Genomic DNA, 56,636 nt, shown 5'->3' with positions numbered 1-56,636 from the left:
ATAACGGCGTTCTCGGTGTCGATCAGATAATTTGTGGCGTAGGCGAAGAAGGCGTGGCCCTTGTGCGCACCGGTCCATTGCGCCGCCGGATCGGCCGGCGACACGAACTTGGGCTTCACCTCGCTGGCCGCACCGAAGGCCGCATCGTCCAGCGTTGCCAGATACTCGCGAATGGCCCGCCCCGCATCGGCATCGAAGCCACCGGTCCGCCACCGATCGTCGGGAACAGAGCGCTGCTTGTTGGCATCTGCCGCGATGAGGCTTGCGTCCACAGCGAACCCTTCGCCACCGACCAGGCCTTCCTGCATGCACCGCTCCACGATCGTCTCGAACAGATGCCGCAGGATATCGCTCTGCCGGAACAGGCCATGCCGATTGCGCGAGAACGTGGAATGATCCGGCACCTTGCCGTTGAGCCCCAGGCGGCAGAACCAGCGATAGGCCAGATTGAGGTGAACCTCCTCGCACAGCCGCCGCTCGGACCGGATGCCCATGCAGTAGCCGACGATCAGCATCCGCATCATCAACTCGGGGTCGATCGAGGGACGGCCGATGGTGCTGTAAAACGGCTTTAGCTCAGTACGCACCCTTGCCAGGTCGAGAAATTGATCGATGCGCCTAAGCAGGTGATCGTCGGGATGTGGTCGTCGAGACAGAAATCGTAGAACAACTGCGCCGGTGCCGTCTGCATCCCCATCATCGTCCTGCTCCTTGCAAAGCAATACCAAGATGGAATCACGGCCGCCGACGCCTATCAAGCGAAGACTTAATCAACACAATCGGCGCCAAGCGGTCGTAGGCGCGCACGACGGATTGCGAGGGGGGCAGCGGCGGCGGCAGTGTGAGTGCCGTCATGTCCGGCCGAGATGGCCTGCGGGGTTGCCGTAGGCTATTACTGCTTGGTTGCGACCCAGCGTCCCGCGCATCCATCGGATCGCTGAAAACTTCCCGATCCGGTACGGCCGGAGAGGCGGCCCTGGCTGGTGACGCGAATGCCGCTGTAGTTTCCGCTTCCACGCACGCTTCCATTGGCGCTCACCGCCGCGCTGCCGTTACCGTTTTTTCCCATCATCCTTCCGCTCGTCACGACGAATTGTTCCGTGAGGGTGTCGGAACAGCCGGAGGTGCCTGCGCTCGATATCGACCAGACGCCGTCGAAATTTCCGCCGCCGCCACCAGCGCCGTTGCCACGGTTGCGCGGCGCGGTCTCCTTGCGCGGCGCGCGGCGCTCCGAGCGTTCGCGGGGCGCAGGCGCTCCCGATCGAGGTTCCGGGGAGGAGCCCGACAACGTCTTGTTGTCATTGCCAAGGCTGCCGCCGGTGGCGCCCTGGGCAAAGGCCGCGCAGCCAGACAGAATAAGCGCTGCGCAGATCATCAATCCGGATCGAAGGCACATATCAATGGCTTTCCAAAATGGCTTGCTTACAATTTTGCGTCGGGACCATTGACGGTGTTGGCGCAGATTGCGCCGACTACCGGGCAGGATCTACCAGCCTTGCTGCACTGATCGATGGCGGCATCGCGCGCCTGCGCCAGCGTCGAGCGCTGCACCAGCGACCAGTTGCCGCCCAACGCCGCGAAGGCGCCGCAACTTGTACCGAAGAACGACAGCTCGAGCGGGCAGGCGGCCGTGCCGCATTTGGCGCGAGCCTCGGCGACTGCCGACTTGCGCGACGGCTGATCCCACGACATGCCCCACTTCTTGTCCTTGACGTCGAACACGATCGAGCCCCACGGCTTCAAGTCCTTGGTCCCGCGCAGCCGTTGCAGCAGGCCTTCGGTCGCCTCGCCGGTGGGCGGCAGGTTGCCTTTGAGCTGGAAATCACGGATCGCCACCGCGATACCATTCTTGCTGTTGAGTGGCCCAGGATCGAAATTCAGCTCGTAAAGCCGATCGCTGATTTCGGTCAGCTTGATGGGATCGGTGACCGGCAGGCGATCGAAATCAATATTGGGCGCGTCGGGCAGCCGAGCTTCCTGCACTGGTTTTTCCGGAACGATCAGCGGCACGGCGGGCGCCGGTGCGACGAAATAGAAGGTGCCGTCGATCGGTGACGACGACACCCATGGCTGCTGCAAGCCGCCGGTGGCGCGCTTCACCGCAAGGCCGACCTGATTGAAGGTCTGAAAAATATCGAGCCCGGACCGGCGCACCATCGTCGCCAGCGCCTTGGTATAGGGGCTGTTGCCGTTGGTACCGTCCTGGGCAACGCTGCCGGGCTGGGTGGCGTAGGAGATAAGTGTGCCCTCCGGCGCGCGCATCTGGGCAAGGCCCCCTTCGGCCGCGCGCAGGCCGCGGGCACCGAACGGATTGTTGCGGCATGCATCGAGGATAACCATGTTGAGCCGGGTGCCCGAGCCCTGCATCTGCCGCAGCACCAGATTGACGTCGACCATCTGAAAGTCGACGTCCGCTTCGCGGGTCGGGTTGGCATTGACCGGAACCAGATAGTTGGCGCCGGAGATCTGCACGCCGTGTCCGGCATAATAAAACAGCGCGACGTCGGCGCCCTGGATCTGGCGGCCGAAATTCTGCACGGCGGAGTCCAGCGCCGCCTTGTCGAGATCGAGTTGCGCGCCGTCACCGACCAGCGCAAAGCCGAGCGCGGTCAGCGTCTCGCCCATCAGCTTTGCATCGTTTCTGGGATTATCAAGGCGGGTGATGCTCTGATAGGCCGCGTTGCCGACGATCAGCGCAATGCGCTTTTCGGCACGTGCCGCACCGGCTGCCATCAGCAATGCCGCCATCACCAGCGCGGCAATATGAGCCAGCGATCTCATGCGATGGACGAAATGGTCCATGGTCCTCACCTTGCAATGGGGACCATCCTAGCCGGGATCGCGTGAAGCGCAATTGGTGTGAGACGCAACTTTCATTCGTTGCGCCGATCTGGCCGACCACCTCGACGCGCGCAGCTGCACTATCCAGGCGAACACTCTCAAGCGTGGATTTCGGAGCCACCTTCCGAGTGGCAGAAAGCGGTCAAGCGTCGACGCCCGGAAGGCCGGCGCTCAGCGCTGCAGCGGCCGGGTCGAGCTTCGCGCGATCAAAAGCGGTCGGGTCACGAGCTGCGGCGCTTGCAGATGAATGCCGTTGATCAGATCGATAAGCAGTTCCGCCGTGCGCTCGCCCATCTCGCGATGGCTGATCCGGATCGTCGAGAGCGGCGGATCGACCAGATCGACCAGGGGCATGTCATTATGCCCGATAACAGACATGTCTTCCGGACAATGGCGGCCTTGCTCGCGTAGCGCTTCGTAGACGCCAAGCGCGAGCAGATCGTTGGCGGCGACGACGGCGGTCGCCTCGGGTCGCCTTGCCAACAGGATGCGCGCCGCCGTAAGTCCGGCCTCGCGGGTGAAGGCGTCGGCCTCCTCGATGTCGGCGTCGCTCATCTCCAGGCCGGCCGCATGCATCGCCTCGACGAAGCCGCGCCGGCGCAGCAATCCTGTCGACAGCGACTGCGGCCCGGCAATGTGCACGATGCGGCGATGACCGAGGCCGACGAGATGCTCGGTCGCAAGCTGCATGCCCGCGATATCGTCGGACACGACGGAAGGAACGCGGGCTTCCTGCTCAGCGCGATTGACCAGCACGACGGGCACCTGGCGGCGAAGACAACGCTCGACCGCGTCGTCTTTCAAGGCGACGTTTGCCAGCACCAGCCCGTCGACCCGGCGGGCCGCCAGCATCTGGATGATGTCGATATTGCCGTCGCTGCGCTCGGCCGATTGGTCGGCGACGATCAGCGCATAGCCACGCGAAGACAGCGCGCGCTCCAGCCCGCTGATGATCGGCGAAAAGACGGGGTTGGCGATGTCCGGGACGATGATGCCGATCAGCTTGGAGCGCCCGCTGCGCAGGCTGGCGGCGACCGTATCGGGACGATAGCCAAGCCGTTCCGCCGCCTCGAGGACGCGTCGAACGACGGGCTCGCCAAGTCGCGCCCTCCGCGCAGGATCCAGCGCTCGCGACACCGTTGACGGATGCACCCCAACCTCGCGCGCGACATCCTTGATGGTCGGTGCTGTTGCCATGACCACTTGTACCGGACGGGCTTGACGCGTGCAATCGATTGCATTACCTTCTGTGCAATCGATTGCACATCCAGTTTTGCACGTAAATACCAGGGAGGCTTCATGATCATCGCGCGTCAGCAGGACGTGACGGATGTCGTGCTCGCGGCGATGGACCGCGCGCCCAGTGAGCGGTTGCGTACCGTCATGGCATCCTTTGTCACCCACCTGCATGCCTTCGCCCGCGACGTGAAATTGACCGAAGCAGAATTCGAGTTCGCGATCGATTTTCTCAATCGCATTGGCCAGGCGACGAATGATAGCCACAACGAAGGCGTGCTGTTCAGTGATGCGGTCGGGCTTTCGACACTGGTCTGCTTACTGAACAACGGCCAGGATGGCGCTACCGAAACCGCCGCGGCGCTGCTCGGCCCGTTCTGGCGCGCGAATGCACCGCCGACGGCGAATGGCGGCTCGATCGTCCGCTCGCCCACGCCGGGTCCGGCGCTGTTTTTCGAGGGCCGCATCCGTGACGCGCAGGGCACACCGGTGCCGGGCGTGCGTGTCGATGTCTGGCAGGCCTCGCCCGCCGGCATGTACGAAAACCAGGACGCGGACCAGGCCGACATGAACCTGCGCGGCGTGTTCGACACCGATGCCGAAGGCCGCTTCGCGTTCCGCTCGGTCAAGCCCGCCGGCTATCCCGTCCCGACGCACGGTCCGACCGGCGATCTGCTGCGCGCGCAGCTTCGCCATCCGTACCGCCCGGCGCATCTTCATGTGCTGGCCTACAAGCCCGGCTTCAAGACGCTGATCACCCAGATATTCGTCGACGATGACGAGCATCTCGAGAGCGATGTGGTGTTCGGCGTGACGCGTGCGCTGATCGGCGATTTCCGCAAAGGCGAGGGCGCGTCGCCCGCGGTGGACGTCACCGGCGAATGGTACAACCTCGCCTACACCTTCACGATGGAGCCCGGCGAAGCCGTGCTTCCCCGCCCCCCGATCAAGTGAATTCAATGACAAAGATACTTTCTGGCAAGACGGCGGTCGTGATCGGCGGCTCCGGCGGCATTGGCGCGGCAGCGGCACAGGCGCTGGCTGCCGAAGGCGCGACCGTGGTGGTGACGTGGCGCTCCGGCGAAGCTGCCGCCACTGCGCTATTGGCGACGCTGCCGGGCACCGGTCATCTTGCGCGGCGCGCGGTCGTGGAAGACAGTTCGAGCCTGAACGCGCTCGCGGCGGACGTCGAGCGCACGCTCGGGCGCTGCGATATCCTCGTCAATACCGCCGGCTATACGCGCCCGATCCCGATCGGCGATCTCGACGCGCTGACGGACGAGTTCATCGACGACATGTTCAAGGTGAACTGGCGCGGCCAGTTCGCCGCGATCCGGGCATTCGCGCCGCTGCTCAAGGCGTCCGGCGACGGCCTGATCGTGAACGTCTCCTCGATCGCCGGGCTGAGCGGCGTTGGCTCCAATCTCGCTTATGCAGCGATCAAGGCCGGCATCGATACGATGACCAAATCGCTGGCGCGGGCCCTGGCGCCTGCGGCGCGCGTGATGTCGGTTTCGCCCGGCGTGGTCGCCACCGACTTTGTGCCGGGCCGCGATGCGGCAGCTCTGGAGAAAGTCGCGCCCACCATCCCGCTGAAGCGCGTCGCGACGGCCGAGGATGTCGGCCGCGCCATTTCGGCCTGCGCCACCCATTTGACCTATTCAACCGGCTCGCTGATCGTCGTCGACGGCGGCCGGGCCCTGTGAGGAATTAATGATGCGACCGATGCTCGACAAAATCGTCATCACCTGCGCAGTGACCGGCAACCTGACCCGGCCGGACCAGACCCCGCATCTGCCGATCACGCCGGAAGAGATCGCCGAAGCCTGTCTCGGGGCGGCGGAGGCCGGTGCTGCCGTCGCGCATATCCATGTGCGGGAGCCCGGCTCCGGCGCGCCGTCGATGAAACTCGAATATTACCAGGACGTCGTGGCCCGCATCCGCGCGCGCAACCGCAGCCTGATCCTCAACATCACGACCGGACCCGGCGGCCGCTTCGTGCCGTCAAAAGACGATCCGAAGGTTGCGGATGCCGGCACGACGCTGATGAACCCCGAAGAGCGCGTCGCGCATATCGCTGCGCTGAAACCGGACATCTGCACGCTTGACCTCAACACCATGAACTCCGGCGCCCAGGTCGTCATCAACACGCCGGGCAACGTGCGCCGCATGGCAAAGGTCATTCGCGAGGCTGGCGTCAAGCCCGAGATCGAACTGTTCGATTCCGGAGATATCGCCTTGCTGCACGACCTGCTTGCCGACGGGACGCTGGGCGGTCCGGCGCTCACGTCCTTCGTGATGGGCGTGAAGTACGGCTTCCAGCCGTCGCCGGAAACCGTGCTCTATGCCCGCGGCCTGCTGCCGGCCGGCGCGCATTTCACCGCGATCGGCATCGGCCGCTCGACCTTCCCGATGGTCGCACAGTCGGTGCTGGCCGGTGGCCACGCCCGCACCGGCATCGAGGACGGCGTCTATCTCGAGCGCGGAGTGCTTGCGCCGTCGAACGCCGCCATGGTCGAGAAGGCGCGCCGTATCATCGAGGAGCTCGGCGCCCAGATCGCCACGCCCGCAGAGGCGCGCGCGCTGTTCGACCTGCCGGCCCAGGCCGCATGACATCGCACCGTCGGGATATCGCATGACTTCCAATGATAGCAACTCAATCACCGCCACCTGCGTCCGGCTTGCCGCCAAGGCCGAGCGTATCGAAAACGTCGCCCCCACGGTCGAGCAGGTCACGCTGACCCGAAGTCGCGCGACCGATGCGATCGTCGAGGTCCGGGCCGCCGCCATCAACCCGTCCGATGCCAAGGCGGCGATCGGCTTCATGCCCCACGCGGTATTTCCGCGCACCCCGGGGCGCGATTTCGCCGGCATCGTCGTGGCGGGGCCCGAGGGTCTGCTCGGCAAGCAGGTGTTTGGCTCCTCCGGCGAACTCGGCATCAAGCGTGACGGCACCCACGCCACGCACCTCGTGGTCGAGGCGCAGGCTTTGGTCGAGAAGCCCGAAAACATAAGTCTTGCGGAAGCGGCCGGCATCGGTGTGCCGTTCGTCACCGCCCAGGAAGGTTTTCGCCGCACCGGCATGCCGAAGCCGGGCGAGACGGTGTTGATCCTCGGCCTCAACGGCAAGGTCGGGCAGGCTGCCGCGCAGATCGCGTCATGGCAGGGCGCAAGGGTGATCGGCGTCGTGCGCAAGGACGAGCCCTATGCGGGCCATGCCCATGGCGAGGTCACCGTCGTGGATTCCTCCCGGGTCGACGTCGCCGCGACGGTGCGCGAACTGACCGGGGGGCACGGCGCCGACATCGTCTACAATACGGTCGGCGAACCCTATTACGAGGCCGGCACCAAATCGCTGGCGCATCTCGGCCGGCAGATATTCATCGCCTCCACCCGGGCCACCGTGCCGTTCGATATCTTCGCCTTCTATCGCGGCAAGCACACGTTCTACGGCGTCGACTCGCTGTCGCTGTCGTCGCCCGATGCGGCCGAGATCCTGCGCGACCTGGTGCCAGGTTTCGCCAGCGGCGCGCTGAAGCCGTTCCCGATCAAGCCGGACGCGATCTTCCCGCTGCAGCGCGCGGCGGAGGCCTATGTGGCGGCGCTCGGCTCGTCGCGCGATCGCCTCATCTTCAAGCCGAACGGATAACGCCCATGCATGTCGTCCGCCTGAACGATGCGCCGCGCTACGAGGCGCCCGGCCACAACGACGTCCGGATGTTTCGGCTGCAGGGCCGCGAGGCCGGCCCCGCCGATGTGATGTGGCTCGGCATGAGCCAGATCCTGCCGGGCGGCGAGATCGTGCCGTCCGCCTCGCCGGAGGAAAAGTTCTACGTCGTGCTCGAAGGCGAAGTAACGTTCGAGACGCCGGACGGCCGCGCCGTACTTGGCACCTGGGATTCCTGCCGCATCGCCCCGAACGAGACCAGGGCGCTGCGCAACGAGACGAAACGCCCGGCAGTGGTGTTGCTTGCAATGCCGTTGCCGTCGACCGCCAGAGGCTAAAGGCCCGGCTCATCAAATGGAGGAAACAATGGATCGTCGACAGTTCATCATCGGATCAAGCCTCGCCGCGACGGCTGCGCTGGCCGGCAGCCCCGCCAGCGCGCAGACCTACCCGACGCAGCTCGTTCGGATCATCGTGCCGTTTTCCGGCGGTAGCATGACCGATATCCTGGCGCGCACCGTGGCCGAGAAGCTCTCGACCAAATGGAAGCAGCAGGTGATCGTCGAGAACCGTCCGGGCATTGCCGGCGTCAGCAGCGTCGCCAAGGGATCGACCGACGGTTCGCAGATCATGCTGACCTCCAACGGGCATAGCGTGGTCGGCGTGGTCAACAAGAACCTCGGCTTCGATCCGGTGAAAGATTTTGCTGCCATCAGCCGGGTGGCGACGACGCCCGCCATTCTCATCGTGCCGCCCGACGCGCCGTTCAAGACGCTTGCCGAGCTGTCCGCGGCCGCCAAGGCCAAGCCGGATGCGCTGAGCTACAGTTCTGCCGGCGTCGGAAGTTCGACCGGCATTGCGGCCGAACTGTTCCGGCAGCTCACCGGCGCAAAGATGGTGCTGGTGCCGCACCGTGGCCTGCCGGAGTCGCAGATCAGCGTGATGCGCGGCGACACCAACCTGGCATTCACCTTCTTCAACGTCGGCGGCGACCTGATCCAGTCGGGCAAGTTGCGCGCTCTGGCTGTGACCGGCAACGCGCGCCTGCCGCAATTGCCCGACGTGCCGACCTTCGCGGAAGCCGGCTTGCCGGGTTTCGTTTACGACAGCTGGTTCGGCATGTTGGCTGCGGCGGCAACGCCCAAGGCGATCGTGAACCAGATCGCCCGCGACCTTGCCGAGGTGATGGCCGATCCGGCTATCGGCAAACAGTACGCGGCCCAGGGCGTCACGCTGACGACCTCCACGCCCGAGGCCTTCGAGACCGAACTGCGCAGCGACGCCGAGCGTTACGGCAAGGTCGTCGTGGCGGCCGAGTCGACGCCGCGCTGACATCGGGTGAATGGAACGACGGCCGTCCGCTCTGGCAAGCGTAGACGGCCGCCGTCGGCGACGCGACGGACTCGGCATCACCTGGGAGCTGTTCGATGTCGAGACGATGTATGTCGGCCTGTTCGTCATCGCGATCATCGGCTTCGGAATGAACGCCGGCTTCGACGCGATCGAACGCGCCGTCGTGCCGTGGCGCAAACGGTAAAGCCGCGTTCGGCGCTTCAGAAACATTCCAGTGTCAGATGCTGCGCAACTGCATCTGCTCAAGCACCGCGCGTCCCAGCAGCCCATAGGGATTGCCGAACGTTTCCATCATCTCGAAATGGTTGAAGTTCGGGTTGACGACGTATTGCACGGGCTTGCCCGCGGCCTTCAGCGCAGCTGCAAAGTCCCGGGTCTGGCGCTGGAATTCGGGCGACTCGTAGCTGCCGTGCGCGAGGAACAGCGGCGTCCGGATTCTCGCCAGATGCCGCTGCGTGCTGAACGCCAGTTCGACCTCGTCGGTAAACTTGACGTATTTCGACCGCGCCGAGAGGCGCACCGCCTTGAGGTCGTACAGGCCGCTGGAAAGCACCGCGCCCTTGATGACGTCGTCCGGCAAGTCGTAATCCTTACGCCAGTCCGTCAGCAGGGCGACGCCGGCGAGATGCGCGCCGGACGAGAACCCCGACAGATAGACGCGGGTGGGATCGCCGCCGAAACTCGCGGCATTGCTTACCGTCCAGGCGATCGCGCGACGCACCTGCTCGACCATAGGTGCCAGTTCGCCGTTCGACTCATCGACCGAGATAAAATCGGGCACGACGTAGTGCGCGCCCGCATGCATCAGCATTTCGCCGGGAAAGGCGTAGTCGGAGGCCGGCCGCTGCCGCCAGGCGCCGCCATGAATATGGATGTGAATCGGCGCCTTGGCCTGCTTCGGCGAGAAGATGTCGAGCTTCTGGATTTCCGTCGGTCCGTAGGCTGCGCGCTTGGGATTGCCGACCCTGGTGCGCATGGCGTCGCTGACCGAGGCGTAGCGCTTGATGACCTGCTGGATGTTCGGCGCATATTTCGGCTGGTCGTAGGCGTCGTCGAGCGCCTTCTGGTCCATGTCGAGCCAGACTTTTGTGGCTGCGTCGGTCGCTGTCTGCGCCGCTGCCGATGTCACACTGGCAACCACGCTGGTTGCGGCAATCCCGGCCAGCAACGTACGGCGGTCGATCGGCATTGGCACATTCGGATGGATCACGGGACGTCTCCTTGCAAAGCTGCGACACGGAAAGCAAGAACGCGGCCACTTCGCACAGGGATCTAGCTCGTCGCCTCCCAGACGCCGTCGCGGATCTGCTTGCGGCCGAATTCGCAGACCATATCGTAAAACCGTTCGGCGGCGACGCCAAGCGATCGCATCTTCGGCCGTGCTGCCATCCATGTGATCGACAGATCGCTGATCGGACTGGCGGAGATGCCGCCTTGCTTCAACAAAGCGCGCACGCCGCAGGCGGGAAGCACGGTGTAGCCGAGGCCGGCAACCACGAGGTCAGTCATCAACGGCAGCGTGTTGGCCTCGAAACGGATATTGGGCTGCAGCCCATGCAGTCCGAGGCCGGTCTCGATGGTCAGCCGTAGGCTGTTCGGCCGCATTGTCAATATCAACGGCAGCCCTGCCAAAGATTTAATCGGCGTCTCCTTGCGCATCGACAGTCGGGCGCTGGCCGGTCCGACCAGCAGCATGCGTTCGCGGCCCAGATGCTGCGACGAAATGCCCTGCGTCGGTTCATTGGTATTAGTGATCGCCACGTCGAGCATGCCGTTGGCGACGAGGTCGCGGAGCTGGCCGCTGGTCTCTTCGACGATGCGGACCAGGATGCGCGGGTAGGCCGCATTGAATTTCTCGACCAGCGGCACGGCGATCAGCCCGCGCGGCGAGGGCGGAATGCCGAACGCCACTTCGCCGGAAGGCTCCAGTGTCACGGCCGCCACGTCGCTTTTCAGCAGGCGCAGCTGGCGATCGATGCTCTGCAGGCCTTCATGTAGCTGCTTTCCGGCCTCGGTCAGCATCATGCCGCGGCCGCCGCGTACGAACAGCGGCGTCTGGAATTCTTCCTCGATCGCCTGGATCTGTCGGCTGAGGGTCGGCTGCGACACGCGCAGCGCCTGCGCCGCACCGCTCAGATTGCCGTGCTCGATCACCGAAAAGAAGAAGTCGATCTTTCGCCTGTCCATCGCGCCTCCATGCCGCAGTATACGTTTTCTGAATAGAACGTATGGAAAAAATTCGATTGCTGCATGTAAATGTCGCCGCTAGGCTTTGCGTCGCTGGGACCCGATCGATTGCACCGGAGCTGAACCAATGCGACGTCTTCTTCGTTTGAGCACGATGTTTGCAAGCCTCTTGCTTGCTACCACGATGTCGGCGGGCGCCCAGGAGCCGATCAAGATCGGCGTGCTGCTGCCCTTCACCGGGCCGCTGGCGAAGAACGGCATTGAGAACTGGGAAGCGATGCAGATCGCCCGCGAGATGATCAACGAGCGCGGCGGCGTCAACGGTCGCAAGATCGAGTATCTGCAGGGCGACGCCACCACGCCGAACGCCGCGATCAGCGAGACCGAGCGGCTGATCACCAAGGAGGGCATCAAGATCACGACCGGCTCGTTCGCGTCGCCGATCGCGATTGCCGTCAGTCAGGCGGCGGAGCGCAACGGGGCATTTCACTGGGAGACGACGGGCGCAGCCGAGATCATCACCCGCCGTGGCTTCAAATACACTTTCCAGGTAGGCGCCCCCGCGCGCAAATACGGCCAGGCTGCGGTCGACTTCGTGTTCGACGATCTCGCCAAGCGCTTGAAAAAGCCGGTAACCGACTTGAAAATTGCGCTGCTGTGGGAGAACCGGGCGTTCGGCAAATCGGTCGGCGACGGCATCCGCGCCTATTCGCAGACCAAGGGCATCAAGCTCGCTTACGACGAAGGCTATGACCAGACTGCGACCGACATGACCCCGATCGTGCAGAAACTGAAGGACGTCACGCCCGACATCCTGATCGCGATCTCGTTCCCCAACGACGCCATCCTGTTCCAGCGCAAGGCCAAGGAGCTCGACTTCAACGTCAACGCCTTTGTCGGCGTTAGTGCCGGCTATTCGTCGCCGGACCTGCGCGACTCGATCGGCGATTCCGTGGTCGGCATTTTCGTCGCCGACTTTCCGCCGAAGGTGAATGCCAACGTGCTGAAGCCCGAGGTTAAGAAAGTCGCCGAGGAGTTCTACAAGCGCTACGAGGCCAAGCTGAAGCGCGCGCCCGCCGGCCATGCCGCGGCTGGGTTCTCGGCGATCTGGGCCTTGTTTACCGAGGTGCTGCCGAAGGCCAAGACCTTCCAGCCCGACGAGCTGCGCGAGATCGCGCTCAAGCTCGACCTGCCGGAAGGATCATTGGTCAACGGCAGCGGCATCAAGTTCACCAATTTCGATTGGGCCGACGATCCGAAGGACGCGGGACAGAACCTGCGCGCATCGATTGGCGTCTGGCAGTGGACCAAGGCCGGCAACGAAGAGGTCTATCCGCCGAGCCTCGCCACCAGCGAAGCCGCCATGGTGCCATTGCCGAAGTGGAGCAACCGCTGAACCGGTTCGCGCGGGGACCCGACCCTCGCGCGGCCGCTCGGTCAATGCCATGAGCACCTTCATCCAGCTTGTCTTGTCCGGTGTGCTGATCGGCAGCGTCTATGCGCTGATGAGCATCGGCCTGACCCTGATCTTCGGCGTGCTGCGCATCGTCAACTTCGCGCATGGCGAATTCCTGATGATCGCGATGTACGGCGCCTGGGCGATCTCGCAGCTGTTCGGGCTCAACCCGTATGTCGCGGCGATCGCCATCGTGCCGGCAATGTTCCTGTTCGGGGCCATCGTTTACCGGCTGGTGGTCAGCCCCGCACTCGACAAGCCGCATCTGGTGGTGGTGTTTGCCACCATGGCGCTGTCGATCTTCCTGCAGAACGCCGCGCTGATGGCGATGACCGCTGATCTGCGCGACATTCCCCCGATCTTTGGCCGCTCGCTGACCATCGGCCCGATCTACCTCAAGGTCGAGCTGCTGCTCGGCTTCCTGATCACCATCCTGTGCACCGTCGCCCTGCAGTGGATGATCAAGAAGACCTATCTCGGCAAGGCGATCCGCGCCACGGTGCAGGACGGCGAGGCCGCGATGCTGATGGGCATCCCGGTGCCGCGCATCTTCCTGATCACCTTTGCCGGCGGCTCGGCGCTGGTCGGCCTCGCGGCCTGCGTCATGCTGCCGCTGTTCTCGGTGTTCCCCTCGGTCGGGCTGAACTTCGTGCTGATCGCCTTCGTCATCGTGGTGCTCGGCGGCATGGGCAGCATCGAGGGCGCGCTGTTCGGCGGCATCTGCGTCGGCGTCATGCAATCGCTGAGCAGCTATTACATCGCGCCGGCGTTCGGACAGCTGTTCTTCTTCGTGCTGTTCCTGCTGGTGATGATTTTCCGGCCGAACGGCCTCCTTGGTCAGCAGGGTGCTGCGACCGTCGGCATGAACGAGTAGGGCCATGTCGAGCATCGTCACCACCACCGTTTCAGAACGCCGCATCCCGGTTTTGCCGGAGCGCGGTCGCATCTCCTGGTTCGAGCTGGCGCTGCTGGCGATCTCGCTGGCGCTTGTCGTGTCGGGCATCGCTCCAAGCCTGCGCGACGTGATCCTGCTCAGCTTCCTGTTCGCAGGGCTGGCGCTGGCGTGGAATATCGCCGGCGGCTATGCCGGCCTGATCTCATTCGGCCATTCGGCGTTCTTCGGCGTCGGCGCCTATACGTCGACCATCCTGCTGACGCGCTATGGCATCTCGCCATGGATCGGGATCTGGGCCGGGGCCGTGATCGCCGCGCTGTTCGGTGCGGTGCTGGCGCTGATCTGCGCCCGGCTGCGTGGCCCGTTCTTCATCCTGTCGACGCTGGCCTTCGCTGAGGTCGTTCGCATCATTGCCCTGAACTGGGCCTCGCTCACCGGCGGACCCGAGGGCCTGTCGATCCCGCCGATGTCCAGCCTGAGCGGAATGGTGTTCGCCTCGAAGGAGACCTACGCCGCGCTGATGCTCGGCTATCTGGTCTTCGTCTATGCGATCACCAAGGGCCTCGAGGCATCGCGCTACGGATACTATCTGTTTGCGATCCGCGACAACGAGGATGCGGCGAGCGCCGCCGGCGTCAACCCGCTGCTCGGCCGAGCGCTGGCGATGGCGTTGAGCGCGGCGCTGACCGGCATCGGCGGATCGCTGTTCGCGCAATATTTCCTCTATCTCGATCCGACCTATGTGATCTCGCCCGAGCTCTCCTTTCAGTTCGCGCTGCTACCGGCCGTCGGCGGCCTCGGCACCGCGATCGGCCCGGTGCTCGGCTCCTTTCTGATCACGCCGCTCTCCGAATTGCTGCGCTCCTATCTCGGCAATGCCGCCGCCGGCCTGCATCTCGTCATCTACAGTTTTGGCCTGATCATCGTGATGCTGTATTTCCCAGCAGGTCTGGCCGGCGCGCTCAACAAATTCAAGCGCCGGAGGCCGACGCCATGAGCGCGCTGCTGGAAGTGCGTCATGTCAGCCGCTCGTTCCGCACGACGCTGGCGGTCAACGACGTTTCGTTCGCGGTCGAGCCCGGCGAACTGCTCGGCCTGATCGGGCCGAACGGCGCCGGCAAGAGTACGCTGTTCAATCTGATCGCCGGCGTACTGCCGCCTTCCTCCGGACAGATACTGTTCGAGGGCAGGCCGGTGACCGGCTGGAAAGCGCACGACATGGCGCGGCTCGGCGTTGCCCGCACTTTCCAGATACCGAAGCCGTACCGGCAATTGTCGGTGATCGAGAATGTCATGCTCAGCGCCTTCCTGCGCGAAAAATCGATCGCGGGCTCCCGCAAGCTCGCGGAGGCGACCTTGGCGGATGTCGGCTTGGCCGATTATGCCGGATCGCCGGCAAGCGCGCTGACGGTCGGCCTGCTCAAGCGTCTCGAGGTCGCCCGCGCGCTGGCGATGCGGCCGAAGCTGGTGCTGTTCGACGAGATCATGGCCGGTCTGACGCCCACGGAAGTCGGCGCGATGACCAAATTCGTGGCCGAGTTGCCGGCGCGGGGCATCACCGTGATCTGGGTCGAGCACGTCCTTTACGCCATCATGAAGACGGCGACGCGCATGGTGGTGATCAACCGCGGCAAGCAGATTGCGGAGGGCACGCCGGCGGTGATGGCGCGCGATCCCGCGGTCGTGAAGGCCTATCTCGGCGAGGAGATGATCCTTGCTTGAAGTTCGCAATCTCAACGCCTCCTACGGCGCCGTTCAGGTGCTGCACGATGTCAATCTCACGGTTGGCGCGGGCGAGATCGTCGGTTTGGTCGGCGCCAACGCGGCCGGCAAGAGCACGCTGATGTTCACGCTGGCGGGGCTGCGCACCACCTATCAGGGCGAAGTCCTGCTCGAAGGCATCGCCATGGAGGGCCTGCCGGCGTTCGAACGACCAGCCAGGGGACTGGTGCTGGTGCCGGAGCGGCGTCGGCTGTTCCCGTTCATGACGGTGCTGGAAAATCTCGAGATCGGCGCCTATGCGGCGGAAGCGCGCGCGGTGGCGCGGCAGACGCTCGACGAGGTGTTTACCTTGCTGCCGGTGCTCGCGGAGCGACGCAAGCAGGTTGCGGGCTCGATGAGCGGCGGCGAGCAGCAGATGCTGGCGATCGGCCGCGCTTTGATGGCGAAGCCGCGCGTGCTGCTGCTCGACGAGCCGACGGAAGGGCTCGCACCGATTTACGTGAAATTGCTGTTCGACCTCATCATCGACCTGCGCGCCAAGGGCCTGACGGTGATGATCGTCGAGCAGAACGTGCACCACGTGCTGCACACCGCCGACCGCGCCTACGTCTTGGAGAATGGCCGCATCGTCATGGAAGGCAAGGGCAGCGCGCTGCTCAATGACGAACGGTTGAAGACGGCTTACCTGGGACTCTGACGATGATCACCGACATTCACTGCCATTTCGTCCCGGACGAATTCTTTCGCTTCGCGCAGGCTCGCGACGAATTCGCGATCCGGATCAAGCGGCGGGAGGGCGATCTCGTTGATCTCGATATCCGCGGCATGCATTTCGGGCTTAACACGACGTTTTTCGAGATGGACAAGCAGCGCGAGCGGATGCAGCGCGACGGCGTGGAGCGGACCATCCTGTCGCTGGCGACGCCGTTCATCGACTATTACCTCGACGCCAAAGTCGCGACCGAGGCGGCGCGGGTGTTCAACGATTCGCTGGCATCGGCCATCGCCCCGGACCGGACCCGGTTCGGTGGCTGGGCGTTGCTGCCGATGCAGGACCCGCAGGCTGCAGCAACGGAATTGCGCCGTTGCGTGCGCGATCACGGCTTTGTCGGCGGCCACATCGCGTCCAACGTGCGCGGCGTCTATCTGCACGATGAACGCTTCGAGCCGATCTTCCAGGCTGCAGTAGATCTCAACGTGCCGCTGTTCGTGCATCCCGCCGATCCGCTAGGCAAGGACCGCACCCGCGAATACGAACTGACCATTGTCGCCGGCTATCTGTTCGACAACACCATCAACATCCTGAAGATGATCTGCTCCGGCTTTCTCGACCGCTGGCCGACGCTGAAGCTGGTCTGCGCCCATGCCGGCGCATTCAGTCCGGTGCTGCGGGCGCGGATGCAGCGCGAGGTCGACACCAATCCGGCGTTGTCGAGCACGCTGACCATGCCGGTGGGCGACTATCTGCGCCGGTTGTATTTCGACACCATCTGCTTTGAGCCAGCAATCCTGCGCTATGTCGCCGACGTGGTGCCGGTCGAGCATCTGATGCTCGGCAGCGACGCGCCGTTTCCGCTGGGCGAACCGGATCCCGTCAACTTCGTCAAAAATGCCTTGCCGGCCGATCAGGTCGAGCTGATCCTGCGCCGCAACTTCGACCGCATGCTGGAGGCTTGAATGGAAATCCGAAGGCTCACCACGATCAAGGACGTGATCTATTTCGAAGGCGGACAGGCTGCGTACGCGCCGGTGACGCGCGTCGCCGCCTGCGCCGTGATTGCCAATCCGCTCGCTGGCCGCGCCCAGGACGACCTCGAACAACTGATCGGCTTCGGCGCCGATCTCGGCGAGCTCCTGGTGCGCGAGGCGCTGACAGTTCTGCCGCGGCCGGCGATCTCCTACGGAAAGGCCGCGATCGTCGGCACCTCCGGCGATCTTGAGCATGCCGCCGCGATACTGCATCCGCGGATGGGCAAGCCGATGCGGGCGGCGATCGGTGGCGGGCAGGCGATCATACCATCCAACGTCAAGATCGGCGCGGTCGGCGCGACCATCGATGTGCCGCTCGGCGACAAGGACGACGTCTGGGTTTTCGACCAGTTCGATACGTTGAGCGTCATGGTGGCCAATGCGCCGCGGCCGGACGAGATCCTCGTCATCGTGGCGCTGGCTGACGGCGGGCGGCCCCGCGCGCGGGTGAAGAAGCCGTCATGACCTCGCAGCCGGCGCAGAACGATGGCGATGATTGCCCCGCTCTGGAGCGTGTTCGGCTCACCGTCAACGGCCGGCTGTTCGAAGCTGACGTCGAGCCGCGACGCCATCTCGGCGATCTGCTCCGCCATGACCTGAAGCTGACCGGCACCCATATCGGCTGCGAACACGGCATATGCGGTGCCTGCACGGTGATCGTCAACGGCGCGCCGGTTCGCTCCTGCCTGATGTTCGCGGGGCAGGCCCATGGCGCCACTATCGTGACCATCGAAGGATTGGCTGCGCCCGACGGCACGCTGCATCCGATCCAGCAGGCGTTCTGGGACCGCCACGGCCTGCAGTGCGGCTTCTGCACGCCCGGCATGATGATGACGATCAAGGCCGTGCTCGCGGACATCCCGGATGCCGACGAGGCCGCGATCCGCGACGCGATCTCCGGCAATCTGTGCCGCTGTACGGGCTACGAGACTATCGTCGATGCCGCGCTGGATGCCGCTCGCGCGCTGCGGGGAAACGTCTGATGGGCGTGCGCTACTTCGGATCCGGCGTGCGTCGGGTCGAGGATCCCAGGCTGATCACCGGGCAGGGTCGCTATCTCGACGATCTCGCCATCACCGGCGTGCTGCATGCCGCCTTCGTGCGCTCTGCCCATGCGCATGCGCGCATCGTCAGCGTCGATCCCGCGGCGGCGCGACAACTGCCCGGTGTCATCGCCGTCTACACCGCGGCGGATCTCGGAGAGCTTGCCAGCAAACGGCTGCCGCATACGGTTCCTGTCGGCAATGTCCGGCAGCCCCTGAACTACCAGCCACTCGCCGATCGCGAAGTCTGCCACGTCGGCGTGCCGATCGCCGTGGTGATCGCCGAGAGCCGCGCGATCGCCGAGGATGCCGCGGCGCTGGTCGAGGTCGATTACGAGGTGCTCGACGCCGTCGTCGACTGGCGCCGGGCGCTCGATGCCGGCGCGCCGCGCGTTCATGCGGAATCGCCGGACAATGCGGTGGCCTCGCTGCATGGCCGTTTCGGCGACGTCGAAAAGGTTTTTGCGAGTGCGCCGCATGTGTTCTCGGAAACTTTCGAGGTGCACCGCGGCGGCTGCCACTCGATGGAATGCCGCGGCGTCGTGGCGATGCCGGACCCGATGGGCGACGGTCTGACGGTATGGACGTCGACCCAGATGCCGCACATGGTGCGGCGTCTGATCGCGGATCATCTCGGCCGCGAGGAGCGCACGGTGCGCGTGATCGCGCCGGACGTCGGCGGCGGCTTCGGCCCCAAGGGTGTGTTCTACCCTGAGGAAATCGTGCTGCCGCTGGCGGCGTTGAAGCTGCAGCGCCCGGTCAAATGGGTCGAGGATCGCAGCGAGCATTTCGTGGCCACCGCGCAGCAGCGCGACCAGGCTTGGGCACTCGAGGTCGCGGCCGATGCCGACGGGCGCCTGCTGGCCGTTCGCGGCCGCTGCCTGCACGACAATGGCGGCTACGTTCCCTACGGCCTCGGCGCGGCGGTGACGTCGCTGGCAGCGTTTCCAGGCCCCTATGCGCTGCAGGCGGTGGATATCAGGATCGATATCGTGTTCACCAATCTGGTGCCCAACACGCCGGTGCGTGGCGCAGGCCGTCCCACCACCTGCTTCGTGCTGGAACGGCTGACCGATCGCGTGGCGCGCGAATTGTCGCTCGATCCCGCCGAGGTGCGGCGGCGCAGCTTCGTGCGCAAGGACCAGTTCCCCTACCTCACCGGCATGAACGCGCGCGACGGTTCGCCGATCACCTATGACAGCGGCGATTATCATGCATGCCTGGAGGCCGTGCTGGACCGTGCCGGCGGCGATTTCGCCGAACGGCAGGCGGCGGCGCTGGCCAAGGGTCGCTATCTCGGCCGCGGCATTGCGAGCTACACCGAGGATACCGGGCTGGCGCCGTTCGAAGGCGCGACCATTCGCGTCGAGCCGAGCGGCAAGGTCGTCATCTTCACCGGCGCGGCGAGCCAGGGACAGGGGCACGCCACGATCTTTGCGCAGATCTGCGCCGACATTCTCGGCGTGCGCCTCGAGGATATCGTCGTCGAAGCCGCGGACACCGCGAAGTTTCCGCTGGGCATCGGCGCCATTGCCAGCCGCACCGCGGTGACCGCGGGATCTTCGGTGCATCAGGCCGCCGTTGCCGTGCGCGCCAAGGCGCTGAAGGTGGCGAGCGAGATGCTCGAAGCTTCCGAAGCCGATCTGGTGCTGGAGGACGGCGCGGTACGGGTGGTCGGCGCCGCCGGACTGCATGTGCCGCTCAGCCAGATTGCCTCGCGCCTGAACGGCATGAGCGGCATCCCGATCGTGCCCGGGGTCGAGCCGGGCCTTTCGGCCACGGCCTATTATGAAGCGCGCAAGAACACCTTTGCCAACGGGACGCATCTCTCCGAAGTGGAAGTCGCTATCGACACCGGCCGGGTCGAGATCACCCGCTATGTGGTGGGGCATGATTGCGGTCTGCTGATTAATCCGATGCTGGTCGACGGCCAGGTGCGCGGCGGCGTCGTCCACGGCATCGGCAACGCGCTGTTCGAGCGCATGATCTATGACGAGGCCGGTCAGCCGGTCACGACGACCTATGCCGACTATCTGCTGCCGACGGCGCCGGAAGTGCCGCGGATCGAAATCATCCACATCCAGTCGCCGTCGCCGCTGAACCCGATCGGGGTCAAGGGCGCGGGCGAGGGCGGCACCATCCCTGCGGCGGCCTGCATCATCGCCGCGATCGAGAATGCGCTTGCGCCATTCGGCATTCGCGTCAACGAGCACCCGGTCTCGCCGGCGCGGCTGCGCCAGTTGATCAGGGCGGCAATGCCCGCCGGCCACATGGCGGGCGCCACCATTTGACATCATCGCGCGCGAGCGCAAACTTCCTTCAGCTTCCAAACCGTGCCGGAGTTCTCGATGACCAGCAAGCCAGCGTTTCAGTCCTCGCCGACCAATCCGAACATCAAGGAAATCCAGACCATCCCGGAACGGCGACCGGACATGCCCTATGCGCCAGCGATCCGGGTCGAAAGCCCCTGCGGGCTGTTGTTCATATCCGGCGCGACGCCGTCCCCGCTGTACCACAAGCATCCGCACGACATCAGCGAACACGACCACCCCAACCGGATCGAGGACCAGACAAGGCGGGCGATGGAGACCATCAAGACGATCCTCGACCACGAAGGCCTGACCTGGACCGACATCGTCAAGGTGACGAAGTACCTGACCGACGTCCGCGACCAGGACGGCATGGTCGCGGTGTTGAAAGAATATTTCGGCACCTGGACGCCCGCCAGCACCACGATCTGCATCAATCAGTTGTCGACGCCCGGCGCCCGGATCGAACTCGACATGATTGCCGCGTTTCCCGCTGCAAAGTGAAAAAGATCGGTGACGCGCAGTGACGCTCGAAATACGCGCATTGGACGACCTGTCGTCAGTTCCAACACATAATTGATTTGGACTTGGTCTGGTTACAGATAAAACTTAGGCGAACGGCGATAGGCGCCACTGTCCAAGGGAACTGCGATGGCAAACCTCCTGATCAACGGGAAGACCTACGAAGTCGATGCCGAGCCGGATATGCCGCTGTTGTGGGCGATCCGGGAGAACGTCGGGCTCACCGGAACCAAATATGGATGCGGCATTGCACTATGCGGCGCCTGCACGGTTCATGTCGACGGACAGCAGGTGCGCTCCTGCAGTCTGCCGCTCAGCGAAGCAGTCGGCAAAAAGATCACGACGATCGAAGGTCTGGCGGCCAACGGCGTGATGCATAAGGTGCAGCAGGCCTGGATCGACCACGATGTCCCGCAGTGCGGCTATTGCCAGAGCGGCATGATCATGGCCGTGGCGGCGCTGCTCGAGACGATCCCGCAGCCGACCGACGAGGATATCGACCTCGCGGTGACCAATATCTGCCGCTGCGGCACGTTCCAGCAGGTGCGGGAAGCCATTCATTCCGCGGCCGGCGCGTGAGGGAGGCGATCATGAAGCAGTCTCCCGCCTTGAACCGCCGTTCGTTCGTGCTCGGCGCCGCTGCCGCAGGCGGCGGCCTGGCCATCGGTTTCGATCTGCCCTTCGGACCGAAACTCGTTCACGCCGCTGACGGCTCGCCCGAGGTCAATGCCTGGGTGGTGATCCGTCCCGACGATACCGTGGTCGTGCGCATCGCCCGTTCCGAGATGGGGCAGGGCACGCTGACGGGCCTGGCGCAGCTGGTCGCCGAGGAACTCGAATGCGACTGGTCGAAGGTGACGACGGAATATCCCACCCCCGGCCAGAGCGTCGCCCGCAAGCGCGTCTGGGGCGATTTCTCCACCGGCGGCAGCCGAGGCGTTCGTTCGTCGCATGACTATGTCCGCAAGGGCGGCGCCGCAGCAAGGCTGATGCTGGTACAGGCCGCCGCCAACACGTGGGCCGCGCCCGCCGGGGAATGCACGACCGCCAAAGGCGTCATCACCCACACGCCGTCCGGGCGCAGCTTGACCTACGGTCAGGTCGCGGAAGCCGCCGGCAAGTTGCAGCCGCCGGCCGACGTGAAATTGAAGGATCCGAAGGACTGGACCATCGCCGGCAAGCCGCTGAAGCGGCTCGATACGGTCGAGAAAACCAACGGCAAGATGATCTACGGCGCCGACATTACCATGCCGGGGATGCTCAATGCCGCGATCGTGGATTGCCCGGTGTTCGGCGGCAAGCTGAAGAGTTATGACGAATCCAAGATCGTCGGCATGAAGGGCGTCAAGAAGGTCGTGCGCGTCGGCGGCAGTGCCGTCGCCGTCGTGGCCGACACCTGGTGGCACGCCAAGACCGCGCTGGCCGCCCTGCCGGTCGTGTGGGACGAAGGCGACAATGCCAAGGTGTCCAGCGCCTCGATCGCGAAATGGCTGGCCGAGGGTCTCGATCTCGCGCAGCCGGCCTTTGCCGGCCACAAGGTCGGCGACGCCCGGGCGGCCATCGCGGGGGCGGCGAAAGTGGTGGAGGCGACCTACGCGTATCCCTACCAGAATCACGCCACGATGGAGCCGATGAACGCGACCGCGCTCTATACCGCGGACAGATGCGAAGTATGGACCGGCACCCAGAACGGCGAGGCGGTGTTTGCCGCCGTCGTCGAGGCGTCCGGCCTGCCGAGCGACAAGTGTGAGGTCTACAAGATCATGCCGGGCGGCGGCTTCGGTCGCCGCGGCATGACCGACTATGTCCGGCAGGCCGTTGACATTGCCAAGCAGATGCCCGGCACGCCGGTCAAGCTGATGTGGTCGCGCGAAGAGGACATGCTGCACGGCCGCTACCATCCAACCACGCAAAGCAAGCTGGTCGGTGCGTTCGACGCCGACAACAATCTGGTCGGCCTGCATATGCGGATTTCCGGCCAGTCGATCCTCGCCAGCGTCCGCCCGGACGGCATGCAGAACGGCATGGACCCCGTCGCCTTCCAGGGGCTCAACGCTAGCGGCGAGGCGGCGATCGGCTACACGATTCCGAACCTGCTGGTCGATCACTCGATGCGCAACCCGCACGTCCCGCCGGGCTTCTGGCGCGGCGTCAACGTCAACCAGAATGCGATCTATCTCGAATGCTTCATGGATGAACTCGCGCTGTCGGTGAAGCAGGATCCGCTCGAGTTCCGACGCAAGCTGATGTCGAAACATCCCAAGCATCTCGCGGTGTTGAATGCGGTGGCCGAGAAGATCGGCTGGACCACCCCGGCGCCGCAGGGCGTGTTCCGCGGCCTCTGCCAGCACATGGGCTTCGGCAGCTACGTGGCCGCGGCGGCCGAGATCTCTGTCATCGACGGCAACAAGATCAAGATCCACCGCATCGTCGCCGCCACCGATCCCGGCCACGCGGTCAATCCATGGCAGATCGACCGCCAGATCGCGGGGTCGTTCGTCTACGGGCTGTCGGCGCTGTTCTACGGCGAGTGCACCGTCAAGGGCGGCCGCATCGAGCAGGAGAATTTCGACACCTACCAATCCATGACCATGAAGGAAATGCCGAAGGTGGAGTCCATTCTGCTGCCGTCGGGCGGGTTCTGGGGCGGCGTCGGCGAACCGACGATCTGCGTCGCGGCGCCGGCGGTGCTCAACGCCTTCTTTGCCGCCACCGGCAAACGCATCCGAACGGTGCCGCTGAAGAACCACGACATCATCTTCGCATGAAGCTGATGTCGGTCGGGTGGCTGGCGACGTGTCTGGCGGTGGCTGGTCCCGCGCAAGCGGCCTCGCCACCGCCCGGCGCGGCGTCGTGTTCGGGATGCCATGCGCGGCATGAGGACGCCTCATCTGCGATCCCCGGCATTTTCGGCCGCGACCCCGCCGAGATGCTTGCGGCCTTGAAATCGTTCAAGGAAGGCTCAAAGCCGGCGACGGTGATGAACCGCATTGCCAAGGGGTTTTCGGACGACGAGCTGCAGGCCATCGCGGCGTGGCTGGCAACCCAGAAGTAGCGCGACTTTATGAATCGCACACACACATCCCGGCGGCAGTTTCTTGGCAGTGCGGCTGCCGCGTCGCTGGCGCTGTCGATGCCGGCCATCGCGCAGGCGTCGCCGCGGGTCGTGGTGATCGGCGGTGGCTTCGGCGGCGCCAGTTGCGCGCGGGCGCTGCGCCAGATCAATCCTGCACTGCAGGTCACGCTGGTGGAGGCGAACCGCACCTTCACCGCCTGTCCGTTCAGCAATGAAGTCATCGCCGGCGACCGTCCGATGCAGGCCCAGCAGTTCGGCTACGACAGGGTGGCGGCTGATGACATCAAGGTTATCATCCAGGCGGCGACAAAAATCGACGCGCAGGCGCGCAGCGTCGGTCTCGCTGACGGCACCACGCTCGCCTATGACCGCCTGGTGGTGTCGCCGGGCATTGAACTGCGCTTCGACGCGCTGCCGAGCTTTGACGAAGCCGCCAGCGCGCGCATGCCGCATGCGTGGAAAGCCGGCGAGCAGACGCTGCTGCTGAAGCGCCAACTGGAGTCGATGGACGATGGCGGCGTCGTCGCGATCTCGGTCCCCGCCAATCCGTATCGCTGCCCGCCGGGGCCTTACGAGCGCGCCAGCCTGATCGCAAACTATCTCAAGACAACGAAGCCGCGCTCTAAGCTGATCATCCTCGACGCCAAGGACGCGTTTTCCAAGCAGCGCCTGTTCCAGAATGCGTGGCAGGAGCTGTATCCCGGCATCATCGAATGGGTCGGGCTGTCGCAGGGTGGCAAGGTGACGTCCGTCGAGCCGGCGGCCAACACGCTGGTCACCGAGTTCGCCCGGCACACCGTGCAGGTCGCCAACGTCATTCCGCCGCAGCGTGCCGGACGTATCGCCGAGATCGCGGGCGTCGCTGACCGGTCCGGCTGGTGCCCGATCGATCCCGTCAGCTTCGAGTCCAAGCTGGTGCCGAACATCCATGTCATCGGCGATGCCTGCATCGGCGGCGGCATGCCGAAATCGGCCTTCACTGCCAACGCTCAGGCTAAGGCATGCGCGGCCGCCGTCGTGGCGCTGCTCGCCGGCGAGGCGCCGACGGTGCCGAAGCTGATCAATACCTGTTACAGTCTGGTTGCGCCGGACTATGGCATCTCGATTGCCGGCGTATACCAGCCGAAGAACGGCCTGCTCACCGACGTCGAAGGCGCCGGCGGCGTCAGTCCGCTGGAGGTGCCGCGCGACTTCCGCGCCCGCGAGGCGACCTATGCCCGGCGCTGGTATCAGACGATCACGGCGGAAGCCTTTGGATAAGCGCCGGATCGAGATGGTGTTGCTGGCTGCGGCGATGGTTGCCATGCCGGCTGCTGCGCGTGCCGACGAATTGCGGCCTTATGCCGTGGTCGATGATGCGATCGTGGCGTCGTTGACCGGCACGACCGGCGATCCGGCGCGCGGGCGCGCCATTGTCGTCAACCGGCAGTTCACCTGCCTCTTGTGTCACAGCGGCCCGTTCGCCGAGCAGCGGTTCCAGGGCGACCTGGCGCCGAGCCTGGCCGGGACGGGGGCTCGCTGGACCGAAGGACAGTTGCGGCTGCGCGTGGTCGACGCGGCCCGCCTCAATGCGGCGACGATCATGCCGTCTTACTATAGGATCGACGGGCTGCACCGGGTCGGCGAGGCCTGGCGCGGCAAGCCGATCCTGTCCGCGGAGCAGGTCGAGGACGTGGTCGCCTATCTCGCGACGTTGCGCGAACCATGAGAAGAGAGTGTGCAATGCCCGAGCTTCACGCCACCCGTCGCCAGCTTCTTGTGATCGCGGGTAATGCCGCGGTCGTCAGCGCGCTGTCGAGCGTCTCCTGGCCTGCGAGGGCCACGCCGGACGCGATGAAGGCTGCCATTCGTGACGTCGTGAAAGGCGCGCCGGTGCGTCCCGGCAAGGTCAAGTTCGACGTGCCGCCTCTGGTGGAAAACGGCAACACGGTGCCGATCACGGTTTCGGTGACCAGCCCGATGACGGACGCCGACCATGTCGTCAGCATCCACGTCTTCAATGAGAAAAATCCGCAACCCAATGTCGGCAATTTCTATCTCGGCCCGCGCGCCGGCCGCGGCCAGATCGCGACCCGCATCCGGCTCGCCGATACGCAGACGCTGACGGCCATCGCCCGGCTGTCCGACGGCTCGCTCTGGTCGGCCACGGCCGACGTCGTCGTCACGCTCGCCGCCTGCACCGAGGAGGCAAGCTGATGGCTTCCGCACTGATCAACGTCCCCGCCAGTGCGAAGCGCGGAGACGTCATCGAGATCAAGACCTTGATGTCGCACATCATGGAAACCGGTTTTCGCCACACCGAGACCGGCGCGGTCATCCCGCGCAACATCATCACCGACTTCAGTTGTCGCTATAACGGCGTCGAAGTGTTCCGCGCCGAGCTGTTTCCCGCATTCTCCGCGAATCCGTTCATCGCGTTCTTCACCGTTGCGACCGAGAGCGGTTCCTTCGAGTTTCGCTGGACCGGCGACAACGGTTTTTCGGAAACGGCATCGGCCAGCATCACCGTATCATGAAGAAACGGCGCGCGATCGGCATCGTGGCTTTCGTCGTATCAGCGATGTCCCTCGCACGGGTCGATGCCGCCGAGATTCCGAGAGACGAGCGTCGTTCCGGTGCAACATTCATGGCGCCGGAAACCCGGGCGATGCAGAACGATGACACCGCCAACCCCGGCATGCTCGCCGTGCTCGACGGCGAAACGCTTTGGAAGCAAAAGGCCGGCGCCGCAAGTCGCGCCTGTGCCGATTGCCATGGTGACGTCGCGGCCAGCATGCGCGGCGTGGCGGCACGCTATCCCGCCTATGATGATAAATCTGACAGGCCTGTCGACATTGAACAACGCATCAATCTGTGTCGTACCCGCCACCAGCAGGCAACGCCGTTCGCCGACGAAAGCCGCGAACTCAATGCGCTCGCCATCCTCGTCGGCCGGCAATCGCGCGGCATGCCGATCGAGGCCGGCGTTGATCCGCGGCTCGCGCCATTCGTGGCGAATGGCAAGGCGTTGTTCGGGCGCCGCCAGGGCCAGTTGAACCTCGCCTGTGCGAACTGTCACGACGACAACTGGGACCGCCGCCTTGCGGGCTCCGCGATTACCCAGGCGCATCCGACGGGGTATCCGATCTACCGGCTGGAATGGCAGGGCACAGGATCGCTCAAACGCCGCCTGCGCAGTTGCATGATCGGTACACGCGCGCGGCCCTATCAGGCCGATGATCCCGAGATGGTCGAGCTGGAGCTCTATCTGATGTCGCGCGCGAAAGGCATGCCGATCGAGACGCCGGCTGTAAGGCCGTAACGTTGGCAGGCCGATCCGCGAAGCAGGAACCTTGGGACGTGCAAGGCCTTGTCATGCCTGATTTTATTCGATTGAGCAGGTGGGTGACGAGGAGAGTATGGAACAGCGTGAAGATTGGCATCTGACCGAAATATTGGATCATGCCCCAGGCCGGTCGGACCCATTCGCAGCGGCGGTGCGCGCTACCGGTATGCCCATGTCATCACGGACCCGTCCCTCCCGGATAATCCGGCTGATTCGTAAGGGGCTGCTTGGGCTTGAAATTCCGGTATCCGGGAATCAAGAGCGCCATTCCGTGCCCGCCTGAATTGGATAGCCCTCATGCTCAGAAAGAAGTGCACTCCGGGTGATTTTCCTGTAAGCGCTCGCTTCACACGTCCACCGCGGCCGACGTGACGAATAGACCTAACAGGAGGAATGCATGTCGGCTCTGCCGCTCACGGGCATCAAGGTTATCGATATGACGCGGGTGCTTGCCGGCCCGATATCCGGTCAGATGCTCGGTGATCTCGGCGCTGAGGTCATCAAAATCGAACGCCCCGGAACTGGCGACGATTCCCGCGCGTTCGGCCCTCCTTATCTGACCGATCCGGAAGGTAGCAGACTCGATAATTCATTCTATCTCTGCGCCAACCGCAATAAGAAGTCGGTCACGGTCAATGTGGCTACGGCGGAAGGCCAGGAGATCATTCGTGAACTCGTCAAGACCGCCGACGTGTTGTTGGAAAACTATAAAGTAGGCGACCTCAAGCGCTATGGTCTCGACTACGACGCGATCAAAGCTATCAACCCACGCATTGTCTACTGCTCCGTGACGGGCTTCGGACAAACAGGTCCGTATGCCACACGTGCCGGCTACGACGCGATCCTGCAAGCGATGGGCGGTCTCATGAGCGTCACCGGCCATCTCGATGGTGAGCCTGGCGAAGGTCCAATGAAGGTCGGTCCCTCGATCGTTGACTATATGACCGGCCTGAACGCCACCATCGGAGTTATGTCGGCGCTCTATCATCGCGACGCTGGCGGCGGCGAGGGACAGCATATCGATGCTTGTCTCTTCGATACCGTGATCGCCTCGCTATCGCATTGGCTGCAGATCTATCTCATCAACGGCAAGGTCCCGCCGCGTCGCGGCACCTGGGGCAATGGCGGCATGCCGGCCGGTGTCTTCCGTTGCACCGACGGCGAGTTGATGCTCGTCAATGGCAACGACGGTCAGTTCCAGCGCACATGCGACGTGCTCGGCGAGCCGGGCCTGGCGAAAGATCCGCGCTTCCTGAAAAACAATGATCGCGTCGTCCACGGCAAAGAGATCATGGCCATCTTCGCCGGTCTTTTCCTGAAGCAGCCGGTCGCCTACTGGCTGGAGCGTCTGGAGGCCGTCGGCGTGCCGTCCGGCCCGATCAACGACTTCGATCAGGTTTTTTCGGATCCTCACGTTCAGGCCCGCGGCATGCGCGTGAGCGTGGACCATCCCTTCGAGCCGGCGCTTTCGCTCGTCCGAAATCCGCTGACTTTCTCGGGCACGCCGATCACCGAGTATCGCGCGCCGCCGCTGCTCGGCTGCAACACGGACGAGATCCTGTCCACCATCGGTTACGACGGCGAACGGGTCGCCGCGCTTAGGAAGAAGGGTATCGTCTAGACCGGTGAGGATCGGATTGCAGCCCGAACTTGGTGCGCATGATTCTCAATCATGATAGCCTTCGGCGGCCACGATTGATTTTACCAAAAACCGAAGCGCAGACCGCCGCCATGCGTTATTTGCCCAGTCACAAAATGCCTTTGATCTTTTGGCAGGATGTCGATGATTGTGATGAGATCCGGACGATTGCCGATAGGGCTGCTGTCTGCCGGATCTCCCTGCGGGTCAGAAATCGCAGCGTGGAGCGGGGATAGTTGTCGCAAAATCGCGACAACGTTGCCGCGGTCGCCGAGATGCTGTCCTGCTTGGGCGTGACGGCGATGCCGCCGTCCTTCAGCATGTAGGCATCCTTGACGTTGGCCATGCCGGACGTCGTCATGCATGTCTTGAACAGGCTTTCATAGGCTTGCCGCGGCATGGGCAGATCTCCCGCGAGCCCGCCCAGCAGATAGTCGCGGCTCTTGCCGCAATTCTCTGCTTGTGCGGCGCCGCTTGCGAGCGCGAGTAACAGCACGGCCGACGCTATGCCCTTCATAGGGCGATGCTCGGTACGGCGACCATTTGTTCGCCCGTCGCGACATCCGGCGCCGTCTTGCGCGCAAGCCCGTACGTTTCGGCCGCACAGCGCTCCCACGACAAAGCGCGCGCATGGGCGACGGCGCCCGCGGTGAGGAGCGCGCGCAGGCTGTGGTCGCCCGCCATTCGTGCGATGGCTTCGGCGATGGCGATCACGTTTGGCACGACCAGCAAGCCGCTCACGTCGGCGATGACGGCGTCGGGCACACCGCCGATCGCCGTCGCGACGCTCGGAAGGCCGGCGCCGCCGGCTTCCAGATAGACCAGGCCAAACCCCTCGACGCGGCCGGATGGATCCGGCGCGGAGGTCAGGCAGAAGAAATCGGCGGCGTTGTAGATGTCGCGGATCGCCGCATCGGGAAGGGCGCCGAGCAGGCGCACGTCGCAATCTGTCACCCCGACGACACTTCGCAGGGCGTCGACATAGTCGGCTTCGCCATCGGGGCCGATGACCAGCCAGGTGATGCGTCTGCGCAAATCGTCCGTAAGTGTATTGAGCGCTGCGAGCGTCAGATGGTGTCCCTTGCGGCGCGTGATCCGGGCCACGGTCACAATCACGACCCGATCCTCCATGATGCCGAGGACCCTGCGGGTGTCGTCGCGCGATCGTCCTTGGCCAAACCAGAACGGGGATACGCCCAGTTGCACCGCCTTGGCGCGCGGCGACTTTGCCGGAAACTTTTCGCTGAACAGATCCAGGGTGTATCTGCTGTTGGCGATAATCTCGGTGCGCCTGCCGAACGCGCCGGAGGCCTCAATGGCGAGACGCTTGAGCGGCGTCTGGACTTCGTTGATCTCGGTGCCGTGAACCGTCATCAGCAGCCGGGCTTTGGTCAGCCCCCGTGACAGGGCGACGGGGATGAAGAACGGCCAGTCAGCGCCGTGCACGACATCGTACTGTTTGTGGCGAACCATCTGGCGAGCGAGCGCGATCTTGGCGGGCAGGTCGCGCGACGAATGCAGGCCTCCCGGGAAACGCTGGACCGGGAACGTCAGGGGATCGTCATCGTTGGCCGCGCCCCGGGCATACGCCGGAGCCGCAACCGTGACATCTGCTCCGAGAGCGGTCGCGGCCAGCGCCATTTCTCGGGCATAGGTTCCAATTCCGCCCTGTGCGGGGGAGAACTCGCTGGTGAGCAACAAAATGTTCAAATCGGACCTCAACAGGAGTGTGACGCCGCAGCCATGAATCGCGAGTTCTGGATATCCTTGTGATAGCCATAGACGCGCGCCAGCTGGGTGTTCGGCGTGAAGTCGGAGATCGATTCCGCAATGATGTCGGGGGACAGGCCGCCGGCCGCGATGGCGGCGCGAATGTCGAGAAACCGCTGCGCCAGCTTGTCGGCCATATCGTCGGGCGTGCCGTGACGTGGCACGAGGTAGCCGCTGCTGCCGTCGTGGATCACCGGTTCGAGTTGCGGTAAATGCACCGCGACGACCGGACGTCCGACGGCCAGCATTTCCAGCACGCAGCGTGGCATCCCCTCGAATTCGGATGTCAAAATTCCGGCATGGGCCGATGCAAGCGTCGCAGCCATGCCCGCGGCATCCTTGAAGCCGTGTCGCACGGTGATGGGCTCGATGGCCGCGAATTCGGCGAAGCGATGCGGATCGCTGGTGCCGATATAGTGAAATTCGATCTTTCCGTTCAGGTGCTCGCGCAACCGATCGATGGTCTTGAACATCAGCGGCGGATCCTTGAACTCGTCGAGACGTCCGGCGAACACGATCCGAAACGGTGCGGTCTCGGCCGTGAACGGTTGCGGCTTGAAGATGTCGGTGTTTACCCAGGTCCAGAGCGTATCGATCTTCTTCCGACTGTGCGGATAGGTCTTCTGCAGCCGTTCGGTAATGAATGGATTGACGCAGAGAAAACGTTCGCTCATGGCGACTGCAAAACGCTCTCCCACATTGTGAACGAACGCATATTTCCGCAACAGCGAATCCATCTGCATTTTCGGCGCACCTTCGCCATGCAGCATCTGCACGAACGGCAGCCGCAGCAACGTCGGTAGCCATGAGAATTCAACGCGGCGCAGGTCAATCGAGCATTTTCTACGGCGAATGATCTTTGCGATTGGAGCGAAGTAGCGCAGCAGCGCCACGAAAAACTGGCCGGTGAGGGACGCGCGAATTGTTTGCGCGGCCTCGCGGGCCTGGATGTCCGAGTAATGCAGAATAGGAAGGAAGTCGAAGGTGCGGCCGCGGAAGGTGAGCCTGTGAATCTCCCCGAGCTTGAGATCGCCGGTGGAATCGACACCGATGAAAAGCAGGTCGGTGTCGGTGGGATGGAAGGTGATGAAGTCGCGAATGTAGGTTTCCAGCCCGCCCACCTTCGAGCCCCGCGGGTCGAACGGATGCAGCAAGCAGATCTGATATCGTTCCGGCATATGGCTAACGTTTCGCGCCCGCTGCGCCAGGGTCACTGTCGAAATCATGCTGCTTTCCTCATGCGGGCGCCGAAAATCTGCGGCAATGTGCGGGCTACCAACTGCGGCACGGTGCCGAGACAGCGCGCATAGCGCGGGGCGAGCCGTCTGGGATTCTGCAGCATGCGCCATGCCCATTCGAGCCCGTATTTCTGGGAGAGCGCGGGCGCACGGGTCTGCGTGCCCGCGATGAAATCCAGCGCTGCACCGATGCACAGCATGCCGGTGCCGGTGAGTTCATCCAGGCAGCGCGCCGCGAACAGCTCCTGGCGCGGCGCACCGAGCGCGACAAAACATATTTTTGCGCCGGAGCGGCGAATCCGGTCGATGGCGATGTCCGCCTCTCCGGAATAGGCTTCGAAATTCCGTCCGGGCGCGATGCAGCCCACGACATCCAGACCTTCATACCGATCGCGCAAGCGCTGCGACGCTGCCTCAAGCGTCGAATCGTTCGAGCCAAGAAGAAACACGGGAAGGCGCTTCTTGCCTGCTTCGCGGCAAACCGGCTCCACTAGATCGGCGCCCGTGGTGCGGTCGATAGGCGTGCCCAGCAGACGACTCAAGGCCACGATGGGAAAGCCGTCGGCCGTAACAAACCGCGCGCGGCGATACGCCGACAGAAAAGCGGGATGATGCCGCAGCTTCTCCACATGGTCGAGATTGAGCGTGCAGACGCTGAAATTGTCGCCGTGTTCAGCTGCATCGACGATGGATGAGACGCCTTCCGGAAGCGAGTGAACGTTGACGGCGATGCCGTCGACCGTGAGGTCGGGGGACGCGAGATGTGTGTCCAATTTGTCGATCTCCGATATCATGTGATCGCGTGCGCCGACCTTCAATCGATGACTGTCCCGTTGCAGCAGCGGCGAACAGATCGTCGAGACACATCCACGATCACGTCATCAAATCGATCTATTGCGACGCAACGATGGTGGGAGCATCACGGCGATGCCGCATTGTGTGATTGATCGGAATGTATCGATGAATAAGTTGTCACGGCGACAGGCGATTGCTGCTCTCGCAGGTACGCTTTCTATCCTGGGAAAACATGCGAGTGCTGCACCCCAGCAGGGTTTGGGACACATAGCGGCTTCAAATGGTTTGCTATTTGGCGCTGCAGCCGGGCCAGTGATCGACAAGGACGCGGCTTACCGCGAGCTTTATACGAACCACGCACGAATTGTTACAACGGACGTGGCGATGAAAATCGGGACGATTGCCGGACAATCCGGGCCAAAGCGTTTCGATAGTGCCGATCGACTGCTGCAATTTTGCGCGGCAAACAAGATTCCGATGCGCGGCCACTGTCTGATCTGGAACGAGTGGGTCCCGCAATGGATCAGGAGCATGACCACGGCGGAGCGTCAGGTCTTTTTTGATCGCTATATCGATGAAGTCGTCGGGCGTTACGCGGGACAGTTGCATTCCTGGGACATTGTCAACGAGCCGTTTTGGCCAGGCCATAAGGCGCCCGGCGGATATCGTCTCGGTCCCTGGTACGATGCCTTCGGTCCCGGCTATGTGCAGCGCGCCTTCGCACGCGCGGCTATGGCCGACAACAAAACCAAATTTGTCCTCAACGAGGCGCAGACCGAGCGCGACGACGATGTCGGCCTCGCCGTGCGCGCGGGTTTGCTGCGCCTGGTCGATGAGCTGCAGCATGCCGGTGTGCCACTCCATGCGGTGGGCCTGCAGGGCCATCTGCAGCCGCGTTATCCGCACGATCCGGCGCGCTTTGCCGAGTTCGTTCATGCGCTGGCCGATCGCAAGGTGGAGATCTACATCACCGAATTCGACGTCCGCGACGACACGTTTCCGGATGATATCGCCACTCGCGACGCGATGATTGCCGACACGGCGGAGAAATTTCTCGATAACGTGCTGCGGATTCCGGCGGTCACGACGGTTATCGCATGGGAGTTGGCAGACAACTATTCGTTCTATACGGACGCAGCCAGAAAGAAGGATCCGCTAGCCCAGCGCCTGCCGCGGCCGCTACCGTTTGATTCGGAGATGCAGAAGAAGCCGCTATGGTACGCCATGGCGCGGGCCTTCCGGAATGCGAGAAGGGCATGATCTGCGCCCGAGGCTATGTCGCCGACTTCACCGATCGCGATCGCGCCAGCCTGATTAGCGTCGGCGCGTAGAGCAGACTAAGAATGCCGATGTAAATGGCGGCTCCGGCTGCGATATGCATCGCAACGGCCAGGGAAGAGCGAGCTTCCTGAAATTCGGCAAGCACGGCCGCCATCGTGCCAGCAGCGGCTGCAATTCGCCACAGATGCGCCATCGGCAGAGTCAGGCCAAACTTGACGAAGCCGATGGAGAAGCTGACGGCTGCCGCCATGGTAGCCGCGGCGACGGTCGCGGCGGCTGCGCCCGCTAGTCCCCAGTATTTGATGAAGACGACGCTGGAGACGACGGTCACCAGCGCGTCGATGGCCGCCACGATGATCATCAGTCGCGTTCGACTGTGAAGCAGAAAAACCTGGTCGCCGAAATGCGCGCGCAGATTGCGAATCGAGCCGGCCAGCACCGCAAGCGGAAGTACTGCCAGCGTCACATGCTGGAACGGCGCTGCGATCAGCAGGTGCACGATTTCGGTTCGCAGCATGAAGATGCCCAGAACGCTTGGCGCCAGGATCGCGATCAGCAGGGCGCTGTTGTCGGCCAGCTGACGCATCGCGGCCTTGCTGCCGCCTTGCTCCATGCTCTTGACGGCAAGTGGAAACGCCGCCGCGGTGACCAGCATGGCCGCGACCGCTGCCGCGCGCTGGCCAAGCCCGTAGCCCACCGCGAACAGACCGGCGGCGGCGACGCCTTGCAGGTCGTTGACGATAAAGCGCGATGCATTGAGGCCGACCCAGCCAAGCGCGCCGCCGATAATGAGCGGGATACCGTAGCGCAGCGCGTGATCGACGATCTCGCGATCTACCGGCCACAACTGCCGCCCATGGCCGATCACTGGCAGTACGACAAGCGCGGCAACCAGTTGCGCGATTGCGTATCCCGCCAGCGGCCATTCGGCCGATGCGCCAAAGATCCTGATCAGAATGATGCCGAGCAAGAAGCCAACCGCAGGGCCGAAGATCTGCTGAGTGGTATAGACACCGATCTGTTGCCTGACGCGGGCACGCTCGCCGATATACAGGTTCAGCGAACGGGTGATGACATAAGCAACGGTGGCGACGAGCAACCAGGCGTTGGCGTCCGGCGCAATCACCAGCAGCAGCACGCCAACCATGGCTGCGCTCTGCAGGATGACCGAGGCCAGCAAGATGGTATTCTCAGTGCGATAGAACCGCTCGGCGCTGTGCTTGTCCTGGTAGCGACCGAAGAAACGCAGCGCGTATTGCGACCACCAGGCGAGAAAGCCGATCTGCAACAATTCGTGCGTAGCGGTGACCAGGGTGATGACCCCGAGCGTGTGGTCATCGATCACATGGGTCCAGACGACCATCGCCACCAGTTGGAACAGCGGCCCGATGATCTGTGCCGGCATATAGAGCAGGGTCTGTCGCAGCAGCATGGTCAGGCCCCCATCCATCGGCAAAGGCGGGGCGCTGCCAGGCGCCGGATCGCCAGCAAGGCCGCGACACTGATCGCCACGGTTACAGCCACGGTGATCGCGGAGTCCGCGAGCGGCCCGAGCTGGCGCAGTGTGGTGTGATCGCGCAAACCCATGATCACGAAGATATGCCAGAGATACAGGAAGTAGCTGCCTGATCCCAGTGCGGCGAGCCAGGGACAGCGCAATTTGATGGCAAACAACACGGTGCAGAGCAGCGCAGAATAAAAGAAGAATGCGACGGAATCGTAGTCAGCGGCATCGCCGATCTGAAACTGCCGGACCGCGGCGTATACAACGTAAAGCGCCAGCGTCATGGTGATCAGCTGCACGCGGATCCTGGCGATTGCCTCCCTCACGCCGGGCATCGCGACCAGCCCGCCGAGCGCAGCAAAGCCAAACCAGAAGGGAATGTCACGCATGCGGACTTCCTCCACCAGAGCGGCAGACAGGTCGAAGCGGAACAGCAGCGGATCGAGATAGCTCCCGGCGATCAGGCCAATCGCGATCGCCAACAGCAGGCGAATCGCAACTTGCGGCTGGGACCGTTGCGTGCCGTTTCGTGAAGGACGAAGTACCAGCCAGAGCAGGACCGTGCAGCCGGCGTACACAAAGACATAATAATACACGAAGACGTAGGCGAGCGCGAACCGCGCGGCAGTGGCCGTCGGGCGGTGATCCATCGTAGGGTTATGCAATGCCATATAGAGATAGGCAGCCACGAAGGCGATGGCATAGGGAATCAGGATTGCCTTGAACCGCCGCGCCAGCGGCACGCGGCCGGAAAGAATCGTCAGGTAACCGGAGACGAACAGGAAGATCGGGACGCAAGGCCGCAACGCGGCGTCGAGCCAGGTTTCCCAGGCCGGCGTCAGCGGCTGATGCAGGGAATGGATGCCGATCACCATCAGGATGGCAATGCCGCGCATCGTGTCGATGGCGCTATCCCGGCTGGCGGCGTTGACGTCGGGAAGCCGGGCGGGCATCGGTGAAACGTGCGTGGTCATGTTCATCTCGGGCTGTCCGGACGGGCGGCGATGGCGGCGCGCCCCTGCTTCCTGAAGTTGCGGTCGAAGACATCGTTTAGATATTTCCGCATCGGTGTTTCAAAACGGCGCAGCGAAAGCTGGCTGGCGGCGGCCAGCGTCACGATCGCCAGCGGAATCAACGTCAATCGGCCGCCCGGCAGATGCGGCGCGAGATAGCGCCCGCCAAAAGTCAGGATGATGGTCGCGACGGGGATGTGCAACATGTAGCAGGAGTAGGTCAGCGCCGACCAGCGATCGGCATGTAATCGCGTCAGCAGCGTGCCGCGAGCGGTGCAGTCGCACTGGATCGCGAGGACGGCGATGGCGTAGATCACCAGCAGGTCCGCCATCTCCGGCAGCCAGGAACCGACCAGGATGAACAGTGTGAGCAGCAGCGTCATGCCGCCGGGAAGCGCCGGCCAGCGCGCGATGCTGCCGCGAAAAAGGTAGCAGGCGATACCGAGATTGAACGCCGGTAGTGCGCGGAATGCGCCGCCTTTGTTGATCCAGTCGGCCCAGGATCCGGCTCCGGTGAGGAAGGCATACAGGCTGTTGCCGAGCGCGGGCAGAACAATGAGGGCGAGGATCACCGTCTTGTTGCGCGTGACGGATAGCGCCACGAGGGGAAACAGGAGATAGCAGAACATCTCCGCTGATAGCGACCAGCTTGGAAAATTGAACGTCAGGCGTGCGCCGTCAAAGGCATGCAACAGCAACAATTGCGCCGGCAGGTCGGAAAGCGGGTACCGCGCCACATTGTAGGTCCAGGCGAGGCCAAAATGCAGCATGAGCGCGATCATGACGTAGAACGTGAGAGTCGCCAGATGCAGCGGGTAGATCCGCGCCAGCCGGCGCCAGATGAAACGGCCGATCGAAAGCGGATCGCCGACCCGGCCGAGATACTGGCTGGCGATGACGAAGCCTGACACCACGAAGAACAGGTCGACGAACAGGTTGAAATGCCAGGTGTGATCGACCATGAACTTTCCGGCCGGTTCGTCCTTCGCATAGTCCGAATAGTGCAGGACCACGACAGCGCATGCGGCGATGATACGCAGCGCGTCGAGGTTGCGTGAGGAGTGGGGGGTGGTCTGCAAACAATTATCCTGGTCTGGCGCTGGAAGGGCGGGAAACCGGCGGTGCTGCTGAAGGCTGGCGCCGTGCCAGTTCCGAGATCAGTTCGATGACATTGTCGCGGTCCGATGCCGCCAGCATGTTCCAGCGCTGCAGGTTTTGTGCGGCTAGCGTCACATACTCCGCGCGCCATGCAGCCGACGTCAGGGTCGCAACGATCTGTGCAGCCGCGGCGGCTGGATCGGACGGCGCTATGAAAATGCCGGACTCGTCCAGCACCTCGCGGAACACCGGCGCGTCCGGGGCGATGATCGGCAGGCCGCCATATTGCGCTTCGAGCAGCGGCAGGCCGAGGCCTTCGTCGTGCGATGTGCAGATGAAGGCGTCGGCGGCGTCGAGGATGTCCCTGACGCGTTCCGTCGGCTGGTAGCCGTGCAGGGTCACGCCGTTGCTGCTTTTCAGTCTGTGCCAATCGTCGCCCCAGCCTTGCCGTCCGACAATGTCGAGAGTGGCGCCGGGAAATCCCAGAGCACGCAACGCTTCAACGAGTTTGGCAGCCGCGACAAAATTCTTGCGCGGTTCCACAGTTCCGAGTGTGACCAGCCGCAGGGGTCGCGGCCGTGCGTCACGTCCGGCGCGATGCCTGGACTGCAGATCGAAGACGTTGCGGATCGGCGGTCGGTACAGGCTGATCGTGGCATCGCTCCGGCAGTGTGCCGACAGTTTGCGTCGGGTGTCGTCGGAATTGGTGAGGAAACGTGGATAATGCTGCAGCGCCAGCTTGAACGGTGCCGCCATGTAGAGCCGGGCGCGGGCGTTGAGGTCGGCGCGGCGCGTCAGCAGAAAGTCGTCATGCATGTAAGGCAGCACGCGCGATGCGAACGGACGCAGCAGCGGGCTCGGCGGAAATCCCGGGCATAGCAGGATCGAGGACGACATGGCGAGGCGCCATGGCAGTCGGAAAGTTTGCGTCGCCACCATCTGTGCCGTGCCATGCGACGTCACCGGCACCACATTAAGCGGCGCCAGCGCTTCGCGCGAGAACAGCTCTTGCGTGATGCGTTCGAGCCCGGTGACGTGACGTCCCAGATGGGTGTGGTCGACATAGATTGCCATGCAGTGTCCTGGTCTCGGCGTTACGCCGGAATAAGCCCGTGTCTTGCGTCAGGAAGGCGGCGCGTCTGGTTCGGACGCCGTTGCGGCTCGCGTGGCAGCAACAGCGTGATCAGAACGACAAACTGGGTGAGCTGGATGTTCTTCGATGAGAAGCTCACCGAACTTGCTGCGACCATCAGGATCAGCAGGACGATCGCCCAGGCGGCGAGGCTCGACCGTCTGAGAATTTCGATGAAGAAGCAGACGAGCCCGATTGTCAGCAACGCGGTGTGAACGAGGCCGAACTGGACGATGCTCGAAACCCAGAAATTTTCGATGCCGTAGTTCAGGCCAAGCTGCGACTGCAGCGCATTTACCCGGACCGGATCTGGACCGAGCGTCAACTCCTGCCAGTCAAAATGCGACAGCAGATTGAACGTCGCATATCGCGCCAGCGTACTGCCCTTGTCCGAGGAAAACCGCAGCAGCATCTTGTCGAAGATGCCGAGGTCCAGCGCGGCGAAGATGCCGCCGATGGCGACGAACAGCAGGCACATCGCCGTGATAGCCACGAGCAGCGATACCCGCTTGCCGCGAAACAGTTTGAAGGCTTCGACCAGCGCCAGACAGCCAAGGATCGCCAGAACCGTGATCAGGGCCGTGCGGCCGCCGAAAGCCATCAGCGAGCCCAGGCAGATGGTGATCAGGGGCAAGCGGATCGCGATCACGGGACATAGTGCCGGACGCAGCACCAGCGCCAGCACGTAAGCGGCGACGACGCCGGATGCCGTCAGCGGGTGGCCCAGAAATGCCGACGCGCGCCATTCACCGAGCACCAGCACGCTGCCGAGCGTGAGGGGAATCAGGCGATGACCGGAAAAATATTCATAATAGCCGAGCATGACGTTCAGCAGGATCGCGGCGTGGACCGCCCACACCAGCCATGCCCTGTGCCGGCCCGAAAGCCGCCAGATCACCAGACACAGGACAACGGGCAGCAGAAATGTGTCGATGATCACCGTGAACGGGCGTTGCAGCACGAACATCTGCACCAGCAGGCAAAGCCAGCAGAACAGATAGACCAGCACCAGTTTCGACTGCGACAGTGTCCGGTTAATCTCCGCAAATGGATCTGCGTTGCGGACCAGCAGCAGGAACGACGCCCCGAACACCGCATAAGTGGCGGGATGCAGTTTCTCGTAGAATCCGCCGCCATTGGTCATGTAATGGATTTTCCAGTTCGTCAGCATCGCTGAGGACACCGTGAACATCGAGATCACCGCCACCAGCATCAGCGCGGCGATCGCTGCATCGACCAGCTGGGTCGCTGTGATCGGCGCGCGGTTTGCCGTACCCGCTGCGCGACGATATGGCGTGCCCGATCCGTGGAGATGCCGCGATGCCATCATCGTGCGACGCTTGCCGCAGCGGCCGCGGTTCCGTAGGGCTTCAGATAGGCCGAACTACGATAGTAGTCGTAGAACTGAAGCTTGTTGAGATCGACCTGCGTCAACACCGTGCCGAGCATGCGGTCATAGACTGGCGCCAGCAGGTTCATGGTGTGGGTCACCACCTCCTGCGGTGTCTGGTTCCAGGCCAGTGCAAGCACGATACGATCGGCCAGTTCGGCCAACGCGCGGCCGTCCACCAAGGGGACCAGCGGCGGCGAGTCGATGATGATCAGTTCGTAGCGTTGCCGCAGATGGTCCATCAGATCGGCGATGCGGTCGGAAAACATCAGCTCCGTAATGAAATTCTCGTCCTTTTCCGCCGGCGCCGGAAGAATGGAAAGGCCGGTGCTGGGATCGACCAGCAGGGCCTGGTCGAGCGACGTCTCTCCCATCGCGACTTGTAACAGGCCGACGTCGGCATGAGGGCACAACGCGCGCGTCAGGCCGGGATTGCGCAGATCGCCGTCGATGAGCAGGGTACGGATCCCGAGCGTGGCCAGTGACAGCGCCAGATTGGCGGCGAGGGTGGTCTTGCCTTCGCCATCGAGTGCGGATGTCACCACGATGATCTTGATCGGTTCGATCCGCAGCGTTCGCTGGATCGAGAGGCGTACTGCGCGGATCGCTTCGGCGAAGAAAGTGCCTGGCTCTTCAATAGCATAACGCATCAGTGGCGGCTGCAAGGACGGCGGCAGCAGCCGCATTGTGCGGGGATCGTAACTGCCGAGATCGCTACGTCCGCGTTTGGCGCGGCCTGCGAGTTCGCGCACCCCGATCAAGGGCAGGGCGGCCAGCGCCGGCAAACCGGAAATCTGTTCGGCCTGTTCCAGCGTCTTCACGCGCCCATCGAGATAATCGAGGAGAAACGCCAGAACCGTGCCGGCGCCGAGGCCGAGCATCATGGCAAGGCCGAGAATAAGCTTGGATTTCGGCGACGAAGGCCCGATTGGGATGCTGGCCTTGGTGACCACGCGTGAATCCGGCATTTCCAGGCTTTCCTGCGCCGATGCCTCTTTGTAACGCGCCAGATAGGATTCATAGAGCGTCCGGTTTGCCTCGGCCTCGCGCTGTAACTCGTGCAGTCGCACCTGGGCCTGGCCGGACTGGCTCGACACGCCCTGCAGCTTGTCGAAGCTTTCCTTCAGCGAGTTCTCGCGTGACAGCGCGATATCGTAGTCATGCCGCGTGCTTTGCAGGATGCGCTGGATCTCGTCGTTGATCAGCCGCTGGGTGTCGGCCAGCTGCGCGCGCGAATTGGCGACGAGTGGATGACGCGGGCCGTATTTGCTGGACAGGTCGGCGCTGTTCTTGGCGATGTCGGCATATTGCGTACGAAGCTTGGAAATCATCTCCGAGGAGATCACCGCATTGATGCCGCCGGGATCGGCGCGGGATCTGGTCAACTCCTGCACCTGGTCGAACTTGGCGCGTGCCTCTGCCGTCTGCACGCGTGCAGAGATTAGCTTGTTGTTGAGATCGGTGATCTGCTGGTCGTTCACCGTGACGCCCTGCGACACTGCGAGGTTATTGGCCGTGCGATAGTCTTCGACCGATTGTTCCGACGTGCCGACACGCGATTTCAATGTTTCGATCTGGCTGTTGAGCCAGTTGGCCGCGATCCGCGTCGCGTCATATTTGGCGCGAACCTGCTCTTCGAAATAGCCTTCGGCAATGGCATTGGCGATCGCGGCAGATTTTTGCGGCACCTCGGAGCTGACGTTGATGTCGACCAGGAAGGTGGTGCCTTGCCGCGTCACCTTCATGCGGCGCTGAAGAATTTCGACCGATCGCGACCGCGCGGTGTCTGCGGCATTGGAGCCCGCCACAGGCACGCTGCTGCTGAACAGGCGCTTGACGGGATCGAGCAGGCCGGGCTGCGGCGTGAACTCCGGGTCCTCGGTGAGCTTGAGCTTATCGACGACCCGCTGCAGGATAGCGACGGACTGGATCAGCAACGTCTGGCTCTCGATCGTGGCGTCATCTGTGCCGAAATTCGACAGCACGGCCTGGTTCGTCTCGACAACATTGGCGCGGCGCGGATCGACCAGGACTGTGGATGTCGCCGTGTAGAGCGTGTCTACGCTCATGATGTAGGCCACGGCGAGCGACATCAGGATCAGCGGCAGCAACGCGACCGTTTTCCAGCGCCGACGCAGGATGCGGCCCATCTCGCGCAGATCGACCGCCGGTGCCGATGATGGTTCAGTGAATGTCGCGGGCGCCTCGTCGGGCGCCAGATACGACAGCTCAGAATTGCGCTGTAACATTAATCCCCACCTGATGTTTGTCGTAGCTGAAGGCCGAGACGTCGCTGCTGCGGTCGGTGTAGCGGTGGTAAGCTGACATCGTGACAAACCGGTTGAGCAGATATTTGACGCGGGCATCGGAGGTGACGACCGTGTCCTTGCGATCCTGACCGAAGAAGCGATCTTTCTCGTAGGTGCCAGCCAGCGACAGAATGACGTTGCGACGCAATTCGTAGTCGGCACCCACCTGAAGGGCATTGGCCTGCACGCCGGCCGAACTTGTGGCGGAGGTTTCCGTGACGATCTGTTCGGCCTTGAAGTGGAGATCGAGCAGCTTGGTCGGCCGATACGTTAACTGCGCGCGATAGGACGGGCCCTCGATCACACCGATGGTGGCATCGCTGAACTCCTGCCGCGCATAGCCACCGCCGATTTCGCCGCTGAGCAGGTGCGTCAGGCCGATGGTGATGCCGGACAACGCGCGATAGCCCTGGGAATCCAGCGATCGTTCCGGTGTGCCGCGGATGCTGCGCTGGTTGCCTTCGATGCCTGCGAACCAGCCGAGAATGGGCGAAAACGCGTAGTCCATCCTGCCGTGCACCGCGTAGATCTGCCCGTCGCGACCGTCCTGGCTGATAATCGTGCCGTCTTGCGCGCGGCTTTGGCCGTAATCGTAGGAGCTGACGCTGATGCCGGCCGATGCTGCCAGCCTGTTCCACTCCTTGCGGACACTGACGTCGCCTGAGAACAGGTTATAGGGCGTCGGCGAAACGGCGTTGGTGGGCGAACTCAATGTCCCGACGCCTTCGTTCAGATGCGCGATCTGGAAACTCGTCAGGACGGCTAGATCGTGCGAGACATCGTACCAGGCATTCCCCTTTAGGCTGGCGTCGGTCTGGTCGAGGCTGGAATTGTCACGATAGATCGTCGATGCCGTGTCCAACTTGATATCGATGCCGTGTCGTTCCCAAAGGGTATGCGCCCGCAACGACGGCGCGATGACGGCGGCGATGTCTGCGCGCTTGTCGGTGTTCGACGAAAAGACGTTGCTGTCATAGAAAGTACCGGACATCAGCTGCGGATTGAACATCCAGGAGCCGTAGCGAATGCCGACGGGCTCATAGCCGGGTTGCTGCCGTTGCTTTACAGGCATGTCTTCGGGCTGTACCGCATCGCGTGTATCCGTCGGCGTGAGATCCGGCAGGACCGATGGCTCGAATACTTTCTGCGCATTCCAGGGAGCCGCGACGACCTGGAACGTTGACGGAATGACCTGGGCGGCAGATGGTGAAGCGAGGCCGATGGCGATCGCGGTTGAGCTTGTTGCGAGTCGAATCCCGCGGCAGCGCGAGACTGCCGGACGCGTCGCTTCTTCACGAGCGAATAAAGCGTTCGGGCATTTCAACGCACGATTCATCCAGTTTCCCTTGTGCGAAGCGGATCGCGCTTGCAGCCTGATCGCCTTCAAACATCACAACGCTGCCCGCAGGAACGCGAGCCTGCGCCGATGTCGAGAATCAACGGAGTGGTGGAGGTGACGCGCTTGTCGAACACAGAGCCGTCCATGATGTACGTTCGTATCGAACTGCGCTTCTGCGCTGCAGCAACATACCCATCGCAAAGAGACCAGACTATGGCGAGATGAATGGGGGCAAGGGGTTGCACATCTTGAAGGTCATCGGTCGTGCGTGCAGCGATGCCTAGAAGTAGCGCTCCGGAATCCGGATGTTGTCGCCCGGAAACACCCGGACCGGGGCATCGAGCGGATACACCTCTTCCGTGTTGCCGCCGGATCGGCGCAAGAACACCTTGTTTTCATTAGCGCGATAGCTGAAGCCGCCGGCGCTTGCAACCGCATCGAGAATGGTCATGCCGATGCGGTACGGATATTCGCCGGCCTTCTTCACTTCGCCAAGGATATAATAGGGGCGATACAGCGCCATCTCGATATTGACGCGCGGATCTCGCACGATCCCCTTCGACAATGCCGCCGTGATCGAGCGTTCCAGCTGTCCGGTCGTCAGGCCTCCTGCCCGAATTCGCCCCGCCAATGGAATCGATGCGTAGCCGCTGCTGTCGATCTCATACTCCCCGCTGATATCGGCTTCGCCGTACACTTTCAGGCGAATTCTGTCAGTCGGTGCAAGGGTGTAGCTTGCCGATGTCGCTTCGGCTGCTTGCTTGCTCTGTGCCATAGCCGGGGTTGAGAGACGCAAGCCTCCTGGCATGGACGTCAGTATCAAGCACAACCCGGCGACGCCGAGTGATCGTTGCAACATCATGGGGTCCTGCCTGCTTATCGACCTCAGTGTGGCCGGTGATGACTGCCGCAAGCTAGGCGACCAACAAGGCGAAAGCATGTGGCGCACAAACGGCGGCCGCACTTGCGCTAGAGCACCACGATCTCTTCGCCCTCGATCGCAATGCAGGTCAGCACGCCGGATCGCCAAGCGCCGGTATCGATGTTGATGCGGTTGCTGCGGATGTCGGGATGCGGCACCGGCGTATGACCGTGCACGATATACTTTCCGTGGCGTTGCGTCGCGTTAAGGAAATCGTCACGGATCCAGATCAAGTCCTCGGCTGCCTGCAATTCCAATACCACGTTAGGCCGGACGCCCGCATGGGCGAAGAAAAAGTCTCCGCAGCAATAGCTGTTGCGCAGACATTGCAGGAAAAGCTGGTGGGTCCGCGGAAGAACATCGCGCAATTGTCGATGCAAGTCGCGCGGTGCCGGATGTTCGGACGTAGAAATGCCATAGGAGGCCAACGTCTGCCGTGCGCCGAGCGGCAGCCAGTCTGGTAGCGCAGCGGGATCATGCAGGAATGATTCCAGCATGGCTTCATGGTTACCGCGCAGGCATATTGCACGGTTTCGCACCAGTCGAATGGTGAGCTGATCGATGACACCGCAGGAATCGGGGCCACGGTCGATGTAATCGCCAAGATAAACTTCGGCAGAATGACGGACCGGCCTGCGTTGCAAGTCGTCATCGATGCGGGCGACTATCTCCGCGAGAAGATCCGCGCAACCGTGAATATCGCCGACAGCGTAGATGCGTGTTTCCGGCGGAAGCGCGGGGCGAGGGGGGCGGATGGTGGGGTCTTGCTGATGCATCGCGAAACACTCGACACGGATCGGTCCTGCCGTCAATCGTTCACACGATCCGGAATCTTAAGTAGTCTTTCTGAAAAGCCGAGAGTTGCGCGGCAGCGACTCGTGCAACCGATCTCAAAAAAAACGAGGCGCAAAAAAATCGGCTGGGTCGTAACCCATTCTTTGCATTTAACCAATCTCGCATTGCGATCATGATCCGATCTGCAGTGTAAACAATAAGGCCTCTGTCTTCACCGCAGCGCCGCATTTCGCTCATCAAGTTAGGAAATGTTCGATCACATGAGATGCCTGGTGTGCTTCGCCAGTGCATCAACAGAATGTCCCTTTGCAAAAAATGCGCGGCGTCCCGAGGGACAACGCTGCGTAACGACGCTGTGAGTGCTTCGGCTCCCAGCGTTTCCGACCTTGAACAGAAGGCGCGCAATGGTGTCGACATTAACAGTTTCCGGATTCAATCAGAATAGTCCTGCATCGCGATGGAAGAAACGGCATACGATCTCGGTGCGGCCGCTTGAATATGCCGGCCATATCGGCCAGCGCACCAGGCGACGGTCGACGCGAGCCGAGCCGTCGACCTCGATCGGAAAACGCGTGCTCGATACGGTTGCGGCCAGCGCGGCGTTGCTGTTTTTCGCACCGTTGTGGATCGCGGTGGCGATCGCCATAAAGGTGACGTCGCCGGGGCCCGTGCTGTTTCATCAGTATCGCTACGGCTACCGCAACCGGTCTTTCAAGATCTACAAGTTCCGCTCGATGCGCAGCGATGCCGGAGATGCCGCAGGTATCAAGCAGACGGTGCAGGACGACTCGCGAATTACGGCTGTGGGACGCATTTTGAGGAAGACCAGCCTCGACGAAATTCCGCAGCTTCTCAATGTCATCAAGGGCGACATGTCGCTGGTCGGACCGCGGCCCCACGTTCCCGGAATGCTTGCCGCCAATGTGCCTTACGAGGATCTCGTCCCGTATTATTTCCAGAGGCACACCGCCCGACCGGGAATTACGGGCCTCGCCCAGGTCAGCGGTTGTCGAGGCAGCACCGTCGAGCCGGCACTGGCCATTTCCCGGATCGAATACGACCTGGACTACATCGAGAAATGGTCACTCCGCATGGATATCATGATCATCGTAAAGACCGTTCGCCGCGAATTTCTGTCGGGGAGCGGGTTTTGAACAACCACATCGGCAATTCATCCGACGCAGGAGTGCAAGCATTGACGAAGGTGCATGCACGTATCGTTGCAGTGCTGTGATCAGGCGGCAAGAGATTCCGGCTGTGGCCGCTCTCCCGCGAAACCTGCCTTGAAGCAACTTGTCTCTTCTCGGTGACCGAATGCTGCTGCAACAGACCGCACCGCGGGTGGCGGCCCTGTTGTTCTCAGATCCGAGTGATTGACGATCGACGACAGGCAAAGCCTGCTGTCCGTCAAGAAAACTAAAGCCGTATACGGCAATACTCTTAAGCAAGGTGGTTGAGATGAATACCGTGCAACGCGCGAAAGCATTTCTGAAACAGGAGTTTCCGTCGATCTGGCTGCAGTGGCATTTTGCGCGCCGCCCCAAATCGGCGGAACGGGAATTGCAGTATCTCGAAAAAATCGTGCCGCGCGGAGCGTTGACCGTCGATGTCGGAGCCAACCTCGGATTGTATACGCAGCGGCTGGCGCGGTTGTCGAAGCAGGTTTATGCGTTTGAACCGTCCCACGATATGGCGCATTTCCTTCGTCGGACGTCGGCGTCGAATGTGACGGTCCACGAGATCGCGCTTTCTGATGAGAATGGAGAGGGCGAGTTGTTTATTCCCCAGGACGAATCGGGATCGGTGCACGGCCTGGCATCGCTCGAGCCCCAGATCGATGCATCCGGTAGATCGCTCGCTTCGCTCAACGTCCGGACGGCCCGCCTCGACACGATCGTCGACATCGATGTGGCATTCGTGAAAATTGACGTTGAAGGCCATGAGTTGAACGTTCTCAACGGCGCCACCAGCCTGATCGATCGCTGTCAGCCGGTCTTTCTCGTGGAAGCTGAGGACCGGCATCGACCGGAGGCAACCCGGCTGGTGTTCGATTTCTTTCGGGAAAGAGCGTACCGGGGCTACTTTCTGAAGGGCCGGCAGATCGTCCCCGTGGATCAGTTCAAGACAGACCAGTTGCAGAATGTCACGGCGCTGATGCCCAATGGCGGCCGCCTCGACGGTCGGTCCTATGTCAATAACTTCTTCTTCTTTCCCCATCATCTCGACGGCCAGTTCATCCTGTCCAGTTAAGTCGCAGGTTCAACAAATCCGCGGAACGCAAGGTCGCGTCAGCGCGGCGACACACTTCTTAAGACAGGACTACGAATGCAGATTGCAATTGTCGGTGCCGGCTATGTCGGCCTCGTATCGGGTGCGTGTTTCGCCGATTTCGGACATCATGTGGTCTGCGTCGACAATGATCCGGTGAAGATTGCCGCACTCAACCTTGGAAAGATTCCGATTCATGAACCGGGGCTTGCGGATCTGGTGACGGCAAATATTGCACAGGGTAGGCTTCGTTTCGTCAATGACATGAAGTCGGCGGTCGAGGCCGCCGAAGTCGTGTTTATCGCGGTCGGGACGCCGTCGCGCCGCGGCGATGGTCATGCGGACCTTTCCTACGTCTTTGCGGCGACCGACGAGATCGCCGGCTTTCTTTCGGAAGCAACGATTGTGGTGACCAAGTCGACCGTGCCTGTAGGAACCGGCGACGAAGTCGAGCAGATCATTCGAGAAAAAAACCCGGAAAAAAACATTGCGGTAGTGTCGAATCCGGAATTTCTCCGTGAAGGAGCGGCAATCCGGGACTTCAAGCATCCGGATCGCATCGTGATTGGCACCACTGACGCGCGCGCGCGCAGCGTCATGGCTGAGGTCTATCGCCCGCTTCATCTCAACAAATCGCCAATTCTGTTTACGGATCGGCGAACGGCGGAACTGACAAAATACGCGGCCAATTCCTTTCTTGCGACCAAGGTGGCCTTTATCAACGAGATCGCCGACCTTGCCGAGAAGGTCGGCGCCAACGTGCAGGAAGTGGCACGGGGGATTGGGCTCGACAATCGCATCGGTATGAAATTTCTCCATGCGGGGCCGGGCTTCGGCGGGTCGTGTTTTCCAAAAGACGCCTTGGCGCTGATCAAGACGGGACAGGACAACGAGGCGCCATTGCGCATTATCGAGACAGTCGTCGCTGTAAACGAGCAGCGCAAAAGAGCGATGGCGCGCAAGGTGGCTGGTGCCTTCGGCGGCAATATCCGCGGCAAATCCATTGCTGTCCTGGGTGTGACGTTCAAGCCGGATACCGACGACATGCGCGATGCGCCGTCCATTCCGCTGATCACGGCACTTCAGGACATGGGCGCAATCGTGCGCATCTACGATCCGGTTGGCATGGACGAAGCCAAAAAGGTCTTCGAGAATGTGACCTTTTGCGACAATGCCTATGAATGCGCCAAAGGCAGCCACGCGCTGGTGATCGTCACTGAATGGGAGCAATTCCGGGCACTGGATTTCAAGCAACTCGCGTCGCTCATGGTATGCTCGGTGATCGTTGATCTCCGGAATATCTATTCGCCCGAGGAGGTCACGCGAAATGGATTCTTGTATTGCGGCGTCGGCCGGTCGAACTCGCCTGCGTACTGAAAACTGTCCTTTACGGTCGGCCGCGTCAGTGGAATCCGTATGCCTGCGTCGATGCCCATCTGGAGCGGTCAGGTTTCGGCGGCAATGGAAGGTTCGGGGCCTCGCATCGTCCGCGTTGTTTCGCTAGCGATCCGCATGAAGGCGCGTGCGGCGGCGGTCTGGTAGCGATGTGCGTCCCAGAGAATGGCTCCGTAGCGACGGATCCAGGGCGGGCTGATCGGCAGGATGTCGAGATCGCGCCTGCCGGTCAGGCTGCGATCGGCCAGGATGGTCGGTGGTCCGCCGGATCTGGCCAACTCGATCAGCGCCTCGACCGCGTCCATCTCGACGCGGATGTCGAGCACCATGCCTTCGGGGAGCGACTCGTCGAGAAGACGACGCGTCGCGAACGTGGTCTTCAACAGCGCAAGCGGTTGACCGCTTAACGAGGCGAACGGGACGGAGGTCTGCGTCGGTCGTTCGCGTGTTTTTGCGCGGACCAGAACGAGACGCTCTTCGAAAAGGCGCTCGACTCCCAGTTCCGAATATTGTGGCGGATCAAACGCGATCGCCAGATCGAGATGGCCCGACAGGATCCGCCGCTCGACATCAAACGCACTTCCCACTTCCACGTTGAGCCGGACGCCCGGATATTGACGGCTCAAGCTCGCAATCATCTTTGGCAGAAAGGCGGTGCTGTAGGTGTGGATGACTCCCACGCGGAGAGTTCCGGTCATGCCGCCTTCGAGCTCGGCGATCGCGGTCCGTGCGGCTTGCGTCTGCACCATCAGCCGTTGCGCATGCTCGCGCAGGGTGCGCCCGGTCTCGGTCAGTTGCATGCCCTGCGGGGTCCGATCGAACAGCACGGTGCCCAGATCTTGTTCGAGCGCGCGAATTTGCTGCGAGAGCGTTGGCTGGGCTACGCCGAGCGCGTCCGCCGCTTTTGCCATCCGGCCATGCGCGGCTACCGCAAGAAAGTAATTGAGGCGCCTGGGATCCATTGCGCGATTACAATTACCGATCGGATCAATAGTTTCAAGTGTATTGGCCTATTGCTCCGGCCATGGCACCGTCCCGGCCAATCAAACAGCGGCAGCGGCAGACGTCGTTTTCGACTTTCGGCAGGGAGGGCATGAGCCCATGATTTCTCGACGCTTTTTCGTCTCCGGGGCAGTCCCCGCGATACTGGCAGGCTCGCTGGCCTTCGCCGGCGCGGCGCCCGGCGCAGCGCTCGAATATCCCACCAAACCGATCCTGTTGATCGTTCCCTTCGCCGCCGGCGGCGCGGCGGACATCATCGGCCGGACGATCGGCGAGAAACTGGGCCAGCTCTATGGGCAGCAGGTCGTGGTCGAAAATCGTGGCGGCGCGGGTTCCAATATCGGCGTGGGCGCTGCGGCCAAGAGCGCGCCCGACGGTTACACGCTCGTGCTCGGCTCGATCGCCGTTGCGGCAAATCCGTGGCTGTTCAAGTCCATGCCGTACGATCCGCTGAAGGACCTGACGCCGCTGACCCTGGCACTGGAAACGCCCAACATCGTGCTCGTCGCGCCGTCGTCGCCGATCAAGAACGTCCGTGACCTCATTGGGTTTGCCAAAGAGAAGGCCGGCTCGGGCGGCGCCACCTATGGCTCGGCCGGCATCGGCTCATCGCTTCATCTGGCGGCGGAGCTGTTCCGGCAGAAGGCGGGCATCGAGCTCACCCATGTGCCGTATCGCGGCTCGTCGCCGGCGCTGACGGATCTCATGTCGGGTCGCATCGATGTGATGTTCGACAATGCATCGACTGCGCTGCCGCAGGTTCAGGGCGGCAGCCTCCGTGCCATCGCAGTGACGACCAAACAGCGCGTCGCGGCCTTGCCGGATGTGCCGACGATCGATGAATCCGGCGTGCCCGGCTTCGAACTCGGCAATTGGTGGGCCATCTTCGGGCCCGGCGGAATGCCGCCTGAACTGGCCGACCGCATCAGCGCGGACCTGCGGAAGGTCCTGGCCGATCCTGACGTCCGGCGTCGCTTCGCCGAGGTCAGCGGTCGCGTGATCGCATCAACGCGCCAGGAACTGGCCGATCATCTGGGCCGGGAAAACGCCAGCTGGAAGCAGATCGTGGATGCCGCCGGCGTCCGCGGAAGCCAGTGAGCCAGCCACGATCTCAATCGCAATTTCGGGACTTCGATCATCGTTAGCGGCCTCGCAAAGAAGGCCAGGGAGAATAAAGTGAAGAAGGTAGTTTCAGGTCTGGTGCTCGCCGCTCTGACCTTGGCGTGCCCAGTCGCATCGGCCCAGAATGACGGAGCGCTGAAGATCGGGGCGGTCCTCGACATGTCCGGACTGTTCGCCGACATCACCGGGCCCGGCAGCGAGGCGGCCGCCAAGATGGCCATCGAGGATTTCGGCGGTGAGGTTCTCGGCCGCAAGGTTCAGATGGTCGTGGTGGATCATCTCAACAAGGCAGACCTCGCCGCGAATTTCACGCGTGAAATGCTCGATAATCAGGGTGTCGAGGCCATCGTCGACGTGGCCGGCTCGGCGACGGCGCTTGCCGCGGCAGAGATGGCCAAGGCTCGCAACAAGATCATCATGTTCAACGGTCCAGGCGCCGTGCGTCTCACGAACGAGGCTTGCGGTCCGTATGTCGTCCATTACACCTACGACACCTATGCGCTTGCCAGCGTAACCGGTCTTGCTACCGTCAAACGTGGCCTCGACACCTGGTTCTTCCTGACGGCCGATTACGCTTTCGGCCAGGAACTCGAGCGCGACACGTCCAGTGTCGTCACCAAGGCCGGTGGCAAGGTCGTGGGCCAAGTCAGGCATCCGATCAACACGTCGGACTTCTCGTCCTTCCTGCTGCAGGCGCAGAGCTCGAAGGCCAAGGTGGTCGGTCTGGCCAACGCGGGTGGCGACACGATCAATGCGATCAAGCAGGCGGCGGAATTCGGTTTGACCCAGTCCGGGCAGAAGATGTCGCCACTGCTGGCTTTCATCTCCGACATCGACAGCGTGGGACTGGAAACGGCGCAAGGGCTGTTGCTCGCCGAAGCCTTCTATTGGGATCTGAATGATGAGACGCGCGCGTTTACGACGCGATTCATGAAGCGCACCAAGCGCGCGCCGACGTCGGCACAGGCCGGCGTCTACTCGTCGGTGCTGACCTATCTGAACGCCGTCAAGAAGGCCGGTACGACGGATGCGGCGGCCGTCATGAAGGTTATGAAGGAAACGCCGATCAACGACATGTTCGCGAAGAACGGCCGGATTCGCGAAGACGGCCGCATGATGCACGACATGTATCTTTTTGAAGTGAAAAAACCGTCGGAGTCCAAGGCGCGCTGGGACGACTACAAGCTGCTGGCGACCATCAGCGGTGAAGACGCGTTCCAGCCGCTGTCGGCATCGCGTTGTCCGTTGGTCAAGAAGTAAGCAGAGCAGGCGGCGGATTCCTTGATGGTTCCGCCGTCCGTTCCAGCACGACAGCAGAGGCGATCATGACTATGCCAGTAACGGCAAGGGTGGATGCGGTCGAAACCATCCTCGTCGATGTGCCGACCATCCGCCCGCATCGGCTGTCGATGCATACGATGAACAGCCAGACGCTGGTGCTGGTCATTATCCGTTGCTCGGACGGTACTGTTGGAATTGGCGAAGGCACCACGATCGGCGGTCTCAGCTACGGCGAGGAAAGCCCCGAAGGTATCAAGCTGACCGTGGATACCTATATCGCTCCGGCTATTCTCGGGGCGGACGCCTCGCGCGTGGCAGCGCTGATGAGCCAGGTCAAGCAGCGGGTCAAAGGCAATCGCTTTGCGACCTGCGCCGTAGAAACGGCGCTGCTCGACGCGCTCGGCAAACGGCTCGATCTTCCGGTATCCGAACTATTGGGCGGGCGGCAGCATGCCTCGCTGCCGGTCGCCTGGACGCTGGCCAGCGGAGACACCGCGCGCGATATCGAGGAAGCCGAGCGCATGCTGGATGCGCGCCGGCACAATATCTTCAAGCTCAAGATCGGGCTGCGGTCGGTCAATGACGATGTCGCACATGTCGCCGCCATCAAGCGAGCCCTCGGCGACCGCGCCAGTGTGCGCGTCGATGTCAACCAGGCATGGAGCGAAGTCGAGGCGCGGCGCGGAATTCCCGCGCTGGAAGCCGCCGGTGTGGATCTGATCGAGCAGCCGCTCTCGCGCGACGATCGGGGTGCACAGGCACGCCTCAGCGGCCGCTTTTCGGTCGCGATCATGGCCGATGAAGCTCGGCATGGCGTCAGGGATGCATTTGACGTCGCCCAGCGCGGCGTTGCGGACGTGTTCGCTTTGAAGATCAACCAGGCCGGTGGCCTGTATGATGCGGTCAAGATGGCCGCGATCGGCGAGGCGGCCGGCATTGGTCTCTATGGCGGGACGATGCTCGAAGGCGGGGTGGGCACGGCTGCGTCGGCGCAGGCCTTTTCGGTGCTTCCCAAACTGGCGTGGGGAACGGAGCTGTTCGGACCGCTTCTCTTGACGGAAGAAATTCTCGCCACGCCGCTGCGCTATGCCGATTTCGCGCTCGAAGTTCCGACGGGGCCAGGCATTGGTGTGGAGCTCGACATGGACCGCGTGGCCTTCTTCCGCCGCGATGGCTCCGCGGATCGCCCAGGCTTGGCGAGCAAAATCGCGCGAGCCTGATTGCCGCTGCCTGCCGCGCGTGATCCGTGCGGCAGAGTTGGAACTTTCTTTACCGGCCACTGCTAAATCCCTCTGAGGGCCGTCGCCCGGGATGCGCGCTCGCGCGGATATTGCTCGGCAGGGATTAGCGATGAAAGTTCTCGTTCGGATCGCCTTCGTGTTGGCGGGCGCAGCGCTCATTTGGTCGCCCGCAAGCGCCCAGCAGCAGGGGCCGTTGCAGGTCACCTCGGGCGTGAGCTACGAATATCTCGATCGCTGGGACGTCAACCGCCTCAATCAGATCCTCACCGTCGATACGCCAAAATTCTCCGGCATTCCGGTGACCTACACGCCTGCGACCAACGCGGTGAAATTGTATCGCGTGACCTATTCATCGGTGGTGCCGGAGCGCGACAACAAGCCGATCACCGCTACCGGGTTGCTCGCGATCCCTGATATTGCGGGCACGTCGTTTCCGCTGGTGTCGTATCAACACGGCACGGTGTACGGCAAGCAGGAGGTGCCGTCCTATCCGGAGCAGTCGCCCGAAACGCAATTGATGATTGCGCAATTCGCGGGGCAGGGCCGCATCGTGATCGGCGCCGATTATTTCGGCATGGGGGCGTCAACCGAGCCGGAAGGCTACATGGTCAAGCGAAGCCACCAGCAGGCGACGGCCGACATGCTGCAGGCCGGCCGTGCCGTGCTCGACCAGATGAAGCTTGGCGCGCCAAAGCTGTATCTCGCCGGCTGGTCGCAGGGCGGCTTCGTCACCATGGCGCTTCTGGAGAAGCTGGAGAGCACCGGCGTGGCTGTCGTGGCCACGGCGACCGCGAGCGCGCCCGTCGATGTCTCCGTGGCGCTGAACGGCTTCCTCAACTTCCCGCGCAAGAACGATGCGAGTTGGGTGACCACGCTGTTCATCCTGTCGGCATTCTCGTTCGAGAATTATTACGGAATTCCCGGGCTGGCGCGCGCGCTGATCAATGACGACGCCTATGAAATTTCCCGCAAGGCCTATCAGCGTCAGCCCTACAATGCCGCCGATGTCCCGACCGACCTGCACAAATTGATCCGCCCCGAATATTTCGATTCGCAGTACTTTGCCGCCTCCGCCTATGGCCGGCTGGTGGCGGCGGCCAATTCGTATCGCTGGGTGATCAAGACCCCGGTGCGCAACTATTTCGGGGAGAGCGACGAGGTCATCAGCGTCGGTCTTGGTCAATTGGCAATGACCTATCAGCGCGCGATCGGCAGCGGCAATCTGCAGGTCGAGGCGGTTTCCACCGGCCCCACCACCCACCGTGGGACATTCGCGACCGCCGTGCCGCAATGGAAGGCGTGGTTCGACAGCAAGTGAAGCGGGCGGCTCCCGCAGGCGCCGCACGTCAATCGGTTGCGTGCGGGAAAGCGGGGCACGCGCCGCCGCCCTGAACTGTTTTCTAGGTGCCGTGGGCGGTGGCGATATGGCCGTCAGCTTCCAGCAGCGCCTCAAGCAGTTTGCGCCCCGAAGTGTCGGCCTGCATGATCGGGTCCGCCTTGAAGGTTGCCTTCAGAAAGCTCGACACTGCCCGGATCTGCGGGACGAATTGCAGGTCGGTGTGAACATTGATCTATAATTCGCGCGTGGTCGAAATCGCGATGGCATCCGAAGGGCGTACGCGGCGTTTCGGTGTCGCAGCGGTCGAACCACTACGCGACGGTGAAGAATTACTTCGAGGTCATCAACGACAACATCGCCCTGCTCGTACAGATCGAGAACCAGATTGGATGCGGCCGACGAGATCGCCGCGATCGACGGGGTGGATTGCCTGTTCGTCGGGCCGTCCGATCTGGCCGCCACGCTCGGCCATTTCGGCAATCCCGGACATCCCGACGTGCAGGCTGCGATGCAGCGCATATTTGAGGCGGCTGCCCGTCATGGCAAGTCGAGCGGCATTCTCGCGCCTGTCGAAGCCGATGCCCGCCACTATCTGGAACTGGGCGTCACATTTGTCGGCGTCGGCAGCGACTTAGGCGCGTTCCGCGGTGCCACCCAGGCGCTGCACGACAAATATCTCTGATCCGGGCGCTGGGTCACTTTCTTGCACCAGACCGACCAACAGCGGTCGCGACTATCATCCTGAAGGAGTTATATCATGAGCAAGCTAGGTTTCGTCGGTCTCGGCATCATGGGCACGCCGATGGCGGGCCATCTCATCACCGCTGGTCACTAGGTGTTCGCCTATGACCAGAAGGATCTGCCGGCCGAACTGCTCGCCAAGGGCCTCGTCAAGTGCGATTCCAGCAAAGACGTCGCCAAGGCGTGCGACATCTTCTTCGTGATGGTGCCGGATACCCCGCATGTCGGTGCTGTGCTGTTCGGCAAAAACGGCGCCGCTGAAGGCCTGTCGAAGGGCAAGATCGTCGTCGACATGAGCTCCATCTCGCCGATCGAGACCAAGGAATATGCCGCCAGGATCGAAGCGCTCGGCTGTGAATATGTCGATGCGCCGGTATCGGGCGGCGAAGTTGGCCCCAAGGCGGCCACGCTCTCCATCATGGTCGGTGGCAAGGACGAGGTGTTCGAGATCGTCAAGCCGCTGTTCGAACTGATGGGCAAGAACATCACGCTGGTAGGCGGCGCCGGTGCCGGCCAGACCGCCAAGGTCGCCAACCAGATGATCGTTGCGATGACCATCGAGGCGGTGGGCGAGGCGCTGCTGTTCGCCTCCAAGGCGGGCGCGGATTCGGCGCGCGTGCGCCAGGCGCTGATGGGCGGCT

Annotated in this window: 56 protein-coding genes and 2 pseudogenes (2 of these 58 running past the window's edge); 36 read left to right on the top strand and 22 right to left on the bottom strand. The window is 62.9% G+C overall.

The annotated features are described in order from the left end of the window. The 4 genes and pseudogenes from FIU28_RS19520 to FIU28_RS19505 all read right to left on the bottom strand — a co-directional run. Positions 1-700 (bottom strand): annotated as a pseudogene (locus FIU28_RS19520) (transposase) (its annotated part extends 544 nt beyond the left edge of the window); the annotation flags it as partial. A gap of 192 nt (positions 701-892) precedes the next feature. Beyond that, positions 893-1,396: a hypothetical protein gene (locus tag FIU28_RS19515; RefSeq protein ID WP_143574819.1), complete on the bottom strand. Its 504-nt coding sequence runs from the start codon at positions 1,394-1,396 to the stop codon at positions 893-895. A 26-nt stretch (positions 1,397-1,422) separates the two neighbouring features. Further along, positions 1,423-2,802 (bottom strand): caspase family protein, encoded by a 1,380-nt coding sequence (locus FIU28_RS19510; protein ID WP_441351240.1) that lies wholly within the window; start codon positions 2,800-2,802, stop codon positions 1,423-1,425. A 210-nt stretch (positions 2,803-3,012) separates the two neighbouring features. Next, on the bottom strand, positions 3,013-4,038 hold the full coding sequence (locus FIU28_RS19505; protein WP_143574818.1) for a LacI family DNA-binding transcriptional regulator: 1,026 nt from the start codon (positions 4,036-4,038) through the stop codon (positions 3,013-3,015). A gap of 102 nt (positions 4,039-4,140) precedes the next feature. Between FIU28_RS19505 and FIU28_RS19500 the strand changes: the two genes are divergently transcribed. The 7 genes from FIU28_RS19500 to FIU28_RS19470 are packed head-to-tail and all read left to right on the top strand — an operon-like array spanning position 4,141 to position 9,281. Continuing rightward, positions 4,141-5,031 (top strand): dioxygenase family protein, encoded by an 891-nt coding sequence (locus FIU28_RS19500; protein WP_143576293.1) that lies wholly within the window; start codon positions 4,141-4,143, stop codon positions 5,029-5,031. 5 nt (positions 5,032-5,036) lie between these two features. Beyond that, complete coding sequence (locus FIU28_RS19495; RefSeq protein ID WP_143574817.1) at positions 5,037-5,783, top strand: SDR family NAD(P)-dependent oxidoreductase; 747 nt, start codon at positions 5,037-5,039, stop codon at positions 5,781-5,783. Positions 5,784-5,802: 19 nt separating this feature from the next. Then, the gene (locus FIU28_RS19490) at positions 5,803-6,690 is read left to right on the top strand and encodes a 3-keto-5-aminohexanoate cleavage protein (protein WP_143574816.1); all 888 of its coding nucleotides are present in this window, start codon (positions 5,803-5,805) and stop codon (positions 6,688-6,690) included. Between the two features lie 22 nt (positions 6,691-6,712). Further along, positions 6,713-7,726 carry a quinone oxidoreductase family protein gene (locus FIU28_RS19485; protein WP_143574815.1) on the top strand — a complete coding sequence of 338 codons (1,014 nt, stop codon included), beginning with the start codon at positions 6,713-6,715 and terminating at the stop codon, positions 7,724-7,726. A gap of 5 nt (positions 7,727-7,731) precedes the next feature. Then, positions 7,732-8,082: a cupin domain-containing protein gene (locus FIU28_RS19480; RefSeq protein WP_143574814.1), complete on the top strand. Its 351-nt coding sequence runs from the start codon at positions 7,732-7,734 to the stop codon at positions 8,080-8,082. 28 nt (positions 8,083-8,110) lie between these two features. Further along, positions 8,111-9,076 (top strand): tripartite tricarboxylate transporter substrate-binding protein, encoded by a 966-nt coding sequence (locus FIU28_RS19475; protein ID WP_168202988.1) that lies wholly within the window; start codon positions 8,111-8,113, stop codon positions 9,074-9,076. A 10-nt stretch (positions 9,077-9,086) separates the two neighbouring features. Further along, positions 9,087-9,281 (top strand): hypothetical protein, encoded by a 195-nt coding sequence (locus FIU28_RS19470; protein ID WP_143574812.1) that lies wholly within the window; start codon positions 9,087-9,089, stop codon positions 9,279-9,281. Between the two features lie 33 nt (positions 9,282-9,314). On the opposite strand, the gene FIU28_RS19465 is transcribed toward FIU28_RS19470, so the two are convergent. Both FIU28_RS19465 and FIU28_RS19460 read right to left on the bottom strand, forming a co-directional pair. Further along, positions 9,315-10,307, bottom strand: coding sequence for an alpha/beta hydrolase (locus FIU28_RS19465; RefSeq protein ID WP_168202987.1), 993 nt, complete (start codon positions 10,305-10,307; stop codon positions 9,315-9,317). Positions 10,308-10,369: 62 nt separating this feature from the next. Continuing rightward, positions 10,370-11,284, bottom strand: a complete 915-nt coding sequence (locus FIU28_RS19460; protein ID WP_143574810.1) for a LysR family transcriptional regulator — start codon at positions 11,282-11,284, stop codon at positions 10,370-10,372. 127 nt (positions 11,285-11,411) lie between these two features. Here FIU28_RS19460 and FIU28_RS19455 point away from each other — a divergent pair, with 127 nt between their 5' ends. The 19 genes from FIU28_RS19455 (at position 11,412) to FIU28_RS19360 (ending at position 29,002) form a co-directional block, all read left to right on the top strand. Beyond that, positions 11,412-12,680 carry an ABC transporter substrate-binding protein gene (locus tag FIU28_RS19455; RefSeq protein ID WP_143574809.1) on the top strand — a complete coding sequence of 423 codons (1,269 nt, stop codon included), beginning with the start codon at positions 11,412-11,414 and terminating at the stop codon, positions 12,678-12,680. 49 nt (positions 12,681-12,729) lie between these two features. Next, positions 12,730-13,614, top strand: a complete 885-nt coding sequence (locus tag FIU28_RS19450) for a branched-chain amino acid ABC transporter permease (protein WP_168202986.1) — start codon at positions 12,730-12,732, stop codon at positions 13,612-13,614. Between the two features lie 4 nt (positions 13,615-13,618). Continuing rightward, a complete protein-coding gene (locus tag FIU28_RS19445; RefSeq protein ID WP_143574807.1) occupies positions 13,619-14,632 on the top strand; it encodes a branched-chain amino acid ABC transporter permease in 1,014 nt (337 codons plus the stop codon). Further along, complete coding sequence (locus FIU28_RS19440; RefSeq protein WP_143574806.1) at positions 14,629-15,357, top strand: ABC transporter ATP-binding protein; 729 nt, start codon at positions 14,629-14,631, stop codon at positions 15,355-15,357. Before FIU28_RS19445 ends, FIU28_RS19440 begins: the two co-directional genes overlap by 4 nt. Beyond that, a complete protein-coding gene (locus FIU28_RS19435; RefSeq protein WP_143574805.1) occupies positions 15,350-16,054 on the top strand; it encodes an ABC transporter ATP-binding protein in 705 nt (234 codons plus the stop codon). Before FIU28_RS19440 ends, FIU28_RS19435 begins: the two co-directional genes overlap by 8 nt. Positions 16,055-16,056: 2 nt before the next feature. Further along, the gene (locus FIU28_RS19430; RefSeq protein WP_143574804.1) at positions 16,057-17,034 is read left to right on the top strand and encodes an amidohydrolase family protein; all 978 of its coding nucleotides are present in this window, start codon (positions 16,057-16,059) and stop codon (positions 17,032-17,034) included. Continuing rightward, on the top strand, positions 17,035-17,571 hold the full coding sequence (locus FIU28_RS19425) for an amino acid synthesis family protein (protein ID WP_143574803.1): 537 nt from the start codon (positions 17,035-17,037) through the stop codon (positions 17,569-17,571). Then, entirely contained in the window at positions 17,568-18,089 is a 522-nt protein-coding gene (locus FIU28_RS19420) for a (2Fe-2S)-binding protein (RefSeq protein WP_143574802.1), read from the top strand. The genes FIU28_RS19425 and FIU28_RS19420 overlap by 4 nt, the downstream gene beginning before the upstream one ends. After that, positions 18,089-20,440, top strand: coding sequence for a xanthine dehydrogenase family protein molybdopterin-binding subunit (locus FIU28_RS19415; protein ID WP_143574801.1), 2,352 nt, complete (start codon positions 18,089-18,091; stop codon positions 20,438-20,440). Before FIU28_RS19420 ends, FIU28_RS19415 begins: the two co-directional genes overlap by 1 nt. 57 nt (positions 20,441-20,497) lie before the next feature. Continuing rightward, entirely contained in the window at positions 20,498-20,962 is a 465-nt protein-coding gene (locus FIU28_RS19410) for a RidA family protein (protein WP_143574800.1), read from the top strand. Between the two features lie 147 nt (positions 20,963-21,109). Beyond that, the gene (locus FIU28_RS19405; RefSeq protein WP_143574799.1) at positions 21,110-21,559 is read left to right on the top strand and encodes a (2Fe-2S)-binding protein; all 450 of its coding nucleotides are present in this window, start codon (positions 21,110-21,112) and stop codon (positions 21,557-21,559) included. An 11-nt stretch (positions 21,560-21,570) separates the two neighbouring features. Beyond that, complete coding sequence (locus tag FIU28_RS19400; RefSeq protein WP_143574798.1) at positions 21,571-23,748, top strand: xanthine dehydrogenase family protein molybdopterin-binding subunit; 2,178 nt, start codon at positions 21,571-21,573, stop codon at positions 23,746-23,748. Beyond that, a complete protein-coding gene (locus FIU28_RS19395; protein WP_143574797.1) occupies positions 23,745-24,035 on the top strand; it encodes a c-type cytochrome in 291 nt (96 codons plus the stop codon). The genes FIU28_RS19400 and FIU28_RS19395 overlap by 4 nt, the downstream gene beginning before the upstream one ends. 9 nt (positions 24,036-24,044) lie before the next feature. Then, entirely contained in the window at positions 24,045-25,316 is a 1,272-nt protein-coding gene (locus tag FIU28_RS19390) for an NAD(P)/FAD-dependent oxidoreductase (RefSeq protein ID WP_143574796.1), read from the top strand. Between the two features lie 13 nt (positions 25,317-25,329). Next, positions 25,330-25,764: a sulfur oxidation c-type cytochrome SoxX gene (soxX, locus tag FIU28_RS19385; protein WP_210245535.1), complete on the top strand. Its 435-nt coding sequence runs from the start codon at positions 25,330-25,332 to the stop codon at positions 25,762-25,764. A gap of 14 nt (positions 25,765-25,778) precedes the next feature. Next, a complete protein-coding gene (locus tag FIU28_RS19380) occupies positions 25,779-26,252 on the top strand; it encodes a SoxY-related AACIE arm protein (protein WP_246660740.1) in 474 nt (157 codons plus the stop codon). Beyond that, on the top strand, positions 26,252-26,572 hold the full coding sequence (soxZ, locus tag FIU28_RS19375; protein WP_143574794.1) for a thiosulfate oxidation carrier complex protein SoxZ: 321 nt from the start codon (positions 26,252-26,254) through the stop codon (positions 26,570-26,572). The genes FIU28_RS19380 and soxZ overlap by 1 nt, the downstream gene beginning before the upstream one ends. A gap of 44 nt (positions 26,573-26,616) precedes the next feature. Next, the gene (gene soxA, locus FIU28_RS19370; protein WP_441351308.1) at positions 26,617-27,357 is read left to right on the top strand and encodes a sulfur oxidation c-type cytochrome SoxA; all 741 of its coding nucleotides are present in this window, start codon (positions 26,617-26,619) and stop codon (positions 27,355-27,357) included. A gap of 421 nt (positions 27,358-27,778) precedes the next feature. Next, complete coding sequence (locus tag FIU28_RS19360) at positions 27,779-29,002, top strand: CaiB/BaiF CoA transferase family protein (protein WP_143574792.1); 1,224 nt, start codon at positions 27,779-27,781, stop codon at positions 29,000-29,002. A gap of 127 nt (positions 29,003-29,129) precedes the next feature. Here the strand turns inward: FIU28_RS19360 and FIU28_RS19355 are convergent, their stop codons facing one another. From FIU28_RS19355 to FIU28_RS19340, 4 genes are read right to left on the bottom strand one after another with little or no spacing between them, the layout of a single operon-like run. Next, complete coding sequence (locus FIU28_RS19355; RefSeq protein WP_210245418.1) at positions 29,130-29,537, bottom strand: hypothetical protein; 408 nt, start codon at positions 29,535-29,537, stop codon at positions 29,130-29,132. Next, positions 29,534-30,730, bottom strand: coding sequence for a glycosyltransferase family 4 protein (locus tag FIU28_RS19350; RefSeq protein ID WP_143574791.1), 1,197 nt, complete (start codon positions 30,728-30,730; stop codon positions 29,534-29,536). Before FIU28_RS19350 ends, FIU28_RS19355 begins: the two co-directional genes overlap by 4 nt. Positions 30,731-30,738: 8 nt before the next feature. After that, positions 30,739-32,016, bottom strand: coding sequence for a glycosyltransferase family 4 protein (locus tag FIU28_RS19345; RefSeq protein WP_143574790.1), 1,278 nt, complete (start codon positions 32,014-32,016; stop codon positions 30,739-30,741). After that, on the bottom strand, positions 32,013-32,846 hold the full coding sequence (locus tag FIU28_RS19340; protein ID WP_246660739.1) for a WecB/TagA/CpsF family glycosyltransferase: 834 nt from the start codon (positions 32,844-32,846) through the stop codon (positions 32,013-32,015). The genes FIU28_RS19345 and FIU28_RS19340 overlap by 4 nt, the downstream gene beginning before the upstream one ends. Positions 32,847-32,988: 142 nt before the next feature. On the opposite strand from FIU28_RS19340, the gene FIU28_RS19335 reads away from it, so the two are divergent. Next, positions 32,989-34,083 carry an endo-1,4-beta-xylanase gene (locus FIU28_RS19335; protein WP_143574789.1) on the top strand — a complete coding sequence of 365 codons (1,095 nt, stop codon included), beginning with the start codon at positions 32,989-32,991 and terminating at the stop codon, positions 34,081-34,083. Positions 34,084-34,096: 13 nt separating this feature from the next. On the opposite strand, the gene FIU28_RS19330 is transcribed toward FIU28_RS19335, so the two are convergent. From FIU28_RS19330 to FIU28_RS27025, 10 genes are all read right to left on the bottom strand, one after another. Beyond that, positions 34,097-35,536: a lipopolysaccharide biosynthesis protein gene (locus FIU28_RS19330; protein ID WP_143574788.1), complete on the bottom strand. Its 1,440-nt coding sequence runs from the start codon at positions 35,534-35,536 to the stop codon at positions 34,097-34,099. A gap of 2 nt (positions 35,537-35,538) precedes the next feature. Next, positions 35,539-36,588, bottom strand: a complete 1,050-nt coding sequence (locus FIU28_RS19325; RefSeq protein WP_246660738.1) for an acyltransferase family protein — start codon at positions 36,586-36,588, stop codon at positions 35,539-35,541. Further along, complete coding sequence (locus FIU28_RS19320) at positions 36,585-37,700, bottom strand: acyltransferase family protein (protein WP_143574787.1); 1,116 nt, start codon at positions 37,698-37,700, stop codon at positions 36,585-36,587. The genes FIU28_RS19325 and FIU28_RS19320 overlap by 4 nt, the downstream gene beginning before the upstream one ends. Before the next feature lie 4 nt (positions 37,701-37,704). Further along, on the bottom strand, positions 37,705-38,793 hold the full coding sequence (locus FIU28_RS19315) for a glycosyltransferase (protein WP_143574786.1): 1,089 nt from the start codon (positions 38,791-38,793) through the stop codon (positions 37,705-37,707). Between the two features lie 20 nt (positions 38,794-38,813). After that, positions 38,814-40,181 (bottom strand): VpsF family polysaccharide biosynthesis protein, encoded by a 1,368-nt coding sequence (locus FIU28_RS19310; RefSeq protein ID WP_210245417.1) that lies wholly within the window; start codon positions 40,179-40,181, stop codon positions 38,814-38,816. After that, complete coding sequence (locus tag FIU28_RS19305) at positions 40,178-42,490, bottom strand: GumC family protein (RefSeq protein WP_143574785.1); 2,313 nt, start codon at positions 42,488-42,490, stop codon at positions 40,178-40,180. The genes FIU28_RS19310 and FIU28_RS19305 overlap by 4 nt, the downstream gene beginning before the upstream one ends. Next, positions 42,471-43,886 carry an outer membrane beta-barrel protein gene (locus FIU28_RS19300; protein ID WP_143574784.1) on the bottom strand — a complete coding sequence of 472 codons (1,416 nt, stop codon included), beginning with the start codon at positions 43,884-43,886 and terminating at the stop codon, positions 42,471-42,473. Before FIU28_RS19300 ends, FIU28_RS19305 begins: the two co-directional genes overlap by 20 nt. Positions 43,887-44,169: 283 nt before the next feature. Then, positions 44,170-44,751, bottom strand: a complete 582-nt coding sequence (locus FIU28_RS19295) for a polysaccharide biosynthesis/export family protein (RefSeq protein WP_246660737.1) — start codon at positions 44,749-44,751, stop codon at positions 44,170-44,172. Positions 44,752-44,858: 107 nt separating this feature from the next. After that, positions 44,859-45,587 carry a metallophosphoesterase family protein gene (locus tag FIU28_RS19290; RefSeq protein WP_143574783.1) on the bottom strand — a complete coding sequence of 243 codons (729 nt, stop codon included), beginning with the start codon at positions 45,585-45,587 and terminating at the stop codon, positions 44,859-44,861. Between the two features lie 455 nt (positions 45,588-46,042). Then, positions 46,043-46,252 carry a hypothetical protein gene (locus FIU28_RS27025; protein ID WP_246661055.1) on the bottom strand — a complete coding sequence of 70 codons (210 nt, stop codon included), beginning with the start codon at positions 46,250-46,252 and terminating at the stop codon, positions 46,043-46,045. Here FIU28_RS27025 and FIU28_RS19285 point away from each other — a divergent pair. From FIU28_RS19285 to FIU28_RS19275, 3 genes are all read left to right on the top strand, one after another. Beyond that, positions 46,179-46,760: a sugar transferase gene (locus FIU28_RS19285; protein WP_246661020.1), complete on the top strand. Its 582-nt coding sequence runs from the start codon at positions 46,179-46,181 to the stop codon at positions 46,758-46,760. The genes FIU28_RS27025 and FIU28_RS19285 overlap by 74 nt on opposite strands. Before the next feature lie 304 nt (positions 46,761-47,064). Then, a complete protein-coding gene (locus FIU28_RS19280; RefSeq protein ID WP_143574781.1) occupies positions 47,065-47,856 on the top strand; it encodes an FkbM family methyltransferase in 792 nt (263 codons plus the stop codon). Positions 47,857-47,931: 75 nt separating this feature from the next. Then, positions 47,932-49,251 (top strand): UDP-glucose dehydrogenase family protein, encoded by a 1,320-nt coding sequence (locus tag FIU28_RS19275; RefSeq protein WP_143574780.1) that lies wholly within the window; start codon positions 47,932-47,934, stop codon positions 49,249-49,251. Between the two features lie 68 nt (positions 49,252-49,319). Here the strand turns inward: FIU28_RS19275 and FIU28_RS19270 are convergent, their stop codons facing one another. Beyond that, positions 49,320-50,231 (bottom strand): LysR substrate-binding domain-containing protein, encoded by a 912-nt coding sequence (locus FIU28_RS19270; protein WP_143574779.1) that lies wholly within the window; start codon positions 50,229-50,231, stop codon positions 49,320-49,322. A gap of 43 nt (positions 50,232-50,274) precedes the next feature. Between FIU28_RS19270 and FIU28_RS19265 the strand changes: the two genes are divergently transcribed. The 4 genes from FIU28_RS19265 to FIU28_RS19250 all read left to right on the top strand — a co-directional run bounded on the left by FIU28_RS19265 (position 50,275) and on the right by FIU28_RS19250 (position 55,233). Further along, entirely contained in the window at positions 50,275-51,369 is a 1,095-nt protein-coding gene (locus FIU28_RS19265) for a Bug family tripartite tricarboxylate transporter substrate binding protein (RefSeq protein WP_143574778.1), read from the top strand. 78 nt (positions 51,370-51,447) lie between these two features. Further along, positions 51,448-52,653, top strand: coding sequence for an ABC transporter substrate-binding protein (locus tag FIU28_RS19260; RefSeq protein WP_143574777.1), 1,206 nt, complete (start codon positions 51,448-51,450; stop codon positions 52,651-52,653). Between the two features lie 71 nt (positions 52,654-52,724). Next, positions 52,725-53,894, top strand: coding sequence for a muconate/chloromuconate family cycloisomerase (locus FIU28_RS19255; protein ID WP_143576287.1), 1,170 nt, complete (start codon positions 52,725-52,727; stop codon positions 53,892-53,894). Between the two features lie 130 nt (positions 53,895-54,024). Then, the gene (locus tag FIU28_RS19250) at positions 54,025-55,233 is read left to right on the top strand and encodes an alpha/beta hydrolase family protein (RefSeq protein WP_143574776.1); all 1,209 of its coding nucleotides are present in this window, start codon (positions 54,025-54,027) and stop codon (positions 55,231-55,233) included. Between the two features lie 82 nt (positions 55,234-55,315). Here the strand turns inward: FIU28_RS19250 and FIU28_RS27215 are convergent, their stop codons facing one another. Continuing rightward, positions 55,316-55,441 carry a hypothetical protein gene (locus tag FIU28_RS27215; RefSeq protein WP_256365911.1) on the bottom strand — a complete coding sequence of 42 codons (126 nt, stop codon included), beginning with the start codon at positions 55,439-55,441 and terminating at the stop codon, positions 55,316-55,318. A gap of 198 nt (positions 55,442-55,639) precedes the next feature. On the opposite strand from FIU28_RS27215, the gene FIU28_RS19245 reads away from it, so the two are divergent. Both FIU28_RS19245 and FIU28_RS19240 read left to right on the top strand, forming a co-directional pair. Then, a complete protein-coding gene (locus FIU28_RS19245; RefSeq protein ID WP_210245416.1) occupies positions 55,640-55,936 on the top strand; it encodes an aldolase/citrate lyase family protein in 297 nt (98 codons plus the stop codon). A gap of 75 nt (positions 55,937-56,011) precedes the next feature. After that, positions 56,012-56,636: pseudogene (locus tag FIU28_RS19240) on the top strand (2-hydroxy-3-oxopropionate reductase); it runs 266 nt beyond the window's last position.

The organism is Tardiphaga sp. vice154, from assembly GCF_007018645.1.
In the GTDB taxonomy this organism is placed as follows: domain Bacteria; phylum Pseudomonadota; class Alphaproteobacteria; order Rhizobiales; family Xanthobacteraceae; genus Tardiphaga.
The sequence above is the reverse complement of the archived record's forward strand: the minus strand, read 5'-3'. Positions and strand labels throughout refer to the sequence as shown.

Excerpts from the sequence above, each read along its gene's own strand:
- FIU28_RS19420 (WP_143574802.1), top strand. The coding sequence starts at position 17,568 with ATGACCTCGCAGCCGGCGCAGAACGATGGCGATGATTGCCCCGCTCTG.
- FIU28_RS19270 (WP_143574779.1), bottom strand. The coding sequence starts at position 50,231 with ATGGATCCCAGGCGCCTCAATTACTTTCTTGCGGTAGCCGCGCATGGC.
- FIU28_RS19305 (WP_143574785.1), bottom strand. The coding sequence starts at position 42,490 with ATGTTACAGCGCAATTCTGAGCTGTCGTATCTGGCGCCCGACGAGGCG.
- FIU28_RS19300 (WP_143574784.1), bottom strand. The coding sequence starts at position 43,886 with ATGAATCGTGCGTTGAAATGCCCGAACGCTTTATTCGCTCGTGAAGAA.
- FIU28_RS19325 (WP_246660738.1), bottom strand. The coding sequence starts at position 36,588 with ATGAACATGACCACGCACGTTTCACCGATGCCCGCCCGGCTTCCCGAC.
- FIU28_RS19450 (WP_168202986.1), top strand. The coding sequence starts at position 12,730 with ATGAGCACCTTCATCCAGCTTGTCTTGTCCGGTGTGCTGATCGGCAGC.
- soxZ (WP_143574794.1), top strand. The coding sequence starts at position 26,252 with ATGGCTTCCGCACTGATCAACGTCCCCGCCAGTGCGAAGCGCGGAGAC.
- FIU28_RS19425 (WP_143574803.1), top strand. The coding sequence starts at position 17,035 with ATGGAAATCCGAAGGCTCACCACGATCAAGGACGTGATCTATTTCGAA.
- FIU28_RS19395 (WP_143574797.1), top strand. The coding sequence starts at position 23,745 with ATGAAGCTGATGTCGGTCGGGTGGCTGGCGACGTGTCTGGCGGTGGCT.
- FIU28_RS19480 (WP_143574814.1), top strand. The coding sequence starts at position 7,732 with ATGCATGTCGTCCGCCTGAACGATGCGCCGCGCTACGAGGCGCCCGGC.
- FIU28_RS19295 (WP_246660737.1), bottom strand. The coding sequence starts at position 44,751 with ATGATGTTGCAACGATCACTCGGCGTCGCCGGGTTGTGCTTGATACTG.
- FIU28_RS19360 (WP_143574792.1), top strand. The coding sequence starts at position 27,779 with ATGTCGGCTCTGCCGCTCACGGGCATCAAGGTTATCGATATGACGCGG.
- FIU28_RS19255 (WP_143576287.1), top strand. The coding sequence starts at position 52,725 with ATGCCAGTAACGGCAAGGGTGGATGCGGTCGAAACCATCCTCGTCGAT.
- soxX (WP_210245535.1), top strand. The coding sequence starts at position 25,330 with ATGGTGTTGCTGGCTGCGGCGATGGTTGCCATGCCGGCTGCTGCGCGT.
- FIU28_RS19275 (WP_143574780.1), top strand. The coding sequence starts at position 47,932 with ATGCAGATTGCAATTGTCGGTGCCGGCTATGTCGGCCTCGTATCGGGT.
- FIU28_RS19415 (WP_143574801.1), top strand. The coding sequence starts at position 18,089 with ATGGGCGTGCGCTACTTCGGATCCGGCGTGCGTCGGGTCGAGGATCCC.
- FIU28_RS19500 (WP_143576293.1), top strand. The coding sequence starts at position 4,141 with ATGATCATCGCGCGTCAGCAGGACGTGACGGATGTCGTGCTCGCGGCG.
- FIU28_RS19290 (WP_143574783.1), bottom strand. The coding sequence starts at position 45,587 with ATGCATCAGCAAGACCCCACCATCCGCCCCCCTCGCCCCGCGCTTCCG.
- FIU28_RS19410 (WP_143574800.1), top strand. The coding sequence starts at position 20,498 with ATGACCAGCAAGCCAGCGTTTCAGTCCTCGCCGACCAATCCGAACATC.
- FIU28_RS19380 (WP_246660740.1), top strand. The coding sequence starts at position 25,779 with ATGCCCGAGCTTCACGCCACCCGTCGCCAGCTTCTTGTGATCGCGGGT.
- FIU28_RS19250 (WP_143574776.1), top strand. The coding sequence starts at position 54,025 with ATGAAAGTTCTCGTTCGGATCGCCTTCGTGTTGGCGGGCGCAGCGCTC.
- FIU28_RS19460 (WP_143574810.1), bottom strand. The coding sequence starts at position 11,284 with ATGGACAGGCGAAAGATCGACTTCTTCTTTTCGGTGATCGAGCACGGC.
- FIU28_RS19335 (WP_143574789.1), top strand. The coding sequence starts at position 32,989 with ATGAATAAGTTGTCACGGCGACAGGCGATTGCTGCTCTCGCAGGTACG.
- FIU28_RS19495 (WP_143574817.1), top strand. The coding sequence starts at position 5,037 with ATGACAAAGATACTTTCTGGCAAGACGGCGGTCGTGATCGGCGGCTCC.
- FIU28_RS19440 (WP_143574806.1), top strand. The coding sequence starts at position 14,629 with ATGAGCGCGCTGCTGGAAGTGCGTCATGTCAGCCGCTCGTTCCGCACG.
- FIU28_RS19280 (WP_143574781.1), top strand. The coding sequence starts at position 47,065 with ATGAATACCGTGCAACGCGCGAAAGCATTTCTGAAACAGGAGTTTCCG.
- FIU28_RS19315 (WP_143574786.1), bottom strand. The coding sequence starts at position 38,793 with ATGGCAATCTATGTCGACCACACCCATCTGGGACGTCACGTCACCGGG.
- FIU28_RS27025 (WP_246661055.1), bottom strand. The coding sequence starts at position 46,252 with ATGGCGATCGCCACCGCGATCCACAACGGTGCGAAAAACAGCAACGCC.
- FIU28_RS19355 (WP_210245418.1), bottom strand. The coding sequence starts at position 29,537 with ATGAAGGGCATAGCGTCGGCCGTGCTGTTACTCGCGCTCGCAAGCGGC.
- FIU28_RS19430 (WP_143574804.1), top strand. The coding sequence starts at position 16,057 with ATGATCACCGACATTCACTGCCATTTCGTCCCGGACGAATTCTTTCGC.
- FIU28_RS19505 (WP_143574818.1), bottom strand. The coding sequence starts at position 4,038 with ATGGCAACAGCACCGACCATCAAGGATGTCGCGCGCGAGGTTGGGGTG.
- FIU28_RS19330 (WP_143574788.1), bottom strand. The coding sequence starts at position 35,536 with ATGCTGCTGCGACAGACCCTGCTCTATATGCCGGCACAGATCATCGGG.
- FIU28_RS19455 (WP_143574809.1), top strand. The coding sequence starts at position 11,412 with ATGCGACGTCTTCTTCGTTTGAGCACGATGTTTGCAAGCCTCTTGCTT.
- FIU28_RS19400 (WP_143574798.1), top strand. The coding sequence starts at position 21,571 with ATGAAGCAGTCTCCCGCCTTGAACCGCCGTTCGTTCGTGCTCGGCGCC.
- FIU28_RS19490 (WP_143574816.1), top strand. The coding sequence starts at position 5,803 with ATGCTCGACAAAATCGTCATCACCTGCGCAGTGACCGGCAACCTGACC.
- FIU28_RS19345 (WP_143574790.1), bottom strand. The coding sequence starts at position 32,016 with ATGATTTCGACAGTGACCCTGGCGCAGCGGGCGCGAAACGTTAGCCAT.
- FIU28_RS19515 (WP_143574819.1), bottom strand. The coding sequence starts at position 1,396 with ATGTGCCTTCGATCCGGATTGATGATCTGCGCAGCGCTTATTCTGTCT.
- FIU28_RS19485 (WP_143574815.1), top strand. The coding sequence starts at position 6,713 with ATGACTTCCAATGATAGCAACTCAATCACCGCCACCTGCGTCCGGCTT.
- FIU28_RS19310 (WP_210245417.1), bottom strand. The coding sequence starts at position 40,181 with ATGATGGCATCGCGGCATCTCCACGGATCGGGCACGCCATATCGTCGC.
- FIU28_RS19390 (WP_143574796.1), top strand. The coding sequence starts at position 24,045 with ATGAATCGCACACACACATCCCGGCGGCAGTTTCTTGGCAGTGCGGCT.
- soxA (WP_441351308.1), top strand. The coding sequence starts at position 26,617 with ATGTCCCTCGCACGGGTCGATGCCGCCGAGATTCCGAGAGACGAGCGT.
- FIU28_RS19475 (WP_168202988.1), top strand. The coding sequence starts at position 8,111 with ATGGATCGTCGACAGTTCATCATCGGATCAAGCCTCGCCGCGACGGCT.
- FIU28_RS19470 (WP_143574812.1), top strand. The coding sequence starts at position 9,087 with ATGGAACGACGGCCGTCCGCTCTGGCAAGCGTAGACGGCCGCCGTCGG.
- FIU28_RS19510 (WP_441351240.1), bottom strand. The coding sequence starts at position 2,802 with ATGGACCATTTCGTCCATCGCATGAGATCGCTGGCTCATATTGCCGCG.
- FIU28_RS19445 (WP_143574807.1), top strand. The coding sequence starts at position 13,619 with ATGTCGAGCATCGTCACCACCACCGTTTCAGAACGCCGCATCCCGGTT.
- FIU28_RS19405 (WP_143574799.1), top strand. The coding sequence starts at position 21,110 with ATGGCAAACCTCCTGATCAACGGGAAGACCTACGAAGTCGATGCCGAG.